Origin of the sequence: Pseudorhodoplanes sp. (assembly GCF_035565855.1) — a bacterium.
Taxonomy (GTDB): Bacteria; Pseudomonadota; Alphaproteobacteria; order Rhizobiales; family Xanthobacteraceae; genus Pseudorhodoplanes.
Genome location: NZ_DATMRX010000028.1, coordinates 1 through 54470, shown reverse-complemented (window position 1 = coordinate 54470; position 54470 = coordinate 1). Strand labels below are relative to the sequence as shown.

59 protein-coding genes and 2 tRNA genes are annotated in these 54470 nt (G+C 63.8%); 34 read left to right on the top strand and 27 right to left on the bottom strand.

Annotated features, from left to right (window positions below; genetic code table 11):
• A partial coding sequence (locus VN004_RS01780; RefSeq protein ID WP_414710215.1) for a thiolase C-terminal domain-containing protein occupies window positions 1–569 on the top strand: 569 nt, incomplete at its 5' end.
• A gap of 159 nt (window positions 570–728) precedes the next feature.
• Here VN004_RS01780 and VN004_RS01775 read toward each other — a convergent pair.
• Window positions 729–2519 carry a glucan ABC transporter ATP-binding protein/ permease gene (locus VN004_RS01775; protein ID WP_325606438.1) on the bottom strand — a complete coding sequence of 597 codons (1791 nt, stop codon included), beginning with the start codon at window positions 2517–2519 and terminating at the stop codon, window positions 729–731.
• Between the two features lie 202 nt (window positions 2520–2721).
• On the opposite strand from VN004_RS01775, the gene VN004_RS01770 reads away from it, so the two are divergent.
• A complete protein-coding gene (locus tag VN004_RS01770; RefSeq protein WP_325606437.1) occupies window positions 2722–3627 on the top strand; it encodes a LysR family transcriptional regulator in 906 nt (301 codons plus the stop codon).
• 152 nt (window positions 3628–3779) lie between these two features.
• Here VN004_RS01770 and VN004_RS01765 read toward each other — a convergent pair whose 3' ends face one another.
• From VN004_RS01765 to VN004_RS01755, 3 genes are read right to left on the bottom strand one after another with little or no spacing between them, the layout of a single operon-like run.
• Entirely contained in the window at window positions 3780–4553 is a 774-nt protein-coding gene (locus VN004_RS01765; protein ID WP_325606435.1) for an ABC transporter permease, read from the bottom strand.
• Complete coding sequence (locus tag VN004_RS01760) at window positions 4550–5347, bottom strand: ABC transporter ATP-binding protein (RefSeq protein ID WP_325606434.1); 798 nt, start codon at window positions 5345–5347, stop codon at window positions 4550–4552. The genes VN004_RS01765 and VN004_RS01760 overlap by 4 nt, the downstream gene beginning before the upstream one ends.
• A 41-nt stretch (window positions 5348–5388) precedes the next feature.
• On the bottom strand, window positions 5389–6417 hold the full coding sequence (locus tag VN004_RS01755) for an ABC transporter substrate-binding protein (RefSeq protein WP_325606432.1): 1029 nt from the start codon (window positions 6415–6417) through the stop codon (window positions 5389–5391).
• Between the two features lie 307 nt (window positions 6418–6724).
• On the opposite strand from VN004_RS01755, the gene putA reads away from it, so the two are divergent.
• From putA to VN004_RS01725, 6 genes are all read left to right on the top strand, one after another.
• Complete coding sequence (gene putA / locus VN004_RS01750) at window positions 6725–9829, top strand: bifunctional proline dehydrogenase/L-glutamate gamma-semialdehyde dehydrogenase PutA (protein WP_325606430.1); 3105 nt, start codon at window positions 6725–6727, stop codon at window positions 9827–9829.
• A gap of 140 nt (window positions 9830–9969) precedes the next feature.
• Window positions 9970–10305 (top strand): hypothetical protein, encoded by a 336-nt coding sequence (locus VN004_RS01745; protein ID WP_325606429.1) that lies wholly within the window; start codon window positions 9970–9972, stop codon window positions 10303–10305.
• Between the two features lie 209 nt (window positions 10306–10514).
• Entirely contained in the window at window positions 10515–10928 is a 414-nt protein-coding gene (gene hisE / locus VN004_RS01740) for a phosphoribosyl-ATP diphosphatase (RefSeq protein ID WP_325606427.1), read from the top strand.
• Between the two features lie 51 nt (window positions 10929–10979).
• On the top strand, window positions 10980–11561 hold the full coding sequence (locus VN004_RS01735) for a YqaA family protein (protein ID WP_325606425.1): 582 nt from the start codon (window positions 10980–10982) through the stop codon (window positions 11559–11561).
• 337 nt (window positions 11562–11898) lie between these two features.
• Window positions 11899–12444 carry a hypothetical protein gene (locus VN004_RS01730; RefSeq protein ID WP_325606423.1) on the top strand — a complete coding sequence of 182 codons (546 nt, stop codon included), beginning with the start codon at window positions 11899–11901 and terminating at the stop codon, window positions 12442–12444.
• A 94-nt stretch (window positions 12445–12538) separates the two neighbouring features.
• The gene (locus tag VN004_RS01725) at window positions 12539–13903 is read left to right on the top strand and encodes an NAD(P)H-dependent oxidoreductase (RefSeq protein WP_325606421.1); all 1365 of its coding nucleotides are present in this window, start codon (window positions 12539–12541) and stop codon (window positions 13901–13903) included.
• 166 nt (window positions 13904–14069) lie between these two features.
• On the opposite strand, the gene VN004_RS01720 is transcribed toward VN004_RS01725, so the two are convergent.
• Window positions 14070–14276 (bottom strand): DUF6494 family protein, encoded by a 207-nt coding sequence (locus VN004_RS01720; RefSeq protein WP_325606418.1) that lies wholly within the window; start codon window positions 14274–14276, stop codon window positions 14070–14072.
• Between the two features lie 91 nt (window positions 14277–14367).
• On the opposite strand from VN004_RS01720, the gene VN004_RS01715 reads away from it, so the two are divergent.
• The 3 genes from VN004_RS01715 to VN004_RS01705 are packed head-to-tail and all read left to right on the top strand — an operon-like array spanning window position 14368 to window position 19086.
• On the top strand, window positions 14368–17121 hold the full coding sequence (locus VN004_RS01715; RefSeq protein WP_325606416.1) for a response regulator: 2754 nt from the start codon (window positions 14368–14370) through the stop codon (window positions 17119–17121).
• A 25-nt stretch (window positions 17122–17146) separates the two neighbouring features.
• Window positions 17147–17512 carry a response regulator gene (locus tag VN004_RS01710; RefSeq protein ID WP_325606414.1) on the top strand — a complete coding sequence of 122 codons (366 nt, stop codon included), beginning with the start codon at window positions 17147–17149 and terminating at the stop codon, window positions 17510–17512.
• On the top strand, window positions 17509–19086 hold the full coding sequence (locus VN004_RS01705; protein ID WP_325606412.1) for an adenylate/guanylate cyclase domain-containing protein: 1578 nt from the start codon (window positions 17509–17511) through the stop codon (window positions 19084–19086). Before VN004_RS01710 ends, VN004_RS01705 begins: the two co-directional genes overlap by 4 nt.
• A gap of 187 nt (window positions 19087–19273) precedes the next feature.
• On the opposite strand, the gene VN004_RS01700 is transcribed toward VN004_RS01705, so the two are convergent.
• The 4 genes from VN004_RS01700 to VN004_RS01685 form a co-directional block, all read right to left on the bottom strand.
• Window positions 19274–19663, bottom strand: coding sequence for a hypothetical protein (locus VN004_RS01700; protein WP_325606409.1), 390 nt, complete (start codon window positions 19661–19663; stop codon window positions 19274–19276).
• Between the two features lie 234 nt (window positions 19664–19897).
• Window positions 19898–20365, bottom strand: coding sequence for a nuclear transport factor 2 family protein (locus tag VN004_RS01695; protein ID WP_325606406.1), 468 nt, complete (start codon window positions 20363–20365; stop codon window positions 19898–19900).
• A gap of 237 nt (window positions 20366–20602) precedes the next feature.
• A complete protein-coding gene (locus VN004_RS01690; RefSeq protein ID WP_325606404.1) occupies window positions 20603–21088 on the bottom strand; it encodes an FmdE family protein in 486 nt (161 codons plus the stop codon).
• A 194-nt stretch (window positions 21089–21282) separates the two neighbouring features.
• Window positions 21283–21369 (bottom strand) — tRNA-Leu (locus VN004_RS01685).
• 207 nt (window positions 21370–21576) lie between these two features.
• Between VN004_RS01685 and VN004_RS01680 the strand changes: the two genes are divergently transcribed.
• Window positions 21577–22134, top strand: coding sequence for a disulfide bond formation protein B (locus VN004_RS01680; RefSeq protein WP_325606402.1), 558 nt, complete (start codon window positions 21577–21579; stop codon window positions 22132–22134).
• 10 nt (window positions 22135–22144) lie between these two features.
• On the opposite strand, the gene VN004_RS01675 is transcribed toward VN004_RS01680, so the two are convergent.
• From VN004_RS01675 to VN004_RS01665, 3 genes are all read right to left on the bottom strand, one after another.
• Complete coding sequence (locus VN004_RS01675; RefSeq protein ID WP_325606401.1) at window positions 22145–22702, bottom strand: HNH endonuclease; 558 nt, start codon at window positions 22700–22702, stop codon at window positions 22145–22147.
• 119 nt (window positions 22703–22821) lie between these two features.
• Window positions 22822–23502: an alpha/beta hydrolase gene (locus VN004_RS01670; protein WP_325606399.1), complete on the bottom strand. Its 681-nt coding sequence runs from the start codon at window positions 23500–23502 to the stop codon at window positions 22822–22824.
• The gene (locus VN004_RS01665; protein ID WP_325606397.1) at window positions 23444–24214 is read right to left on the bottom strand and encodes a DNA-3-methyladenine glycosylase 2 family protein; all 771 of its coding nucleotides are present in this window, start codon (window positions 24212–24214) and stop codon (window positions 23444–23446) included. Before VN004_RS01665 ends, VN004_RS01670 begins: the two co-directional genes overlap by 59 nt.
• A 192-nt stretch (window positions 24215–24406) precedes the next feature.
• Between VN004_RS01665 and gluQRS the strand changes: the two genes are divergently transcribed.
• Window positions 24407–25273: a tRNA glutamyl-Q(34) synthetase GluQRS gene (gene gluQRS, locus VN004_RS01660; RefSeq protein WP_325606395.1), complete on the top strand. Its 867-nt coding sequence runs from the start codon at window positions 24407–24409 to the stop codon at window positions 25271–25273.
• A 46-nt stretch (window positions 25274–25319) separates the two neighbouring features.
• Entirely contained in the window at window positions 25320–26585 is a 1266-nt protein-coding gene (locus VN004_RS01655) for an ATP-binding protein (protein ID WP_325606393.1), read from the top strand.
• 24 nt (window positions 26586–26609) lie between these two features.
• Here VN004_RS01655 and VN004_RS01650 read toward each other — a convergent pair whose 3' ends face one another.
• Window positions 26610–28607 carry a protein meaA gene (locus VN004_RS01650; protein WP_325606391.1) on the bottom strand — a complete coding sequence of 666 codons (1998 nt, stop codon included), beginning with the start codon at window positions 28605–28607 and terminating at the stop codon, window positions 26610–26612.
• 21 nt (window positions 28608–28628) lie between these two features.
• Window positions 28629–28880: a GlsB/YeaQ/YmgE family stress response membrane protein gene (locus VN004_RS01645; RefSeq protein WP_325606389.1), complete on the bottom strand. Its 252-nt coding sequence runs from the start codon at window positions 28878–28880 to the stop codon at window positions 28629–28631.
• A gap of 345 nt (window positions 28881–29225) precedes the next feature.
• On the opposite strand from VN004_RS01645, the gene ccrA reads away from it, so the two are divergent.
• A complete protein-coding gene (ccrA, locus tag VN004_RS01640) occupies window positions 29226–30494 on the top strand; it encodes a crotonyl-CoA carboxylase/reductase (protein WP_325606388.1) in 1269 nt (422 codons plus the stop codon).
• A 9-nt stretch (window positions 30495–30503) separates the two neighbouring features.
• Here ccrA and VN004_RS01635 read toward each other — a convergent pair whose 3' ends face one another.
• Window positions 30504–31403, bottom strand: coding sequence for a YihY/virulence factor BrkB family protein (locus VN004_RS01635; protein WP_325606387.1), 900 nt, complete (start codon window positions 31401–31403; stop codon window positions 30504–30506).
• Window positions 31404–31502: 99 nt separating this feature from the next.
• Window positions 31503–33536: a HAMP domain-containing methyl-accepting chemotaxis protein gene (locus VN004_RS01630; protein WP_325606385.1), complete on the bottom strand. Its 2034-nt coding sequence runs from the start codon at window positions 33534–33536 to the stop codon at window positions 31503–31505.
• 147 nt (window positions 33537–33683) lie between these two features.
• Here VN004_RS01630 and VN004_RS01625 point away from each other — a divergent pair, with 147 nt between their 5' ends.
• The 7 genes from VN004_RS01625 to VN004_RS01595 all read left to right on the top strand — a co-directional run bounded on the left by VN004_RS01625 (window position 33684) and on the right by VN004_RS01595 (window position 39565).
• Window positions 33684–35363, top strand: coding sequence for an acyl-CoA dehydrogenase family protein (locus tag VN004_RS01625; RefSeq protein WP_325606383.1), 1680 nt, complete (start codon window positions 33684–33686; stop codon window positions 35361–35363).
• A 154-nt stretch (window positions 35364–35517) separates the two neighbouring features.
• Window positions 35518–35973 (top strand): host attachment family protein, encoded by a 456-nt coding sequence (locus VN004_RS01620; protein ID WP_325606381.1) that lies wholly within the window; start codon window positions 35518–35520, stop codon window positions 35971–35973.
• Between the two features lie 54 nt (window positions 35974–36027).
• On the top strand, window positions 36028–36219 hold the full coding sequence (locus tag VN004_RS01615; RefSeq protein WP_325606379.1) for a twin transmembrane helix small protein: 192 nt from the start codon (window positions 36028–36030) through the stop codon (window positions 36217–36219).
• 4 nt (window positions 36220–36223) lie between these two features.
• Window positions 36224–36808: a cob(I)yrinic acid a,c-diamide adenosyltransferase gene (locus tag VN004_RS01610; protein WP_325606376.1), complete on the top strand. Its 585-nt coding sequence runs from the start codon at window positions 36224–36226 to the stop codon at window positions 36806–36808.
• A gap of 142 nt (window positions 36809–36950) precedes the next feature.
• A complete protein-coding gene (locus VN004_RS01605) occupies window positions 36951–37700 on the top strand; it encodes an electron transfer flavoprotein subunit beta/FixA family protein (RefSeq protein WP_325606375.1) in 750 nt (249 codons plus the stop codon).
• Window positions 37700–38647 carry an electron transfer flavoprotein subunit alpha/FixB family protein gene (locus VN004_RS01600; RefSeq protein ID WP_325606372.1) on the top strand — a complete coding sequence of 316 codons (948 nt, stop codon included), beginning with the start codon at window positions 37700–37702 and terminating at the stop codon, window positions 38645–38647. Before VN004_RS01605 ends, VN004_RS01600 begins: the two co-directional genes overlap by 1 nt.
• A 36-nt stretch (window positions 38648–38683) precedes the next feature.
• Window positions 38684–39565 (top strand): 3-hydroxybutyryl-CoA dehydrogenase, encoded by an 882-nt coding sequence (locus tag VN004_RS01595; RefSeq protein WP_325606370.1) that lies wholly within the window; start codon window positions 38684–38686, stop codon window positions 39563–39565.
• A gap of 115 nt (window positions 39566–39680) precedes the next feature.
• Here VN004_RS01595 and VN004_RS01590 read toward each other — a convergent pair whose 3' ends face one another.
• On the bottom strand, window positions 39681–40343 hold the full coding sequence (locus VN004_RS01590) for a glutathione S-transferase family protein (protein ID WP_325606368.1): 663 nt from the start codon (window positions 40341–40343) through the stop codon (window positions 39681–39683).
• Window positions 40344–40503: 160 nt separating this feature from the next.
• A complete protein-coding gene (locus tag VN004_RS01585; protein WP_325606366.1) occupies window positions 40504–41250 on the bottom strand; it encodes a thioredoxin family protein in 747 nt (248 codons plus the stop codon).
• 122 nt (window positions 41251–41372) lie between these two features.
• On the opposite strand from VN004_RS01585, the gene VN004_RS01580 reads away from it, so the two are divergent.
• Entirely contained in the window at window positions 41373–42164 is a 792-nt protein-coding gene (locus VN004_RS01580; protein WP_325606365.1) for an SDR family oxidoreductase, read from the top strand.
• A gap of 27 nt (window positions 42165–42191) precedes the next feature.
• Here VN004_RS01580 and VN004_RS01575 read toward each other — a convergent pair whose 3' ends face one another.
• From VN004_RS01575 to VN004_RS01550, 6 genes are all read right to left on the bottom strand, one after another.
• A complete protein-coding gene (locus tag VN004_RS01575; RefSeq protein WP_325606363.1) occupies window positions 42192–42716 on the bottom strand; it encodes a DUF1579 domain-containing protein in 525 nt (174 codons plus the stop codon).
• Window positions 42717–42729: 13 nt separating this feature from the next.
• Window positions 42730–43293, bottom strand: a complete 564-nt coding sequence (locus VN004_RS01570) for an SRPBCC family protein (protein ID WP_325606361.1) — start codon at window positions 43291–43293, stop codon at window positions 42730–42732.
• Between the two features lie 61 nt (window positions 43294–43354).
• Window positions 43355–43780: a VOC family protein gene (locus tag VN004_RS01565; protein WP_325606359.1), complete on the bottom strand. Its 426-nt coding sequence runs from the start codon at window positions 43778–43780 to the stop codon at window positions 43355–43357.
• A 44-nt stretch (window positions 43781–43824) separates the two neighbouring features.
• Complete coding sequence (locus VN004_RS01560) at window positions 43825–44475, bottom strand: glutathione S-transferase family protein (protein WP_325606357.1); 651 nt, start codon at window positions 44473–44475, stop codon at window positions 43825–43827.
• A complete protein-coding gene (locus VN004_RS01555; protein WP_325606355.1) occupies window positions 44472–44810 on the bottom strand; it encodes an SRPBCC domain-containing protein in 339 nt (112 codons plus the stop codon). Before VN004_RS01555 ends, VN004_RS01560 begins: the two co-directional genes overlap by 4 nt.
• A complete protein-coding gene (locus VN004_RS01550; protein WP_325606353.1) occupies window positions 44807–45313 on the bottom strand; it encodes a metalloregulator ArsR/SmtB family transcription factor in 507 nt (168 codons plus the stop codon). Before VN004_RS01550 ends, VN004_RS01555 begins: the two co-directional genes overlap by 4 nt.
• Window positions 45314–45379: 66 nt before the next feature.
• On the opposite strand from VN004_RS01550, the gene VN004_RS01545 reads away from it, so the two are divergent.
• From VN004_RS01545 to VN004_RS01535, 3 genes are all read left to right on the top strand, one after another.
• Window positions 45380–45802 (top strand): hypothetical protein, encoded by a 423-nt coding sequence (locus tag VN004_RS01545; protein ID WP_325606351.1) that lies wholly within the window; start codon window positions 45380–45382, stop codon window positions 45800–45802.
• Window position 45803: 1 nt separating this feature from the next.
• On the top strand, window positions 45804–46004 hold the full coding sequence (locus VN004_RS01540) for a hypothetical protein (protein ID WP_325606349.1): 201 nt from the start codon (window positions 45804–45806) through the stop codon (window positions 46002–46004).
• Between the two features lie 113 nt (window positions 46005–46117).
• Window positions 46118–47428 (top strand): flavin-dependent oxidoreductase, encoded by a 1311-nt coding sequence (locus VN004_RS01535; protein ID WP_325606347.1) that lies wholly within the window; start codon window positions 46118–46120, stop codon window positions 47426–47428.
• A gap of 149 nt (window positions 47429–47577) precedes the next feature.
• Here the strand turns inward: VN004_RS01535 and apaG are convergent, their stop codons facing one another.
• Complete coding sequence (apaG, locus tag VN004_RS01530) at window positions 47578–47970, bottom strand: Co2+/Mg2+ efflux protein ApaG (RefSeq protein WP_325606345.1); 393 nt, start codon at window positions 47968–47970, stop codon at window positions 47578–47580.
• A gap of 131 nt (window positions 47971–48101) precedes the next feature.
• On the opposite strand from apaG, the gene VN004_RS01525 reads away from it, so the two are divergent.
• From VN004_RS01525 to VN004_RS01500, 6 genes are all read left to right on the top strand, one after another.
• On the top strand, window positions 48102–49286 hold the full coding sequence (locus tag VN004_RS01525; protein WP_325606344.1) for an OpgC domain-containing protein: 1185 nt from the start codon (window positions 48102–48104) through the stop codon (window positions 49284–49286).
• A gap of 20 nt (window positions 49287–49306) precedes the next feature.
• Complete coding sequence (locus VN004_RS01520; protein ID WP_325606342.1) at window positions 49307–50128, top strand: SGNH/GDSL hydrolase family protein; 822 nt, start codon at window positions 49307–49309, stop codon at window positions 50126–50128.
• Window positions 50129–50163: 35 nt separating this feature from the next.
• A complete protein-coding gene (locus tag VN004_RS01515) occupies window positions 50164–50934 on the top strand; it encodes an SGNH/GDSL hydrolase family protein (protein WP_325606340.1) in 771 nt (256 codons plus the stop codon).
• Window positions 50935–51095: 161 nt separating this feature from the next.
• Window positions 51096–52202, top strand: a complete 1107-nt coding sequence (locus tag VN004_RS01510) for a 2'-deoxycytidine 5'-triphosphate deaminase (protein WP_325606338.1) — start codon at window positions 51096–51098, stop codon at window positions 52200–52202.
• A 2-nt stretch (window positions 52203–52204) separates the two neighbouring features.
• On the top strand, window positions 52205–52942 hold the full coding sequence (locus VN004_RS01505) for a sulfite exporter TauE/SafE family protein (RefSeq protein WP_325606336.1): 738 nt from the start codon (window positions 52205–52207) through the stop codon (window positions 52940–52942).
• 51 nt (window positions 52943–52993) lie between these two features.
• Window positions 52994–53067: transfer RNA gene (locus VN004_RS01500), tRNA-Gly, on the top strand.
• A gap of 35 nt (window positions 53068–53102) precedes the next feature.
• Here VN004_RS01500 and VN004_RS01495 read toward each other — a convergent pair.
• Both VN004_RS01495 and VN004_RS01490 read right to left on the bottom strand, forming a co-directional pair.
• Window positions 53103–53333, bottom strand: coding sequence for a hypothetical protein (locus tag VN004_RS01495; protein ID WP_325606335.1), 231 nt, complete (start codon window positions 53331–53333; stop codon window positions 53103–53105).
• A 110-nt stretch (window positions 53334–53443) separates the two neighbouring features.
• The gene (locus tag VN004_RS01490; protein ID WP_325606334.1) at window positions 53444–53698 is read right to left on the bottom strand and encodes a hypothetical protein; all 255 of its coding nucleotides are present in this window, start codon (window positions 53696–53698) and stop codon (window positions 53444–53446) included.
• Window positions 53699–53839: 141 nt separating this feature from the next.
• On the opposite strand from VN004_RS01490, the gene VN004_RS01485 reads away from it, so the two are divergent.
• Both VN004_RS01485 and VN004_RS01480 read left to right on the top strand, forming a co-directional pair.
• Complete coding sequence (locus VN004_RS01485; protein WP_325606333.1) at window positions 53840–54088, top strand: hypothetical protein; 249 nt, start codon at window positions 53840–53842, stop codon at window positions 54086–54088.
• A gap of 48 nt (window positions 54089–54136) precedes the next feature.
• Window positions 54137–54470: hypothetical protein (locus tag VN004_RS01480; RefSeq protein WP_325606332.1), on the top strand; the 334-nt coding region annotated here is incomplete at its 3' end.

The following is a 54470-nucleotide window of genomic DNA, read 5'->3' as shown; positions in this document are numbered from 1 at the left end:
CGTTCGTCGCCGGCCCGTTGAAGCGAACGGATTGTTCGCTCGTCTCGGATGGCGCCGCGGCGATCGTGCTGGCCGATGTCGAGACCGCGCTTCGCCTCAACAAGGCCGTCGCCTTCCGCGCGGCGCAGCATGTGCAGGATTTCCTGCCGATGGCCAAGCGCGACATCCTCAAATTCGAGGGCTGCAGTCTGGCGTGGAAACAGGCGCTGGCGCAGGCTGGCATCGGGCTCACCGACCTCTCCTTGGTCGAGACGCATGACTGTTTCACCATCGCCGAGCTGATCGAATACGAGGCGATGGGACTCGTTCCGGAAGGGCAGGGTGCGCGCGCGATCGCAGAGGGCATGACACAGAAGGACGGCCCGCTCCCGGTCAATCCGTCCGGCGGCCTGAAAGCCAAGGGCCACCCGATCGGCGCGACCGGCGTTTCGATGCATGCGCTGACGGCGATGCAGCTTCTCGGAACCGCCGGCGACATCCAGGTGAAGGGCGCCGAACTCGGCGGCATCTTCAACATGGGCGGCGCCGCGGTGGCTAACTACGTCAGCATCCTCGAGCGGATCAAGTAATGTCTCGTGTCCCGGGCGCGGCGCAGCGTGTAACGGTGCGCCGCAGAACCGGGACCCATTGACGATATCGTTGTGTCGCGGACCATGTGGGTCCCGGCTCAGCAGCGCGGCATTTCGCTACGCTGCGTGCCGCGCTGCGTCCGGGACGCGAACGCCGGATTACTCCGCCGCGTCTTCCGATTCCGCCTTCTTCTCCGGCGCCACCAGGAACTGCGAGCGCGCCAGCTCGGCGAAGGCGCCGCCCTGCGCGACCAGCTGATCGAAGCTGCCGGTTTCGATCACGCGACCGTCCTTGAACACGAGGATGCGGGTGGCGTTGCGGATCGTGGCGAGCCGGTGCGCGATCACGAAGGTGGTGCGGTCCTTCATCACCTCGTCGAGCGCGGCCTGCACCTTGATCTCCGTCGCCGCATCCAGCGCCGAGGTTGCCTCGTCGAGGATCAGGATCGGCGGATTCTTCAGGAGCGCGCGGGCGATCGACAAGCGCTGGCGCTCGCCGCCGGACAGAAAGCGCCCGCGCTCGCCGACGATCGCATTCAGCTTGTCCGGATTGCGCTCGACGAAATCGTAGGCCTGCGCACGCTTGAGCGCGTCGATCATCTCCTCGTCGGTGGCGTCCGGCTTGCCCGCGGTGAGATTCTCGCGCACCGAACGATTGAACAGCAGCACTTCCTGGAACACGACGCCGATATTGCGGCGCAGTGCCGCGAGCTTCATGTCGCGCAGGTCGATGTCGTCGATGGTGATGCGGCCCGATTGCGGGTCGAAGACGCGATGCAGCAGCGCAAGCGCCGTGGTCTTGCCGGCGCCGGTCGGGCCGACCAGTGCGATTACCTCGCCGGGCTGCGCGGTGAAGGACAGGTCGGCGATCGCGGCGCGCTTGCCGTCATAGGAGAACGACACATCCTCGAAGTTCACGCGTCCCGTCAGGCGCCCTGGATCGATCGCGTGCGGCGCGTCGCGAACCGCCGGAACGGTGTCGAGCACGTCGAAAAATTCCTGCAGGCGTGGCGCGACCATGAACACGCTATTGATGAAGCCCGCGACCTGTTCGAGCCGGCCGACCAGCATGGTGGCGAAGCTCATGAACATCACGATCTCGCCGATCGTGGTCAGGCCCTGGAAGAACAGCCAGGTGCCGAGCACGAAGATCGCGAGCAACGTGATCGTGGTCGAAGCGCGCGTCAGCACCGTCATCACCGCCCACCAGGACAGCACCGGCATCTGCGCGCCGAGCAGCCGCTCGACGACCATCCGCAGGCCCATCACCTCGGCTTCGATGCGCGCAAAGCTCTGCACCAGCGCGACGTTGCCGAGCGCGTCCGAGGCGCGTTCGGCGAGGTCGGAATAATATTTCTCGACCGAGGCCTGCATCTCGCCGGTCTTGCGCAGCACGAATGTCGTCAGGACGACGAACAGCGTGCACAGCACAATCAGCAGCAAAGCGAGCCGCCAGTTCAGATAAAGCGACAGCGGCAGCAGGATGATCAGCGAGACCAGCGCCGCGAGATTCTCGCGAAAGAACGACAGCCACAGGCCCCAAAGGGAATCGGTGCCGGTCAGCATCACCTTCATCAGGCGGCCGGAATGCGAGCCGCCGTGATAGGCGAGCGGCAATTGCAGCACATGCTCGAAATAGTCGGTCAGCACCGCCTGGCGCCGGCGATGCGACAGCCGGTCCGCGTGCAGTGCAATGAATACGCCGCAAAGGATGGTGAACAGGCCAAAGCCCGCCCAGGCCCCGAGCAAAGGCAACAGCCTTTCGAAGGTCAGCGGCGTCGCATCCGCCTTCTGGGAGCCGGCCAGCGCATCGATGATGCGGCCGAACAGCACCGGCTCGGCGAACATCGCCGCCGAAAGCGCAAGGTTCGCGACCGCCAAAAACCAGCCGAGCCCGGCTTCAGGACCGAGCAGCGCCAGCACACGACCATAGAGCTTCAGCAGATTCATTGCGCAGGCTTAAGCCGTTCGGACGCTGGGAAGAAGAATCGCGCCGTTACCTTCATACCGCAGCCCATTCGCTACATTCCGATTTGTGCATTTTTGAACCGTGTTAAACTACATGTGATCGACGGGAAACCGGAGGCAGCGGCCGGTTGCACAAATAAAGATTACAAGGGATCGAACAATAGCAATCTTCCAGACCCGGCGAATGATCAACATCCCGACCGAGCTGTTGCGCACCCTGATCACCGTGGTGGACCTGCGTTCGTTCACCAAAGCGGCGCATTTGCTGGGTGTGACCCAGCCGGCGGTCAGTGCACAGATCAAACGGCTGCAGACGCTGCTCGACTGCGAAATCTTCGACAAGAGCGCGCCGGGCGTGATCCTGACCAATGCCGGCGACGTTGTCGTCAGCTATGCGCGGCGCATGCTGAGCATCAACGATCAGATCGTCGATCTCTCCGCGCCGCGCCTCGGCTCGCAACGCCTGCGCATCGGCATTCCCGGTGACTATCTGACCCCGCGGCTGCCGCAGCTTTTGGCGATGTTGCGCACGGATTTTCCGAACCTGCAGATTTCGCTGCGCAGCGATCACTTCGAGGCGATGTTGCGGGACTTGCGTCAGGGCGACCTCAATCTTCTGATCGGCGTGTCTGAAACCGGCACCGACCTCGACGCCCGTCATCAATGGTCGGAGCCGATGGTCTGGATGCGCAGTCCCTCGTTCACGCTCGGCCCTGATATGCCTGTGCCGCTGGTGACCTCGTCCGAAGGATGGCCTGTGCATCGGGCCGCCGTCTCCGCACTCAGCCGCGCTCAGCGCGATTACGAAGTGGTGTTCATCGGTCAGAGCAAGGCGAGCATCGTGGAAGCGGTGCGGTTCGGCATGGGCGTTGCCGCCGTCTCGCATCGGCGGGTCGATGGTCACGGCCTGGCGGCCTGGGAGGACGCGCCGTTGCCGCCGATCGCTCCGCTCTATTGCGGCATCTATCTGAGCGAGAGCGCCAACCGGCCGCTCCTGGAAAAGCTCGGCGACGCGATCTTCGATATCGTCGGCCCGCAGGAATGCGCGCCGTCGCGCCTCGACACGGCGGCTGTCGTAGCCGGCGTCTGAAGCGCGTTCGGTCGCTTGTCATCGCCCGCGAAAGCGGGCGATCCAGTCAACACAGCTGCTTCAAGAGTCTACTGGATGCCCCGCTTTCGCGGGACATGACAACAAAGGGGCAATCCGCCGCAACCGAAATCGCGCGAGTGGCGGGCCGCTCTTTAGTTCTGCGCGAAGCCTGACCGTTGCGCCCAGCCGGTCATCCGCTGCTCCAGCACCGCCATCACCCAGTACATCACGATGCCGAGCACGGCGAGCGCCAGCAAACCGGCGAAGATCAGCGGCACGTTGAACTGCGCCTGCGCCTGCAGCATCAGGTTGCCGATGCCGTTATTGGAGGCGACGCTTTCGGAAACCACCGTGCCGACGAAGGCGAGTGTGATCGCAACCTTCAGCGAGCCGAAGAAATACGGCAGCGAACGCGGGATGCCGACCTTGCGCATGATGTCGAGCTTGGAGGCGCCGAGTGCTTTCAGCACGTCTTCAAGCTCGGGCTCGATGGTGGCAAGTCCGGTCGCGACATTCACGACGATCGGAAAGAACGAGATCAGGAACGCGGTCAGCACCGCCGGGATGAAGCCGATGCCGAACCACAGGACGAGGATCGGCACGACGGCGACTTTGGGAATCGCGTTGAAGCCGATCATCAATGGATAGATGCCGGCATAAATGGTCCGCGACCACCCGATCACGAGGCCGAGCGCAAGCCCGAAGCCGATCGCCAGCAGGAAGCCGAGCATCGTGGATTCCAGCGTGATCCAGGAATTGCGCACGATCGCCGGCCAGTAATCGTAGGTTGCCTTGAACACCGCACTCGGCGGCGGCAGGAAGAATTCCGGAATCTTGAATACGACGCAGAGGAGTTCCCAGAGCACGAACAGCGCGATGGTGAAAACCCAAGGCGCCATGCGGACGAATGTTTTCGAACCGTTCATTGGCGTGCCTGGTGAATGTGACCGCGCAATTCGTGCACGATGTCGGCGAATTCCTTGGTGTAGGTGATCTCGAGATCGCGCGGACGCGGGAATTCGACCTTGCGCTCGACGACGATGCGGCCCGGCCGCTGCGACATCACGAAAATGCGGTCGGCGAGAAAGACGGCTTCCCGCAGATCGTGGGTGACAAGGATCACGGTGATGCCGCGCGACGCATGCAGGTCGCGGATCACGCACCACAATTCCTCGCGCGTGAAGGCATCGAGCGCGCCGAACGGCTCGTCCAGCATCAGCAATTGCGGCTCATGGATCAGCGCGCGGCAGAGCGAGGTGCGCTGTTGCATGCCGCCGGACAATTGCCAGGGAAACTTGCTGCCGAAGCCGCCGAGCCCGACCGATTCGAGCAGCTTTTCGGCGCGTTCGACATACTGCGCCTTGTTGCGTCGGATTTCGCTGCGATGCGGCTGCACGATTTCGAGCGGCAGCAGCAGATTGTCGAGAGTCGTGCGCCAGGGCAGGAGCGTCGGCGCCTGAAACGCCATGCCGGCGATCTTGACCGGCTGCGTGACCTCCGCGCCGGCGACGCGGACCTGGCCGGCGAACGGAAATTGCAGGCCGGTCGCAAGCTTCATCAGCGTGGACTTGCCGCAACCGGAAGGGCCGACAACCGCGGCGAATTCGCCGCGGTTGATGTTGATGGTGAGATCCTGAACGGCGAGCACGCCTTCAGGCCCGGCGGCAATACCGCCATAGCGATGGCTGACGCCAACGAGTGATACGAAGCCGGGCTCCATTCGCGCTCCCTTCGGGCTCCCCCAAGCCTAAAGGCTAAGCGTCACAGCTTGCGATCCGCGGCCGGCGGCAGGAACGATGCGTCGAAGATCGTCTCACCCTTCGGCTTGCCGTTCTTGAAGTCGTAGGTGATGGCGATCTGGTCGATCGACTTGTCGAGCCGACCCATATCGACGGCTCCGAAGCCGTTGGCCTTCACTTCCGGCGTCACGATATTGTCCTTCAGCGCCATCTGCAGACGCTCGAGCTCGACCGGCTTCTTGGCAACGTCATTGCGCTTGATGACCGAGTCGACCGCCGTGTCCGGCGACTTCACGGTATCCTTCAGGCCCTTCAGGAAGGCATTCAGGAATTTCTTGACGACCTCGGGCTTCTCGGCGGCGAATTTCGGATTCACGATGATCGCGTTGCCGTAGAGATTGACGCCGTGATCGGCCATGAGCAGCACCGAAATGTCGTCGGCGGGAACGCCGCGATCCTTCAGGTTGATGTAGGACGAGAACGAGAAGCCGGTGATCGCGTCGACCTGGCCCGCGGCCAGCATCGGCTCACGCACCGGGAAGCCGACATTCTCGATCGTGACCTTGGACGGATCGATGCCGTTGGCCTGGGTGAAGATCTTCCACTGCGCGTAGGCGCCGTCCGGCGCCGGGGCGCCGAGCTTCTTGCCTTCGAGGTCCTTCGGCTTGGTGACGCCGCGGCTCTTGCGCCCGACGATCGAGAAGGCCGGCTTGTTATAGACCATGAAGATGGCCTTGATCGGCACATTCGGATTGGCGTCGCGGAATTTGATCAGCGAATTGATGTCGCCGAAGCCGATGTCGTAGGTGCCCGACGCGATGCGGTTCAGCGGCTCGAGCGACCCGCCGGCGGTATCGATCGTGACGTCCAGCCCCTCGGCCTTGTAGTAACCCTTGTCGGCTGCCACGAGGAACGGCGCCGCCGGGCCCTCGAACTTCCAGTCCAGCGTGAATTTCACTGGCGTCTGGGCGGCGGCTGACCCGCAGGCCAAGGCTGTCACGACGGCCGCAAGCACTCCGGTCCGCCGGATCACACATCCAACTTTACTCATCCTTCAATCCTTTCCCGTCTTCACCCGGCCGGTCGTCGCCGACGGGTGTTATTCGCCTCTGGGGACGCCCTCGGCGTGTGGTGTTCGCCCCGCTGTCGTCCTGCACAGCTGTCGTCCTGCACAGTCTGTCGCCTTGCACAACAGCAAAGAATATGCCGCGCGAAAGAGCAAGGCAGGATGGTGCCACAGAACCTCCCTGCACAGCAGCTCGGCATATCGTGCCGAATTGGCAGGCAGGCTGCAAATGCCGATGCTGTGCGGGCGCCAAGAGCGCCTACATGACCGACGGAGACGGAGGATCGGGACCATGGCGGGCCAAACGGGGAACGAGACGGACGCACGGCCACTGCCGCTGTTTCGCGCGCCCTATGCCCCGCCGGATGAGGATTTCGCGCGCCGCTTCCTGTCGCACCAGCCGGCTGTGGAAGCGGAGCGTCGCATCGACGCCCTCGCGACCCGGCTGATCGAGGCGATCCGCTCCCATGCCGGAGGGCTCGGCGGGATCGAGGATTTCCTGCACGCCTATTCATTGTCGACCCAGGAGGGGCTCGCCCTGATGGTGCTCGCCGAGGCGCTGCTCCGGGTGCCCGATTCCGAGACCACGGACCGCCTGATCGAGGACAAGCTCGCCGGGCGCGACTGGTCGCATCCGGACCACCGGGGCGACACGCTGCTCGTGTCCGCCTCGGCCTGGACGCTCGGCGTCTCGGCGCGGCTGATCGCGCCCGGCCAGACGCCGGAGAACATCCTGGAAAGCCTCGCGCGCCGTCTCGGACAGCCGGCGCTGCGGCTTGCCACCCGGCAGGCGATGCGGCTGCTCGGCTCGCATTTCGTCCATGGACAGACGATCGAGGAGGCGCTGGACCGCGCGGCGTCCGATCCGGAAAGCCGATATTCCTTCGACATGCTTGGCGAGGGCGCCCGCACCGCGCAGGACGCCGAGCGCTATTTCCATTCCTATGCGAATGCGATCGAGGCGATCGGCAAGTCCTCGAACGCCACCAGCCTTTACGAGCGGCCCGGCATCTCGGTGAAGCTGTCGGCGCTGCATCCGCGCTATGAGGCGGTCTCGCGGGACCGGGTGTTGCGCGAACTCGGTCCCCGGCTGCTTGATCTCGGGCGCATGGCGAAACGCTACGAGCTGCCGCTGACGGTCGATGCCGAGGAAGCCGACCGGCTGGAATTGTCGCTCCTTCTCGTCCGAGATGTCCTGCGCGATCCTTCTCTCGCCGGGTGGGACGGCTTCGGCCTCGCGGTGCAGGCATATCAAAAGCGCGCGGGTGCGGTGATCGCATGGCTGAGCGAGATGGCGCAGGCGCTGTCGCGGCGCCTCATGGTGCGGCTCGTCAAGGGCGCCTATTGGGACACCGAGGTCAAGCGCGCGCAGGAGCGCGGTCTTGCCGATTATCCGGTCTTCACCCGCAAGGCGATGACCGATCTTTGCTACATGGATTGCGTGTCGCTTCTTTTGAAGGCGCGGCCGCATCTCTATCCGCAATTCGCCACGCATAACGCGCTGACGGTGGCAAGCGTCATCGAGCAGGCCGGCGGCGTCGCCGATTACGAATTCCAGCGCCTGCACGGCATGGGCCTCGAACTCTACGACGCCCTGCGCGCCGATGATCCGGACGTCGCGTGCCGCGTCTATGCGCCGGTCGGCGGCCACCGCGATCTCCTCGCTTACCTCGTGCGGCGGCTCCTGGAGAACGGCGCCAACACCTCCTTCGTTTCGGTCTCCGCCAATCCCGACATCCCGATCGAAACCATCCTGATGCGGCCGCGCCAGTGGATCGCCACGGTGGCGCATGCGCGCCATTCGAAGATCCCGCTACCGCGCGATCTCTATGCGCCCGAGCGCAGGAATTCGCCCGGCGTCGAATTCGGCGACAGCGCTGCGCTGCGCGACCTCTTGTCGGAGATCGCGGAGGCAAAACCGGTTCGCGCGGCGCAATCCATCATCGGCGGCAAGGAGCGGGGAGGGAGCAAGCGTCCGGTGCTGTCTCCAGCGACGGGCGAGCGGATCGGCGATGTCGCCGAAGCCGATGAAGCCGTCGCGGCCGAGGCGATGGCCGCTGCGCAGCAAGGCTTTGCGCAATGGTCGGCCGTGCCGGTCGAAGAACGGGCGCGGATTCTCGACCGGGCCGGCGATCTTCTTGAATCACGGCGCGGCGTCTTTATCGCGCTGTTGCAGGAGGAGGGCGGCAAGACCCTGGACGATTGCGTCGCCGAGTGGCGGGAGGCGATCGACTATTGCCGCTATTACGCGGCGCAGGCGCGCAAGACTCTTGTGCCGCAGATGATGCCGGGGCCGACCGGCGAGTCCAACGAATTGCGCTATCGCGGCCGTGGCGTGTTCGTCTGCATCGCGCCCTGGAATTTCCCGCTCGCGATCTTTCTCGGACAGGTGACCGCTGCGCTCGTTGCGGGGAATGCGGTGGTGGCAAAGCCCGCCGAGCAGACGCCGCTGATCGCCTGTCAGGCGGTGCGATTGCTGCACGAGGCCGGCATTCCGCATCACGCGCTGCATCTCGTGCTGGGCGACGGAAAGATCGGCGCGGCCCTCACCGGCGATAAGCGGGTCGCGGGCGTTGCCTTCACCGGCAGTACCGAGGTCGGGCGGATCATCAACCGGACGCTGGCCGCGAAGGACGGTCCGATCGTGCCGTTCATCGCCGAGACCGGCGGCATCAATGCCATGATCGTGGATGCGACGGCGCTGCCCGAGCAGGTTACCGACGACGTGGTGAGTTCGGTGTTCAGGTCGGCCGGCCAGCGTTGCTCGGCGCTGCGGCTCCTGTGCGTGCAGGAGGAGGTCGCGGACCACGTCTTCACGATGATTGGGGGCGCCGCGGCGACGCTGACGCTCGGCGATCCGCGCGATCCGGCAACGCATGTCGGCCCGGTGATCGACGCCGAGTCGAAACAGCGGCTGGACGCCTGGATTGCAAAGCATGCGGCGCGGATTCGCTATCGCTGGGACCGCGATCACGCGCTGCCGCAACGCGGATTGTTCGTGCCGCCGACCATCATTGAATTGCCGCGCGCGTCGGATTTGCAGGAGGAGGTGTTCGGTCCGATCCTGCATGTCGTCCGTTTCAACGCGCACGACCTGCCCAAGCTGCTCGACGAGATCGAAAGCAATGGCACCGGACTGACGCTCGGCATTCATTCGCGCATCGATGCGCGCGTCGCCGACATCGCCAACCGGCTCGCGAACGGCAATGTCTATGTGAACCGCAACATGATCGGCGCGGTGGTCGGCACCCAGCCCTTCGGTGGCACGCGATTGTCCGGCACCGGACCGAAAGCAGGCGGTCCGAATTATCTGCGGCGTTTTGCGACCGAGCAGGTGATTGCGATCAACACCGCAGCGTCGGGCGGCAATGCGAGCCTGCTTGCTGCCGATGAATGAATCTGCACGCTCGTTCAGCGACATTACAGAATGCTAACGGCGCGATTACGAAAACATAATTCGCCGTTCTCTCACATTGCCGCAACGGCGACGCCATTTCCCTGTTGTTTCGGTTAGGGCCACACCAACGGGGATACGCCATGACCATGATGCGCACCAAAGCAATCGCTGCCGTAACCGCTGCGGCGCTTGCGCTCTCGACCGCCGGTGCCGTGCCGGCTTATGCGGCGGGCGCGCAAAGCCAGAAGCAGGCGAATGCAGCAAGCCCGACCGAATTCAGTGCCGGGAAGCGCCATTATCATGGTGGCTCACGCGGCGATGCGGCGGCGGCAGCGGCGGTGATCGGCACCATCGCCGCCGGCATCGCGGCCTATGCCGCGGCGCGCGAATATCGCAAGGCGCAAGAGCGCGCCTATTACGCGCCATATGGTCACGGCGCCTATTACGGCGGCCACCATCATCACCGTCACTGGTGAGCTTGAAGGAATTACGCCGCGGGCGAACGCTCGCGGCGCGACTGGTAAACCGGCGGGTCAAAGCCGGACGTTCAGACTGCCAGGGCCCGGCGTATCACTGCGCCGGGCTTTTTTTCGTCCGGGCATACCCCGCTCGCTGAACCCCGATGCTGCTGCCGATCACAAATCGTTAACGAAGATTGAATGGATTTGAACGTATTGTCCAAAGCATGAGCGATTCGCTTGAGCGGCTTTACCGATCGGTGCTGGCGCTGCAGAACGGCGATCCGCGGTCATCGCGGACCGCCCGGCTCATGCGTTCGGGGCGCGGCAAGATCGCCAAGAAGATGGCCGAGGAGGCTGTCGAGGTGGTGGTCGACGTGATGCGCGGCGATCGCGACGCCGCGGTGCGCGAGAGCGCGGATCTTCTCTACCACCTCGTGGTGTTGTGGACCGAGGCCGGCATCCGCCCGAAGGACGTGTGGGCCGAAATGGACCGGCGCGAACGCCTGTTCGGGCTCGCCGAAAAGCTTCCGAAGGAGACGCCCCTCGACCCCGCGCCCCCGGCCCTGCCCGCGGCGCGGCGAAAAGTCGTGGCGCTGGAAACCCGCCGCATTCCCAAGCCGCGCCGATCCGGTTATTGATCCGGTCCCTTCGCCCCGCACCGACCGCGGGATTTCAACGACAGGACGAGCATGCTTCGCCGGATGTATGACTGGTGCGTCGCGGCAGCCTATCGCCCGGCCGCGAAATGGATCATGGGAACGATCTCCTTCGCCGAGAGCTCGTTCTTCCCGATCCCGCCGGACGCCATGCTGATACCGATGTCGCTGGCGCGGCCGGACAAGGCCTATTCCTACGCCTTTCTGTGCACCTGGACGTCGGTCGCCGGCGGTATCCTCGGCTATGTGATCGGCGCGCTCTTGTACGACTCGGTCGGGCAATGGGTGATCTCGGCCTACGGCCTTGGCGCCGAGGCCGACGCGTTCAAGGAATATTACGCCAAATGGGGCGCGCTGATCATCCTGCTGAAGGGCCTGACGCCGATCCCCTACAAGCTCGTGACCATCACCTCGGGCTTTGCCGGCTACAACATCTTCCTCTTCATCCTGTTCTCGATCATCACCCGAGGCGCCCGCTTCTTCGTCCTCGCCTTCCTTCTGCACCGCTACGGCGACCGCGCCCGGTCGATCATCGAGGAGCGGCTCGGGTTGTGGGCGACGCTTGCGGCGGTGTTGATCGTGGTCGGCATCGTGGCTGCCCTCTATGTCATCTGAGCGCGGGGCAAATCCTCATTTTCGCCATTCGCGCATTGGAAAAGCTCTCTCGGCGACGCTGAGCGGGTGTGCTATCCTTCGTCGCACCTGCATCCGAGACCAAGGCTTGGATCGGCAGATGGCCAGACCGGGAACGGCAGGACGATCGATGATCCCAACCCTGTGTCGGGGGTGGGTGGTCGCCTGTGCCATCGCGCTTCTTGCGCAGCCGGGTTTCGGGCAGACTCCCCCGCCGCAAACACAGCCGCAGCCATTCGGCGTTGCACCCGTGGCGCCTGCCGTGCCGCAAGCGGATCCCCAGACGCCACCCCAAGTTCAGCCGCAGGAGCTTCCTGCCGTGGTTGCGCCTCCGTTCCCGCGCAAGCCGGAAGGCTTTCTCGATGCGCTCGATCGCTGGGGGCGCGAGATGAAGGCGAAGGTCGAGGAGGCGAACGCCAAATGGCGGCGCAGCGTCGAAGAAACCAACGCCAAGCTGAAAGCCAGCGCCGACGAGACCAACGCCAAGCTGAAAGCCACCGTCGACGAGAACAACGCCAAGCTGAAGGCCAGCGTCGAGGAAAACAACGCGCGCTGGCGCGAGTTCAACGAGCGTTCCGAACAGGCGGCAAAGGAAGCCGCGGCGCGCCAGAAGGAAGCGGCCGAGGCGTTCAAGAACCTCGCCAATACGCGGATCGTCGAGGGCCGACAGGTCTGTGAGCCGGCGCCGAACGGTTCGCCGGATTGCCAGGCGGCCGCCGAACTCATGTGCAAGGGCAAGGGATTTGCCATCGGCAAGAGCGCCGATATCACGACGACGCGCAAATGCTCGGCGCGGGCGCTGCTGCAGCGCGACGAGAGCGAGTGCCGCACTGAGACTTTTGTCGTGAAGGCGGCCTGCCAGTAATTTTCCCGCCATTGCCGCGTGGCTTCCGGCTATCCTTCAGGCGAAAAAGGAATGCGCGGCTGACAAGCGCAGAATGTTGCCGGGAGGAGCCTCTGTGAATCTCTATGCCAAGCTCGCCGAGCGTGAAGCCGCCGGCCATCCGATTCGCATCGGCCTGATCGGCGCGGGCAAATTCGGAACGATGTTTCTCACCCAGGTGCGCCGGACGACCGGCATGCATCTTGTGGGTCTTGCGGATCTCAACGTCGACCGTGCCAGGAGCCAACTCGGCACGGCCGGCTGGGACGCTGCGCAATATGCCGCGCGCTCGCTCGGCGATGCATTGAAGACGCGCGCCACCTTCATCACCGACGACGCGGCCTCGCTGATGGCGTGCCCGGAAATCGACGTCATCGTCGAGGCGACGGGCGACCCCAGGACCGGGATCGGGTTTGCGCTCTCGGCCATCGATCACGGCAAGCATATCGTGATGGTCAATGTCGAAGCCGATGCGCTCGCAGGGCCCTTGCTCGCGCGCAAGGCGCGGGCGGCCGGTGTCGTCTACAGCCTCGCCTGGGGCGATCAGCCGGCGCTGATCTGCGAGCAGGTGGATTGGGCGCGCGCCTGCGGCTTCAAGGTCATCAGCGCAGGCAAGGGAACGCGCTATCACCCGACCTATCACCGGTCCAATCCGGAGACCGTGTGGGAGATCCTCGACAAGTATCTGCGGATCGACGATCGCCAGTCGATCAATCCGAAAATGTTCAATTCCTTCATCGACGGCACCAAGTCCGGCATCGAGATGACGGCGGTGTGTAACGCCACCGGCCTCGTCCCGCAAACGAACGGGCTTGGCTTTCCGCCGGCGAGCCGTTTCGAACTCGCTGACGTGTGCAAGCCGAGAGCCGAAGGTGGTGCGCTGGAAAAGGCCGGTGTCACCGAAGTCGTGTCGTCGGTCGATCGGCAGGAGCGCGACATCCCGCATCACCTGGCTATGGGCACCTTCGTGGTGTTCGAGGGCGAAAGCGAATATGCGCGGCGCTGCTTTCGCGAATATCATTTGATGCCGGACACGAGCGGGCGCTACGCCGCGCTCTATCGGCCGACCCACATGATCGGCCTCGAGCTTGGGATTTCGGTCGCCTCGGTCGCGTTGCGCAACGAGCCGACCGGCACGCCGATCGGATTTCACTCCGATGTGGTTGCGACCGCCAAGCGCGATCTGAAGGCCGGTGAGATGCTCGACGGTGAGGGCGGCTTCTGCGTCTGGGGCAAACAGGCGCCCGCACAGGATTCGCTCGACGCGGGCTATCTGCCGCTCGGGCTTGCGCATCAGGTCAGGCTCAAGCGCGACATCGCGGAAGGCGCGACGCTGCGCTGGAGCGATGTCGAGACCGATGCGAGCGATCTCGCCGTGCGTGTGCGCCGGGAAATGGAGGCGGCGTTCGGCCGCCGCAACGCTAAGGCCGAGGCGTCGTAGTCTGCCCTCCAACTGTCATCGCCCGCGAAAGCGGGGCATGACAAAAAGGGTGATGCAATTCCACCTCGACCGAAGACGCTCGTGGCAAGCGCCGGTGTGGAATCCTCACGCCTTGTTAGCGTTAGCGGCCGGTTAAGGCTCGGCGAGCGCAGCGTGGCGGACGCGCCTACTCGACCTTGATGGCGCCGTCGATCTCGTGGGTCAGACCGAGCGACTCGATGGTCAGGACCATGCGCGCGGGCAGCGGGGTGTTGCCCTTCAGCGTGCCGTTGGCGGCGGCCGCGCGCACCGCCTTTTCGATCTCGCGCTGCGACGTCACGCCCACTTCCTTGAGGAATTTGCGAATCGACGTATTGAGGGCATCTTCGTTCATGATTTTGATCTCCAGTTGACTGCTATTTAGACAGGCCGTGGGCAATCCGCTATGAGCGGAACGGCGCGTCGCGGCGGAGGGGACTCCTGGAATGGCGAGTTTGGATCAACCGATCACGGGGGATGTCCGGCGTTCGTGGCGGCGCACAATTGCCGCCAAGCTGTTTCTCGCCTTCATCGTGATCGCGGCCCTCACCGCAATCGCGGCGCTGGTTGCCGTACTGCAGTTCAGCCGCATCGAATCGGCGATGGGGCAGCTTACCGAAGTGAGCCTGCCGGAGGTTAAATTCGGACTTGCGGTCGAATCCAATGCGCGCGCCATCGCAGCGGCCGGTGCCCAGCTCGCGGGGTCCACGACCGAGGTGCAGCGTTTCGGGCGCATGAACGATGCGACCGAGCGCATCGGTCAGCTCTGGGCCGCCTTGTCGCGGCTGCGCGATGCGACCAACGACACCGAGACCATCGAAAAACTGCAGCAGCTGATCGCGCAGGTCGACAGGCAGATCGGACAACTGGACAGCACGGTCCGTGAGCGGATCGCGGTCGCGTCCGCGCTCGACCATGCCATCGGCCGGCTGAGCCGCGACAGCGGCGAACTCGCCGAGCGCCTCCTGCTGCTGCCGCGGCAGGCTGACAAGGTGCAGCTCGTCATCAATGGATTGCGCGGCGACACCTACCGGTCGGTCGGTATTTTGTACCGGTCGGCGACCGCAACGGAGCCGAAGGCGATCGACACCGGGCAGAAGGCCTTCGATGATATCAGGCAACGCTTTGAAGGCGGTCTCGAGTTCATCCTGAAGGATCCGGAATTCGACCACAACGAAGCCGTTGCGATCGACAAGGTCGCGCGGTCCGTGCTCGCGCTGGGCGGTGGCGCGGGCGGCGTTTTCGCCCTCCGCCGATCCGAGCTTGCATCGACCGCCGCGGCGGAGGGGCTGCAGACCAGCCTCGAGACACTCGCCGGAGACATGCAGAAGCTCGTCGAGGCGCTGGTGGACAATGTCGAGGATACGGCGGCGGAGACCACCAAGGCGACCAAGCAGGCGCTGGACAATACCCGGTTCTGGCTGATCGGAATTTCGCTGCTCAGTCTCGTGGTCGCGGTCTTCGTTGTCTGGTTCTTCGTGCAGCGCCACGTCATCGCGAGGTTGCGACAGGTGACGAATGCCATGCTCGCTGTCGCCAGCGGGCAGCTCAATGTCACATTGCCGCCGGCCGATACCGACGAGCTCGGCGACATGAGCCGCGCGCTCGTGGTGTTTCGCGAGAATGCGCGCGACATCCGCCACGCGCGCGAGGAGGCCGAGTCCGCGCGCCATCAGGCCGAGGCGGCGTCGCGCACCAAGTCGGCGTTCCTCGCCAACATGAGCCACGAGCTGCGCACGCCGCTCAACGCCATCATCGGCTACAGCGAAATCCTCCGCGAGGATGCGCAGGATCGCGGGGATACGGCGAGCGAGGGAGACCTCATCAAGATCGAGACCGCGGGCAAGCATCTGCTCGGGCTGATCAACGACATTCTCGATCTTTCCAAGATCGAGGCCGGGCGGATGGATGTGCATCTCGAGGATGTCGATCTCAACCGCCTGCTTGCCGAAGTGCGCGTTCTCGTCACGCCGCTGATCGACAAGAACGGCAACAAGCTGGAGATCGACGCGCCGTCCGATATCGGGTCGATGCGGTCCGATCTCGTGAAGCTGAAGCAGGGCCTGATCAACCTCCTCAGCAACGCGGCGAAATTCACCAAGAACGGGCTGGTCAAGCTCACGGTCCGCAAGGATACCTCGGATCAGGGCCGCAACGTCTACACCTTTGCGGTCTCCGATTCCGGCATCGGCATGACCGAGGAGCAGATGGGCCGGCTGTTCCAGGCCTTCACCCAGGCCGATTCATCGACCACGCGCAATTATGGCGGCACCGGCCTTGGGCTCACCATCACCAAGCATTTCTGCACCATGCTTGGCGGTGACATCACCGTCACCAGCGAGCCCGGCAAGGGCTCGACCTTCACCATCACGCTGCCGGATGGCGGCAAGGATGCGGTGGTGCAGCGCCCCGAGACCGGCGCGGCCGTGGTGACGGGCGATCACGCCGGCAAGACCGTGCTGATCGTCGATGACGATCCGACGGTGCATGACGTCTTGCGCACCACGATCGCCAAGGAGGGCTATCGGCTGCTGCACGCCTATGATGGCACGCAGGCCCTCGAACTGGCGCGGACCGAACGTCCGGACGTGATCACGCTCGACGTGATGATGCCGAAGCTGGACGGCTGGGGCGTGCTCGGCAAGCTCAAGTCCGATCCGGCGCTGGCGTCGATCCCGGTGATCATGCTGACCATCGTCGACGAGCGCACGACCGGTTACTCGCTCGGCGCGTCCGAATACATGACGAAGCCGGTCGATCGTAACCGGCTGATCGAGCTCTTGCGGCGCTTCGCAAGCTCGGGCCGCGAGGCCGTGGTGCTGGTCGTGGACGATTCCGCCGATGTGCGCGCGGTGGTGCGCTCGACCGTGGAGAAGGCCGGATTGAAAACCGTCGAAGCGGAAAACGGCCAGGTCGCGCTGGACTGGATGAAGACGAATCCCAAGCCCGCGCTGGTGCTGCTCGACCTGATGATGCCGGTCATGGACGGCTTTGCCTTCCTCGACAAGGTCAAGGACGATCCCGGGCTGTCGCGGGTGCCGATCGTGGTGCTGACCGCCAAGGACTTGACCGAGGCCGAGCGCCGGATGATCAACGAGCGAACGCTCCTGGTCCTCACCAAGGGGGCGCAACCGCTGTCGTCGCTCGGCTCGGCCCTCGCCGCGCTCGCACGGCAACCGGCCGAAAAGCAGCCGGCGTAATCAATCGAGTCAATGGAAATCCGCTATGCCGAAAATCCTGCTGGTCGAAGATAACGAGATGAATCGCGACATGCTGTCCCGGCGGCTGCTGCGCAACAATTTCGAAGTCGTGATGGCCGTGAACGGCAAGGAAGGCGTCGACATGGCGAAGAGCGAACGGCCGGACATCATCCTGATGGACATGAGCCTGCCGGTGATGGACGGCTGGGAGGCCACCCGCACGATCAAGGCGGATGAAGAGACCAAATCGATCCCGGTGATCGCGCTGACCGCCCATGCGATGGAATCCGATCGCGAGCAGGCGCTGCAGGCCGGGTGCGACGACTTCGATACCAAGCCGATCGAGTTGCCGCGGCTGCTCGGGAAGATCAACGCGCTCCTGCCGAAATGACAGAGCGCGCTGACAGCGAGAGTGCCCGGCTCCACAACGCGTTGCGCGCGCATCTGCGCCAGGACTTTGTGGCCCCCGCTGCAGCGATTGTCGGCTTTGCCGATATCGTGATCGAGGACGCCGAACAGGCCGGCCTCTCCGACTATCGTGCCGATCTCGAACGGATCCGGACCGCGGGGCTCAGCCTGCAGGCGCTGCTCGACGATGTGTTGAGCCAGAGCGGCGAGGTCGAGGATATCGCGAGCTACCGCAGCAAGCTGCGTCACGATCTGCGCACCCCGATCAACGCCGTGAAGGGTTATGGCGAGATGATCGTGGAGGATGCGCGCGACGCCGGCCACGATTCGCTGTTGCCCGATCTGCAGAAGCTGCTCGCGGCCGCCGACGGGATGCTGGCGCGGATCGATGCGCTGGTGGCCTTTTCCGGCGAGACCTCGCTGGAGGAGGCTTCGCAGCCATCCTTCGCCGAGGCGTCGCGGGTGGTCGATGCGCTTCGCGTGTCGCATCCGACTCCGGTGCAGCAACAGATCACCGGGCAGATTCTCGTGATCGACGATAACGCCTCGAACCGCGACCTCCTTGCGCGGCAGCTTGCGCGCGACGGCCATGCGGTGGAAACGGCAGAGTCCGGCCGCGAGGGTCTTGCGATGGCGCATGAGCGCTCGTTCGACCTGATCCTGCTCGACGTCCTGATGCCGGAAATGAGCGGCTTCGAGGTGCTGGGCACGCTGAAAGAGGACAAGCAGACGACCGACATTCCGGTCATCATGATTTCCGCGCTCGACGAAATGGACTCGATCGTGCGCTGCATCGAAGCCGGCGCGGTCGATTATCTGCCGAAACCGTTTGCGCCGGCGCTGCTCCGCGCCCGCATCCGGGCGTCGCTCGAGAACAAGCTGCTGCGCGACCGCGAGCGCGCGATGATGCACGAGATCCGGCTCGCCAAGGAGCGCAACGAGACTCTGCTGCTGTCGATCCTGCCGCGCGCGGTGGTCGATCGCATCAATGGCGGCGCCGGCATGGTCGCCGACCATATCCCGGAAGCGACGATCGTGTTTGCCGACATCGTCAATTTCACGCCGTTCTCCGGACAATTGACGCCGGCCGATGTGGTGGGCGTGCTGAACCGCATCTTTTCGGCGTTCGACCGCCTGGTCGACCAGCACCGCGCCGAAAAGATCAAGACCATCGGTGACGGCTATATGGTGGCGGTCGGCATACCGGAGCCATGCGACGATCACGTCGCAATCGCCGCGCGGCTGTCGCTGACCATGATGGACCGGTTCGCCGAGATCAGGCGCGACCTCGGTGCGCCGATCGATCTGCGGATCGGGGTGCATACCGGGCCGGCCATCGCCGGCGTGATCGGCGAGCGCAAATTCGCCTACGACATCTGGGGCACGACGGTGAATATCGCGAGCCGGATGGAGTCGCACGGCGCGCCGGGGCATATCCATGTGTCGAAGGCGGTGGCGGACCGCGTTGCCGGCCAGTTCAGGTTCGTGCCGCGCGGCGCCGTCGAAGTGAAGGGCGCGGGCCTGATGGAGACGTTCTGGCTGGAAGGCGAGGCGTAGAACGATCCCGGTTGACGCGGGATCGCATCGCCCATGTCTTGTATCGCCTATGTCTTGTATCGCCCATGTCTTGTCATGCCCCGCGAAAGCGGGGCATCTCGTAAACTCTTGAAGCTGTTGTGTTGACTGGAGCGCCCGCTTTCGCGGGCGATGACAGCTGGAGAGGGCGCGCCGATACGGGCCGTAACTATTTCTGCCGGGCAAGCCGCGCGCAGGTGGTGCGCGCGCCGCTGCCGGCCTCGGAATAGCAATAATCGAGCGTGTCGGTATTGACGAGCGTGAACCAGTAGAAACCTTCCTCGTCGGAGCCAACCATCAGGTGGCCGTTCGGCGTGAATGCGCCCCACAGGTCCTCCTTGACGTCGCCGTCCTTGTTCGAGCGCGTCAGATGGCCCTTGAAGGCGCGGCCCTGCTGCTCGGTGATGACGAGTGTCGCAGGACCCGATCGATAGCCCTCCGTCCTGGCCATGCGTTCCCGCGTGCCGGTCCAGGTTCCGACCAGCGAGATTTCCTGCGCGGCGGCAATTCCCGCGGTCATCGACAGGGTGAGAACAGCAACGAACACATGTGCAATCATGGCTGGGCTCCGCAGGCTGTGAAAATCGTGTGCAGCTTCGGACGATAAGTCGTTGTGGTCTATTGGGTTCGTTTTTGATGCTGTACCAATCGTCAATTTGCCGGCCTCGTCCCTGCTTGCGCGGGGAGGGCGGCGCAATGACAACCGCTTCTGTGAAAGCCGAAACGCCGCGCGGCAAAAAAAGATGCCGCCAGGCTGGCCCGGCGGCATCGGCAGCAATCGAATGTCGGCCGGTCAGAACATGCCGTTCGTGTTCTTGGCGGTCGCGGGATCCGGAATCGGCTGAACCGCATCCCAGTGCTCGAGCACCTTGCCGTTATCGTCGAGGCGGAACAGGTCGAAGATCGCGTTGCCGCGCTGACCGGGCTCGCGCACCGCATGCACATGCACGATCACGTAATTGCCGTCCGCGAAGACCCGCTTGATCTCGCTCTTGTTGTTCGGGAATTTCTCGCGCAGGAAATTGATGAAGCCCTGGACGCCTTCAAGTCCGTCCGCGCCGGTCGGATTGTGCTGGATATAGGTCGCGCCGACATAGGTCTTGGCCTTGTCGAAATTCTTTTCGTTCAACACCGCATTGTAGAATTCGACGACATTCTTCTTGTTGCGCTCCATCTTCTGGGCGTCGGTCAGTTGCGCCTGCGCGGGTGCGGCCCACGCAAAGGCCGCAACCATCAGGAATGCCAGAGCCGTTCGTAACATGCTGTCCTCCCATTGCCCGTTCATTGATGCGGGCGTGCATGAATGGCCGAGAGGCTATTTGCGGGCTCAATTTGCGTCAATCGCGGGAACGCGACGCGAGGACGCCCAACGTCCGCTCGCCCACCGGAAAACACCGGCGTCCCACGGGGCGAACTTTTGCCGGAATGGAGGGCGTCCGGCCTGTGCGCGGCCGGAAAACGACGACGAAGCCTGGCTTCGTGCCGGGTTCTGTTGAGACTATTGCGCGGTTTCCACCAGAAACAGGCCATCGGCCTTCATGACGGCCTCATGCCGCGCAACCGGATCGGCGAGCTCTTTGTTGATCGCGCCAAGCCGCGGAAGCGCCGCCATGGGAATGGTATATTTCAGGCCTTCACCGCCCTTGCGCGGCCGGATGACGATCACCGCCGCCGCATTGTCCGGAGCGTGGTCCTTTGCAACCACGAGGCTCCGCTGACCGACCGACGCCCCGGTCGCGATGGCGATGCCGTCCGCGAAGCAGGCGCAGGGTGCTTTGGGATTGTCGAAATAGAGCAGCGTCAGTCCGCGCGGCCCGGCCTTCAGCTTCTCGCTGGCATCGAGACCGATCTTGATTCCGAGCGGGATGAAGGCTCCGTAGCCGCCATGGACCCGCGCCCCCAAGGCTGCCCATTCCTGCGGTGTCTCGGCTCGCAACGTATGCGTTGAGAGAATAACGACAGCAGCCAGCACGATCCGCAGCATCTTGAACACCTTCCCCGAAAGCGACGGTAATCGACGTCCGCATGTCCGGGAAAGAGCGTCATGTTGGCACATGCGCGCGCCGTCGCCCATTTTCGCGCCTCGACGTGCGACATGGTGCTGCAAAAGCGGATGACGATGCGGTCGTGCCGCCATCATCGGCGCGGCGTGACGTCCGCGTATGACTGAAAGTGTCTTGGTGCCCCTGGCCGGAATCGAACCAGCACGACCTTGCGGCCACCTGATTTTGAGTCAGGCGCGTCTACCAGTTCCGCCACAGGGGCAACGCCACGACAAGACGCCGATCGGGCGCGGGGCGGGGTGAAACCCGCCCGGCGGCAGACATAAGGGGATCGCTCCGCGCGATCAAGCATCTTTGCCGTACCCGGCCCGTGGTACCCGAACCCCAGCATCCTCGCGGCCCTGTGTCTTGACGGATGGGCCGCTTTCGCCTGAATGCGCACGAGCTCAAGACCTCGCCGGGAGACCGAATGAACGATCTGGTCGCCGCCTTTGATCGCATGAAGAGGGACGAACCGGCGTGGCTCGCAGCCGCGGCCGTCGCCATCATCGGGCTCGCGACGATTCTCGGGGCGTGGTTCTTCCAGCTGGTCGTCGGCCTGCCGCCCTGTCCGCTGTGTCTCGAGCAGCGCTATGCGTATTATTTCTCGATCCCGCTGGCCTTGCTGGTGCTGCTCGGCCTCTCTTACGGCGCGTCGCCGCGGGTGCTGTTCGCAGCGCTTCTGGTGATCGCGCTCGGTATGGCGTGGAATGCGGGACTTGGTGCCTATCACGCCGGCGTCGAATGGAAGTTCTGGGAAGGGCCGCGCGACTGCTCCGGCGGGCTGAGCGATCTCGGCACGGCGGGCGGTCTTCTCGACAAGCTCAAGTCCATCCGGGTGGTGCGCTGCGACGAGATTCCGTGGAGCTTTCTTGGACTTTCGCTTGCCGGCTACAACGCGATCATCTCGCTGGTTCTTGCGTTGATCGCGGGCTGGGGCGCATGGCGCATGTGGAAGACGTTGCCGCCCAGAGAAAAGCTGAGCTGACGCGCGCGTCTCACGGCTCCAGCTCGGTGTCCCAGTAAAGATAGTCCATCCAGCTTTCGTGCAGATAGTTCGGCGGAAACAGCCGGCCGTTGCGATGCAGATGTTGCACGGTCGGCTGAAAGGGCAGTTGCGACGGATGCATGTTCGCCTCCGCCATGGTCTTGTTGCCCTTCCTCAGATTGCACGGCGAGCAGGCGGCGACCACGTTGTTCCAGGTGGTGAGGCCGCCGCGCGATCGCGGGATCAGATGGTCGAAGGTCAGATCGTCATGCGCGCCGCAATACTGGCAGACGAAGCGGTCGCGCAGGAAAACATTGAATCGCGTGAAGGCCGGATGTGTCGAGGGTTTGACGAAGGTCTTGAGCGAAACCACGCTCGGCAGCTTCATCTCGAAGCTGGGGGATCGCACCGCGCGATCGTAATTGGCGACAATATTCACACGTTCGAGAAACACCGCCTTGATCGCGTCCTGCCAGGACCATAGCGACAGCGGGTAGTAGCTCAGCGGCCGGAAGTCGGCGTTCAGGACGAGGGCCGGAAATCCAGCAGGCGAAACGTGGACGTTCAAGCGATGGCGCTCCTTTCAAAGCACCGCGACCTCTTCGTCATGATAGGCGAGCGTGTCGGAAATGTGAAGGTGCCGCCAAGGCTTACCGCGCCTGCGTCCGGCCCCGCCCTGGCGTCGGCCTAAAGCCCGAATCGGCGCGCCAGGAACTCTCCGCCATGGCGCAGCCCCTCCTGATCGATGCCGTGCCCGACCCCTTGCGAAATGTGCCATTCGACCGGCACATCCAGTTCCGACAGCGCCGAAGAGGAATGGAACAGCGCCTGAACCGGGATCAGTTCGTCGCGGTCGCCGTGGATCAGCAGTGCCGGCGGACGCGAGACGATCTCGCCGGCAACGCTTTCCGGCGGGCCGTCATTCGGCATGATGAACATCCCCGAATAACCGACGATTCCGGCAGGCGGCACCGATCGCCGCAGACCCGCATGCAGCGCCATCATCGTGCCCTGGCTGAAGCCGACCAGCGCCAGTGCCGACGGCGGAAGCTGCCGGCGCTGCAATTCCTGATCGAGGAAGGCCTGCAAGGCGGGTGCGGCCTGATTGACGCCGCGCCAGCGCTCGTCCGGATCGCGGAAGGTCAGCCCGAACCATTGCCGGCCCACCGGAGCCTGGCCGCAGGGCTCGGGCGCATGCGGGGAGATGAAGGCGGTGTCGGGGAGCATCGGCTGCCACGCGCGGCCGATATCGATCAGGTCGTTCCCGTCCGCGCCATAGCCGTGCAGGAAAACGACGAGACGCTTCGCGTTACCGCTTTGCGGCTCGAGGCTTGGTCCCGACAACACCGGGACGTTTGGATCGGCCATTGCGCTTTGCTTCCCTTGTTGACTTGCGTGCGGCCGGCCTGACGGTTTTCGCTTCAGCCGGTTTGGTCGCGACGCCGATGCCTTCGCGCCGCTTCACGACATGATAATAGCCCCACAGAAGATGTGCAGCCACGCCGCGCCATGGACGCCATGCTTCGGCGATCGCGATCATCTCCCTGGCATTCGGCCGCGCCTTGAGACAGAGCGCGATGCGCGCGGCTTCCTGCAAGGCGAGATCGCCGGCCGGCCAGGCATCGGCATGACCAAGACAGAACAGGAGATAGATGTCCGCGGTCCACGGGCCGATGCCGTGCATGCGGATCAGCGTCGCATGCGCGATGTCGGCATCGCTCTGCCCCACATGATCGAGGTCGAGTTCGCCCTTGGTGAGCGCTGTCGCGATCGCCTTGATCGACTTGATCTTCGCGGCGGACAGGCCGAGGCGACCGAGCCGGTCCGCCCGCGCGCGGCGCAGGGCGTCGGGATCAAAGGGATCGAAGGCGGCCTGCAGGCGGCCCCAGATCGCGCCCGCGCTCGCGGTCGACAATTGCTGGCCGCAGATGATGCGCGCGAGACCGGGAAAGCCGGGCTCGCCACGGCGCAGGGCCGGCTCGCCGGCTTTCTCCAGCACCGGAACCAGACGCGGATCGGCGGCGACGAGCTTCGCCAGCGCCGCGGCGAGGTCGGACTGTGTGCGAAGGAATTGGACCATTCAGTCTTGCCGCGGCCTTCTTTCCCTCTCCCCTTGGGGGAGAGGGTGGTTCCGAGCGAAAGCGAGGAACCGGGTGAGGGGTTTTCTTGCACAAACAAAGTTGGAAAGTTACCCCTCACCCGGCTCGCACCGCTGATGCTCGCCACCCTCTCCCCCCAGGGGAGAGGGAAACGGAGTGCGCGGCACCCTTTGATGAGTCCACCCGTTTTCCGCTTCGCACCATCGCCGAATGGCTATCTGCATCTCGGCCATGCCTTTTCGGCGCTGCTGAATGCCGATCTTGCGCGGCAAAGCCGTGGCCGGCTGTTGCTGCGGATCGAGGATATCGATCGCGCGCGCTGCAAGCCGGAATACGAGCAGGCGATCACCGAGGATCTCGCCTGGCTCGGGGTGACCTGGGAACAGCCGGTGCGGCGGCAATCCGAGCATTTCGACGCCTATCGCGAGGCGCTCGGCAAGTTGCAGGCGCTTGATCTGATTTACCCGAGCTTCGAGAGCCGCGGCGAGATCGCGCAGATGGTTGCGGACCGCGGCGATGACTGGCCGCGCGATCCGGACGGCGCGCCGGTCTATCCCGGCAGCCGTGACAGCCTGAGCGAAGGCGTTCGCAGGGCGCGCATGGACGCGGGCGAGCCTTATGCTTTACGCCTCGACATGCGCAAGGCCGTAAAGCTGGCGGGTCCGCTGACCTGGCGTGAAGCCGGCCGCGACGCGCCGGAAGGCGTGATCGCGGCGCGTCCGGACGCCTGGGGCGACGTCATCCTCGCCCGCAAGGACATGCCGACGAGCTATCATCTGTCCGTCGTGGTCGACGATGCGTTGCAGGGCGTGACGCATGTCGTGCGCGGTGAGGATCTGTTCTGGTCGACCAGCGTGCACCGGCTGTTGCAGACGCTGCTCGGGCTCCCGCAGCCCACCTACCGGCACCACCGACTCATCACGGATTCCGCAGGCCGTAAGCTGTCCAAATCGACGCAATCGACGGCGCTCCGCACGCTGCGAGCCGATGGTGCGACGCCTGCGGATATCCGGCGCATGATCGGCTTGCCGGAACCGTGAGTGGCTGCACCGGATGGGCCATGTCATGCTTCGCAAGGGGCGAATCATGGGGCGGGGTAAACCAGCGCAGACGAAAGCCGCGCGCGGGCGAAAGTCCGCGACGAAGGCCATGCGCGGCCGGAAGATCGCCAAGACCTCCGCGAAGAGATCCTCAAAAAAATCAGTAAAGACGTCCAAAGGCGCTTCGTCCGCACCACGCCGCGCGATCGAGAATGCGCTTGCGTCACTCGCACATGATATCCGCACGCCGCTGACCGGCATTCTGGCGCTGGCCGACCTGTTGATCGCGTCCGACTTGCCGGAACGCGAGCGCGGATGGGCGCGCGCGATCCGCAATGCGGCGGATCATCTCGCGCAAACGACCTCGGTGGTACTCGATGCCGTGAAGGCGGACCGTGCCGGCCTTGCGATCCGGGCCGAGCCGTTCTCGCCGCGCCAGCTCGCCGACGCGATGGCCGCGTCGCTGTCGGCGCGCGCTGCCGTGAACGGCCTTAGCCCCGACATCGACATTGCCGGCGATCTTCCCGACCGCGCCATTGGCGATCCCGTGCGGCTGCGCGCCGCGCTGGAAAATCTCGTCGACAACGCGATGAAGTTCACCGCGCGCGGGAGCGTGCGCTTTGCGGTGACCGCGGCGCCCGCCGCGCGTGGCCGCATGCGCCTCCGCTTTGCGGTGAGCGACACCGGCGCCGGCATGACCAAGGCGGAGATCGCGCGGCTGTTTCGCCCCTTTGCGCAAGCCAGCAAGGCGGTGTCGCTCCGCTATGGCGGCACCGGTCTTGGTCTCGTCCTGGTGAAGCGGCTGGCCAGGGCGATGGATGGCGATCTCACCATAGACAGCAGGAAGGGGCAGGGTTCCACTTTCACGCTGAGCGTGACAGTAAAGACTCCGCCCGCACGCGCGAGCGGCGCAGCGGAAGGCAAAGATGGAATCGAAACGCCGACACCATCGCTTCGCATTCTATGCGCCGAAGACAATCCGTTCGGACGGATGGTCCTCAACGCAATCCTCGGCGAGCTTGGTCATCGCGTCGACTTTGTCCGAACCGGTGAAGCCGCCGTCAGCGCCATCCAGCGGGATCGATACGACGTGGTGTTCATGGATGTCGCGTTGCCCGAGATGGACGGGCTTGAAGCCGCGCGCCGGATCCGTGCGTTGCCGGGCGACGCGGGGCGCATCCCGATCATCGGCCTGTCAGGGCGAAGTTCAAACGACGATGTGGAGAAGGCCCGCGCCGCCGGGATGACGGATTATCTGACCAAGCCGTTGAGTCCGTCGGCGATGGTCGACGCGCTGCGGCGGCTCGGCTAACGTATCGCGGGCGGAAACCTCAAATCAGGCGACCTTGCGGTTCGCCTGTTCGACGATCCGCACCACATCCGCCATGATCTGATTGATCTTGAAATCCTTCGGTGTGTAGACCGCGGCGACGCCGGCCTGTTTCAGGGTCTGTGCGTCTTCCGGCGGAACAATGCCGCCGACCACAACGGGAATATCGTTCAAGCCCTCGGCGCGCATGCGATCGACGATGTCGCGCACCAACGGCACGTGGCTGCCCGAAAGGATCGACAGCCCGATGACGTCCACGCCTTCCTTTTTCGCGGTGGTGACGAGTTCGGCCGGCGTGAAGCGGATGCCGGCGTAGATTACATCCATGCCCACATCGCGTGCACGAACGGCGATCTGCTCGGCGCCGTTCGAATGACCGTCGAGACCGGGCTTGCCGACGAGAAACTTCACGCGGCGGCCGATCTTCTGCGACACCCGCTCGACCTCGGCCCGTACCGGCTCCAGCAACTCGCCGCCGACCTGGCGCGCGGCCTTCGGTACACCGGTCGGTGCGCGATATTCGCCGAACACTTCGCGAAACACCGCGCCCCATTCGCCGGTGGTCACGCCGGCTTTCGCGCAGGCGATCGACGCCGGCATCACGTTGATGCCTTCCTTGGCCGCGCGGCGCAGATCGTTCAGTGCCGTCTCGACCGCCTTGGCGTCGCGCGACGCGCGCCAGGCATTGAGGCGCGCGATCTGCTCCTGCTCGACCTCATGCGGCACGGTCAGGATTGCATCGACACCGCCAGTGAGCGGCGAGGGCTCGCTCTCGGTGAACTTGTTGACGCCGACGACGATGCTCTCGCCGCTTTCGATCGCCTCCAGCCGCTTCGTGTTGCTCTCCACGAGCTGCTGCTTCATGTAGCCCATCTCGACCGCGGCGACCGCGCCGCCCAGCCGTTCGATGGTGGCAAGCTCCTCCTTCGCGGCGCGGATCAGGGCATCGACCTTCTTCTGAATCTCGATCGAGCCGTCGAAAATGTCGCCGTATTCGAGAAGGTCTGACTCATAGGCGAGGATCTGCTGCGCCCGCAGCGACCATTGCTGGTCGAACGGTCGTGGCAGGCCGAGCGCCTCGTTCCAGGCCGGCAGCTGCACCGCGCGGGCACGCGCCTTTTTCGACAGCGTGACCGCGAGCATTTCGAGGAAGATGCGGTAGACGTTGTTCTCCGGCTGCGGTTCGGTGAGGCCGAGCGAGTTGACCTGCACGCCGTAACGAAACAGCCGCTGCTTCGGATCGGTGACGCCGTAGCGCTTCGCGGTGATCTCGTCCCACATTTCCACGAAGGCGCGCATCTTGCAGATTTCGGTGATGAAGCGCATGCCCGCATTGACGAAGAACGAGATGCGGCCGACCACGTCGCCCATCTCTCCGTCCGCGACTTCGCCGGAGGCCTTCACCATGTCGAGGATGGCGATGGCGGTGGCGAGCGCGTAGGCCAGTTCCTGAACGGGTGTCGCGCCTGCTTCCTGCAGGTGATACGAGCACACATTCATGGGATTCCATTTCGGCATTTCCTTCGTCGTGAACAGGATCGTGTCCTTGATCAGACGCATGGACGGGCCGGGCGGAAACACGTAGGTGCCGCGCGACAGATATTCCTTGATGATGTCGTTCTGGGTGGTGCCGGTGAGCTTGTCGCGCGGGGCGCCGGTTTCGTCGGCGACGGCGATGTAAAGCGACAACAACCATGCCGCCGGGGCATTGATCGTCATTGAGGTGTTCATCCCGGCGAGCGGAATGCCGTTGAGCAGCGTCCGCATGTCGCCGAGATGGGAAATCGGTACGCCGACCTTGCCGACTTCGCCGGCGGCAAGAACGTGATCGGAATCGTACCCGGTCTGTGTCGGGAGATCGAAGGCGATGGACAGGCCGGTCTGGCCTTTCGCGAGATTCTGCCGGTACAGGGCGTTCGACTTTTCAGCGGTCGAATGCCCCGCATAGGTCCGGAAGATCCAGGGCCTGTCCCGTTTGGTCTTTTCGTCCGCGCTCTCGCCCATTCAATCTCCGCGACGATGGTCCTATCGTTTGAAGAAGCCGATGATGACCAGAAGGATCACCGCGCCGATCACCGCATTGATGATGGACGCAATGATGCCGCCGCCGATCACGATGCCGAGCCGCGGCAGCAGCCAGCCGGCAATGAACGCGCCGATGATGCCGACGATGATATTGCCGATGATGCCGAAGCCGTAGCCTTTCACGATGAGGCCGGCGAGCCAGCCCGCGATGCCGCCGACGATCAACCAAACGATAAGGCTCTCGATACCCATGAATCTGTCTCCCCGACATGCGCGGGGACCGCTGCTGAGCCTCGCCCCCGCGGCTTCGTTATGCAGCGGGAACATCGTAAGTCCGGACCGCCGCCAAGTCAGCGGACCGCAGCCGCTTATCAAGCGCTAAAGCGGCTGTTGCAGCGCAGCATATCGTGTTGTGCGGTGCGCGCAACCGGGATTCGGCTGGCGCGTTGTCGGCACGGACCGCGCCGGGAGGCGCTGGAGCAAGGGGCCGAGAGAGGCCAAGGTCGTGAATGCGACTTTCGGCACCCTTATTCTTTTGTTGCGGCGCAAAAACGAGTGAGACACAATTCCAGGACTTATTGAGCCGGAGCCACCGCCATGACAGCCGCGCCGAAGCTTTCGATGGTCAAGGACGTATACGCGATCGGAGAGCTTCCGCCGCTCGGCCATGTGCCCGAAAAGATGAATGCCTGGGCGATCAGGCAGGATCGGCACGGGCCGCCCGAGCAGTCGATGCAGATCGAGGTCGTGCCGACCTGGCCGATCGGCGAGAACGACGTGCTGGTGCTCGTGATGGCGGCGGGCGTGAACTACAACGGAATATGGGCCGGTCTCGGACAGCCGATCTCGCCGTTCAACGTCCACAAGCATCCCTATCACATTGCAGGCTCGGACGCGTCCGGTGTGATCTGGGCGGTCGGCACCAAGGTGAAGCGCTGGAAAGTCGGCGACGAAGTCATCGTCCATTGCAACCAGGACGACGGCGACGACGAAGAGTGCAACGGCGGCGACCCGATGTTCTCGCCCTCGCAGCGTATCTGGGGCTACGAGACGCCGGACGGATCCTTCGCGCAATTCTGCCGGGTGCAGTCGCGGCAGCTCATGCCCAAGCCCTCGCATCTCACCTGGGAAGAGGCGGCCTGCTACACGCTCACGCTGGCGACCGCCTATCGCATGCTGTTTGGTCATCCGCCGCATACGCTCAAGCCGGGCGACAATGTGCTGGTGTGGGGCGCCTCGGGTGGACTCGGCGTGTTCGGCGTGCAGCTTTGCGCGGCGTCCGGCGCGAACGCGATCGGGGTGATCTCGGACGAAACCAAGCGCGATTACGTGCTCAGCCTCGGCGCCAAGGGCGTCATCAACCGCAAGGACTTCAATTGCTGGGGCCAGATGCCCACGGTCAACACGCCGGAATATAACGAGTGGGTGAAGGAAGCCCGCAAGTTCGGCAAGGCGATCTGGGACATCACCGGCAAGCGTGACGTCGATATCGTGTTCGAGCATCCGGGCGAGGCGACCTTCCCGGTGTCGTGCCTCGTCGTGAAGCGCGGCGGCATGGTGGTGTTTTGCGCCGGCACCTCGGGTTTCAACATCACGTTCGATGCGCGCTATGTCTGGATGCGGCAGAAGCGAATTCAGGGCTCGCATTTTGCGCATCTGAAACAGGCCAGCTCCGCCAATCAGTTCGTGCTCGACCGGCGGATCGATCCCTGCATGGGCGAGGTGTTTCCCTGGGACAAGATCCCGACCGCGCATCAGCTCATGTGGAAGAACCAGCACAAGCCCGGCAACATGGCTGTGCTGGTGTCGGCGCCGCGCACCGGTCTGCGCAATCTCGAGGATACGATCGAGGCGGTCGCGAGCTAAGCTGCTCGATCATTCCGGCGCGAATGGCTCGGCTTCGGCTGGACCCTGCCGGGCATCGCGCTCGGCCTGCTTCATTTCCATCCGCATCTTGAGAATGATCGCATTCAGTTCGCCGCCGTAAATGAAGATCGACGCTGTGATGTAGAGAAACACCAGCGCGATCATGGGAGAGGCGAGGCCCGCATAATAAACCGAATAGGTGAAGGCGAAATCCGACAGATAGCGGCCGAAGATCATGCCGCAGAGCAGCCACAGGACCAGCGTCGCCAGAATCCCCGGCATGATTTCGCCCCAGGCCCGGTGCCCCGCGGGCAACCATTTATGTACGACGATCAGCGGCACGATCAGAAGCACGGTCGCGGTCGCGAGCCGCACGAATGTCACCACATCGCTGAACGGCAGGAGCCCCGGAAAACGCCGGACCAGTGCGGTCCAGATCAGGGGCGCGAGCACCACGAGGAAAGACAGCGCCAGCATGCCGATCGCTGCGAGGATGACGTAGCCGATCGACTCCAGGCGCAGCAGCCAGACCGAGCGGGTCTCGGCCACGGTGTAGGCACGGTTCAGGCCGATGCGCAGGCTCTCGATGCCGCTCGATGCGAAATAGAGCGCGAGCAGGGCGCCGACCGTCAGCACCTGACCATGGGCGCCGACCAGGACGTTATGGATTTCGCGCGAAATCGGACCGGCCACCTCTTCCGGCCAGGCTTCCAGCAGGAGGTTCGCCGCCTCATCGGCCAGATATTGCGAGCCGAAAACGCCGGCCAGTGCGGTCAACACCAGAAAGAACGGAAACATCGCCATCAGCGTCGAGAGCGCGATGTGACTTGCGATCGCCCAGCCGTCGTCGGCGTTGAATTGCCAGAACGCGTCCAGTGCGGCGCGATATGATTTCTTGAGGAATTTCAACACCCGGCCCCGATGCAGATCGCATACAGCGAGATAGGCAAACCCGCGGGCAGGCTCAAGGTGCCGCAAGCCTTCGTGACGCGGTGTGATCTTACGCGGCTATGACGCCTGCACTTTGATCAGGAACTGGCGGATTTGCGAATCGAGGCCCTCGGCCTCGAGCGCCAGCGCGTCCGCGAGATCCTTCACGTCCGCTGCGGTTCGTCGCGCGCCGCTCGTCGCCGTCGAAACGCGGCTCATGGCTTCCGCGCCGGTTCGGGCCGCGCCGGACGCATTGCCGACGCCCTCGGCAATGATCGACACCGCGGAATTCTGCTGTTCGACCGTTGCCGCGACATTTGCGGCAATGGTCGACATGTCCTCGATCGTGCCGTTGACCTTGGCAATCGCCCGCGTGGCATCGCCAACCGCGGCTTGAATAGCGCCAATCTGATCGGCGATGTCCTCTGTCGCCTGCGCGGTCTGGCCGGCCAGCGATTTCACTTCGGAGGCGACCACGGCGAATCCGCGGCCGGCATCGCCTGCGCGCGCGGCCTCGATGGTTGCGTTGAGGGCAAGCAGGTTGGTTTGCGCGGCGATCGTCTGGATGAGATTGATGACTTCGCCGATCCGTGTGGCGGCATTGGCCAGCTCCGCCATCGTGGTGTTGGTGCGGCGTGCTTCCGCCACCGCATGTCCTGCGACCTCGGTTGACTTCTGCGCCTGATCCGCGATCGCGCCGATCGAGGCGGCAAGCTCCTCGATCGAAGCCGCGGCCGCGCTGACATTGCCGGACGCCGAACGCACCTGCTCCTCGGCGCCGCGGGCTTCCGCCGACATGTCGTCCGCCGATGCATTGAGGTGGCTCGAGGCCGTTTCGAGCCGGTGCGCCGCGCCGCGCACGCGATTGAGCACTTCGTCCACCGAGCGCTCGAAGCCCGCAATCGTCGCGCCGATGACCTGATTGCGAAGTTCGCGCGCTGTTGCGGTCTGGCTCTGGGCTTCGGCGAGCCGTTCGCGCTCCAGCATGGTATCGCGAAAGACGATGACGGTGCGCGCCATGTCGCCGATCTCGTCGCGGGCGCGCGTCGCGGGAATGGCGGTCGTCGTATCGCCCTTCGCGAGGCGGGTCATGGCGTTGGACAGGCCCTTGAGCGGGGCCGTGATGCTGCTTCCGATCAACAGGCTGAGCAACAGGCCGAGGATGACTGCGGCAAGGCCAACCGAAAGAAGCATCCAGCGCGTGCGGTCCTGCGATCCCGACAATTGCGCCGCGGCGCGCGCGGCGCCTTCGCTGGCCGTGCCAATGATGTCGTTGGCGGTCGGCGCGAGTTGCTCGGTTTCGAGATCGATGATCTTGAGATTGGGCCTGACCTTGTCCGCGATCGCTGACCACGCCGCGAACGTATCGGCGAAGGCCTTCACCCGGTTCTCGATCTCGGTCTTTTGTTCAGCAAGCGCCTCGATGTTTCGCATCGTCTGCCGAAGCGCGTCGTTCTGCAGGAAGAAATAGGCATAGGAGATGTTGTTCGCTTGCAGCCGCTGCTCGGCTTCAAAGCGGCGCATCAGCAGAATTGGAACCATCAGATTCTTGGCGTCGCCGTCACCGAGCCATTTCAGGCCCTGATGGACCAGTTGTTCGACGGCCGTGCCGGTCTCATGCAGCTGACGGCGCAGCCCATCGCGTTCGGAGAAGCCGAGCTGCCGCTGGTCGACCACGACATCCGCAAAGCGTTTGCCGATCTCCTTCAGGCGTTCAGGAATCCAGGCAACTCTCAGCCGTTCCGATGCATCGAGCGTGCGCTCGATGAAAGCGAGCCGTTCCAGCGCCTGCGCATTCGCGCTTTCGAAGCTCTTGATCAGGTCGTCGCTTGGATCGGCCGCGAAATCGCGCGCGGCGATGCGCATCTGGCTGATCGCTTCCTTGAAGCTGTGGCTGGCTTCGGCGGTCGCGTCGGCGCGCCGGTAGCGCTCGAAGGCGTCGGCGACCTCACGTTCGCCGGACAGGAACGAGACCCCGTTCGCGGCGAAGCCGAGAACCGGGATCAGCGCGATGAGGAGGATCCGCGTTCGGACGGACATGCCCCGGATCAGCCTCACCGGATGCAGCGAGGAGCGGCTTTTCACGTGGCGATCCGGGACTGACGCGGCCATGGCTATGCCTGCGGTATGGGCAGGAGCAGCAAAGCGCGAAATGGTTAATTATCCAGTTACCAAGACTTGAGGGTGCAGCCCGCGGTTGCTTTTGTGCGCTGCACCATTACTCTGTCACGGTCGCCCACCCATGCGAGAGCTCCGCTGATGTCCGCTGCGCCGCAAAGGTCCGCCGCCTCCGATTCCCTGATCCCCCGTCTCCAGGAAGCCGTCGGCGCTGTGGAGGCGCTGTTGCAGGACGCCGTGGTCGCGATCCGAAAGCGCGTTGCCACAGACAGCGGCGACACGATGGGGCGGGTCTTCGACCGTGAGCAGCGCGCCACCCACGGGCTCGCCTGGCTCGCCACGTATGTCGAGGCGCTGCGCCAACTGACCGGTTATGCGGGCCGCATGCTCGCGGAAGGCAAATTCGGCGAGATCGAGGACCTCCAGATCCGCATCGGCGCGGGCGAATATCTCGCGCAGATTCTGGGCGGCATTCCGATGAGCCAGGGCGAGATGGTCCGCTTGTCCGATGTCGGGCTGTCGCGCTCGGATGTCGCGGCGCGTCTTACGCCTGCCGTCGATCACCTCATCGAGACCGGTAACACCGCGGCGAACCGGGCGCGCCTTGCCGAACTCATCAATCACCATACCGAACCGACCTTCGGCAATTCGGGCGTCGACGAGACGCTGGAAGCAATTCGCGAAGAGATGCGCAAGTTTGCCGCCAGCGAGGTCGTGCCCTACGCCCAGGGCTGGCATCTGAAGAACGAGTATATCCCGCTCGAGGTGATCGGTCAGATGTCGGAGCTCGGCGTGTTCGGGCTGACACTGCCTGAGGAATTCGGCGGCATGGGCCTTGGCAAGGAATCCATGTGCGTCGTCTCGGAGGAATTGTCGCGCGGCTATATCGGCGTCGGCTCGCTCGGCACCCGCTCGGAGATCGCCGCGGAGCTGATCCTTGGCAGCGGCACCGAGGAGCAGAAGCGCAAATGGCTGCCGCGGATCGCCTCCGGCGAGATCCTTCCGACCGCCGTGTTCACCGAACCCAATACCGGCTCCGACCTTGCCTCGCTGAAGACGCGCGCCGTGCGCGAAGGCAATGTCTACAAAGTTTACGGCAACAAGACCTGGATCACGCATCCGGTGCGCGCCGATCTGATGACGCTGCTCGTGCGCACCGATCCGAAGCAGAGCGGCTATCGCGGCCTCTCGATGCTTCTCGCCGAAAAGCCGCGTGGCGACGACGCCGATCCGTTTCCGGCGCCCGGCATGTCCGGGACCGAAATCGGGGTGCTCGGCTATCGCGGCATGAAGGAATACGAGATTGCCTTCGATGGATTCGAGGTCAGCACCGACGGCTTGCTCGGTGGCATCGAGGGGGCAGGCTTCAAGCAGTTGATGCAGACCTTCGAGGCGGCGCGGATCCAGACCGCCGCCCGCGCCATCGGCGTGGCACAATCCGCGCTGGATCAGGGCCTTGCCTATGCGCAGCAGCGCTCGCAATTCTCGCGCCCCATCGTGGAATTCCCCCGCGTCGCGGACAAGCTTGCCATGATGGCGGTCGAGATCCTGATCGCGCGTCAGCTCACTTATTACGCCGCGCGTCAGAAGGATTCCGGCCGGCGCTGCGATCTCGAGGCCGGGATGGCCAAGCTGCTCGCCGCCCGCGTCGCCTGGGCGGCGGCGGACAATGCCGTGCAGATCCACGGCGGCAATGGATTTGCGCTGGAATTTCCGGCCTCACGCATCCTGTGCGATGCGCGCATTCTCAATATCTTCGAGGGGGCGGCGGAAATTCAGGCGCAGGTGATCGCGCGACGGCTGCTCGACGGCAGCAATTAGCTTAACTGAAGGAAGCGGGCCGTGCAAGCGCGGTCCCCGCAGCACGCGATCGTATAAAAAGATTAGCAACCGAAGCGCTTTCCGACGCGTTGACCTGCCGCAAAGCAGCGCCATATCCAATGTGATGGCGTGAAGGTCGCAAGGAGAGCACGGCATGTCTTCCAAACCCGTCAAGATCGAACAGGGCGAATGGGTTGTCGTCTGTGATGGCAGCAAGGCGCTGTTTCTGCAGAATGCCGGAGACGCGAAATTCCCGAACCTGCAGACCCGCGAAGTGATGGAGCAGGAGGTTCCGGCGACCAGCGAAATCGGGACCGACAAACCCGGTCGTTCGTATTCATCGGTGGGCGCGGGACGCTCGGCCGTCGAACAGACGGATTTCCATACCCAGCAGGAAGAGGAATTCCTGCGTTCCATCATGGCCAAGCTCGATGCGGCGGCGCAGGCGGGGAAGATGAAGTCGATCATCATGGTGGCGCCGCCCCGCGCGATCGGCGTGCTGCGCCAGCATTACACCCATGCGCTGAAGCAGGCGGTGCGCGAGGAAATTCAGAAGGACTACGTGAAAATGCCGGTCTACGAGATCGAAAAGCATCTCGCGGCGGCGTGACCCTGCGCGGCCGGGCCGGTGGTGTCGCCACCGGTCCGGTGCTAGAAGGTCCCGATGTCAAATCCCTTCTACAGCCTAGTCCCGTTCGCGATCGCGGCGGTCGCGATCGTTCTCGTATTAGGGCTGGTCAACATGCTGCGCGGCGGCTCGCCGCATGTGTCACAGAAGCTGATGCGGTTGCGCGTGCTGTTGCAGGCGATCGCGCTCGTCATCATCATGTTGGCAATCTGGATGATGGGCAGATAGCGACATGGTCGTTCTCAATCGGATCTATACCCGCACGGGAGACGACGGAACGACTGCGCTCGGGTCCGGCGAGCGGCGCAAGAAATACGACTTGCGGGTCGACGCCTATGGCACGCTGGATGAGGTCAATGCCGCCATCGGCATCGTGCGTCTGCATACCGCCGACGATCCGCAGCTCGACGCGATGCTCGGCCGCATCCAGAACGATATCTTCGACGTCGAAGCGGACCTGTGCATTCTCGACGACACCAAGGGCAAGGGGCCGGGCGGCGTCAAACTCAATGTCACCGGCCGGCAAGTGGAGTGGCTCGAGCAGCAGATCGACGCGTTGAACGAAAGCCTGCCGCCGCTCCGCTCCTTCATCCTGCCGGGCGGTACGCCGGCGGCGGCGTATATGCACCTCGCGCGGACGATGTGCCGCCGTGCGGAACGGCTGATGGTTCAGTTGCGCGACCAGCCGGGTGAAGACGTCACGCCGGAGGCCATCCAGTATGTGAACCGGCTTTCGGATTTCCTGTTCGTCGCAGGCCGCCATGCCAACGATCGGGGCGGCAGGGACGTATTGTGGCAACCGGGGCAGAACCGCTAAGAGGGAGGGTGGCAGCCCTCGCTGGACCATGCGCTCGGCAGGCATCGGACGGTGCGTCTGGCGCAGGGTAGAGATGCCGTTGACACCCGCGTAGTCCCACTCTTAGGTAGCTGCCCAATTTCGCATCTGCGAAGGCCTGATCATGAAAATTCTTGTGCCCGTAAAACGGGTTATCGACTACAACGTAAAAGTGCGCGTGAAATCTGATGGCTCGGGCGTTGAACTCGCCAACGTCAAGATGTCGATGAACCCCTTCGATGAGATCGCCGTGGAAGAGGCGATCCGGCTCAAGGAGGCGGGCAAGGCGACGGAAATCGTTGCCGTTTCAATCGGTCCCGCGCAGGCCTCCGAAACCATCCGCACCGCGCTCGCCATGGGGGCGGACCGGGGCATCCTGGTGAAGGTGGACGCGATGCCGGAGCCGCTGGCCGTCGCCAAGATCCTGAAAGGCATTGCGGAAGCCGAGCAGCCTGGTCTCGTGATCCTGGGCAAGCAGGCCATCGATGACGACTGCAACCAGACCGGACAGATGCTCGCTGCCTTGCTCGGTTGGCCGCAGGGCACTTTCGCATCGAAGGTCGTAATCGACGGTGACAGCGTTTCGGTCACCCGGGAAGTCGACGGCGGTTTGCAGACCGTCAAGCTGAAGGCGCCGGCAATCGTCACGACCGATCTGCGGTTGAACGAGCCGCGTTACGCGAGCCTGCCGAACATCATGAAGGCGAAGAAGAAGCCGATCGACGAAAAGACGCCGGCCGATTACGGCGTCGACGTGAAGCCGCGGCTTGAAGTCCTCAAGACCGTCGAGCCGGGCGGGCGCACCGCCGGTGTCAAGGTCGGTTCGGTCGCCGAACTCGTCGAAAAACTCAAGAACGAAGCGGGCGTGCTCTGATGACGACGTTGCTTTTTGCGGAACACGACAACGGGTCGTTGAAGGACGCCACCGCCAAGGCGCTCACCGCAGCCAAGGCGCTCGGCGGGGATGTGCATGTGCTTGTCGCCGGCAAGGGCTGCCGTGCCGCCGCCGACGAAGCGGCAAAGCTTGACGGCGTGTCCAAGGTCCTGCTCGCCGAAAGCGACAGCCTCGAACACCAGCTCGCCGAACCGACCGCGGCCCTGCTCGTCTCGCTCGCCGGCCCGTATGACGCGATCGTCGCACCCGCGACCACGACCGCCAAGAATGTCATGCCGCGCGTCGCGGCGCTGCTCGACGTGATGCAGATTTCGGACATCACCAAGGTCGTTGCGCCGGATACCTTCGAACGCCCGATCTATGCCGGCAACGCGATCCAGACGGTGAAGTCGACCGATGCGAAGAAGGTCGTCACCGTGCGGACGTCGACCTTCCAGGCCACGGGCGCCGGCGGCGCCGCGGCGCCGGTCGAGACCGTGCCGGTCCCGGCCGATCCGGGTCTTTCGAGCTTCGCCGGCGAGGAATTGTCGAAATCCGACCGTCCGGAACTGACCTCCGCCAAGATCATCATCTCCGGCGGCCGGGCCATGCAAAACCGTGAGAACTTCACCAAATATATCGAGCCGGTGGCCGACAAGCTTGGTGCGGCTATGGGGGCGTCGCGCGCCGCGGTCGATGCGGGCTATGCTCCGAACGACTGGCAGGTCGGGCAGACCGGCAAGGTCGTGGCGCCGGAGCTGTATATCGCCGTCGGAATTTCCGGGGCGATCCAGCATCTCGCCGGAATGAAGGATTCGAAGGTGATCGTTGCGATCAACAAGGACGAAGAGGCGCCGATCTTCCAGGTCGCCGATTACGGTCTCGTGGCCGATCTCTATCAGGCCCTGCCGGAACTCGACGCCGAACTCGCGAAGATCAAGCGCTAGGCAAAGCTCCCCGGCCGGGGAGGAGTGAAGGACAATATGGCGCAGGCAATTCAGAAGGTCGGTGTGATCGGGGCAGGCCAGATGGGCTCCGGCATCGCCCATGTATGTGCGCTGGCGGGATTCGACGTGAAACTGCACGACGTCTCGCCCGATCGTATCAAGCAGGCGCTGGCCACGATCAACGGCAACATGGCGCGGCAGGTCTCCAAAAAGGTGATCACCGAGGAGCAGCGGCAGGCCGCTCTGGACAAGATCGCGCCGGCCGAGTCGATGGACGATTTCTCCGATGTGGACCTCGTGATCGAGTCCGCGACGGAAAAGGAAGAAGTCAAGAAGAAGATCTTCACCGACCTTTGCCCGTCCCTGAAGCCGGAGGCGATCCTCGCAACCAATACGTCTTCGCTGTCGATCACGCGCCTTGCCGCCGCGACCGACCGGCCGGAAAAGTTCATCGGCATTCACTTCATGAATCCGGTGCCGCTGATGGAGCTTGTGGAGATCATCCGCGGCATTGCCACCGGCGATCAGACATTCGAGGCCTCGAAGGAATTCGTCTCCAAGCTGCACAAGACCATTGCGGTGGCGGAGGATTTTCCGGCCTTCATCGTCAACCGCATCCTGCTGCCGATGATCAACGAGGCGATCTACACGCTTTACGAAGGCGTCGGCACGGTGGAGGCGATCGATACCGCGATGAAGCTCGGTGCCCATCATCCGATGGGTCCGCTGGAGCTTGCCGACTTCATCGGCCTCGACACCTGTCTGTCGGTGATGCAGGTGCTGCACGAGGGGCTGGCGGACTCGAAATACCGCCCCTGTCCGCTGCTGGTGAAGTATGTCGAAGCCGGCTGGCTCGGCCGCAAGACGCGGCGCGGCTTCTACGATTATCGCGGCGAGAAGCCGGTCCCGACGCGGTAGCAGCCGCTCTCGCGTTGTCATCGCCCACGAAAGCGGGCGATGAAGTCAGCACAACGGCTCCAGGAGTTTACTGGATGCCCCGCTTTCGCGGGGCATGACAAGAAACAGTGCCGTCCTATTCCTTCGGGAAGAACCGGAAATACGGCTTCGCCTCTTTCAGAACCCGCGCGAAGGAAGGTCGCTGCATCAGCCGGTCGAGATAGGCGGCCGTGTGCTTGTGGTCGCCAAACGGCACCACCTTGTTCGCATAGAACAACGCCGGCGCTGCGGCGCAATCGGCCAGACTGAAATCGCTCCCGACGGCCCATGCGTCGCCCGCCATATCGCGCTCCATCATGTCGCGCTCGATCATGTCGTAGACGCCGAGGAGACGGCTCCTGGCCTGCTCGACGCCGAGCGGGTCTTTCTTGTCCGCGGGCCGCAGGCGGTCGCCGACGATCTCCTGCATCGGCAGCTGCACATAGAGATCGTAGAAGCGGTCCTGTAACCGTACCTGCAGCGCGCGATCCGCATCGTCCGGAATAAAGCGCGTCGCGCCGGGATAATGCCGATCGATATACTCGACGATGATGCTGGTTTCCGGAATGGTTTTCCCTCGCGCTTCGTCGCGGAGCACCGGAAACTTCCCGATCGGCCACAGCGACTTGAGATTTGCGGCTTCGGTCTCGTCCATCAGGTTGACGATCTGCGGCGTGAATGGCGTGCCGTTCTCGTAGAGCGCCATCAGCACCTTCATGCAGAAGGAGGACAGCGGATGGTAATACAAGATCAGCGACATGAACTCTCCGGCGCCTGAAGGGCGCGGTGGTGCGTTATGATTTCGTCAGAACGATGTGCACGGCGTTTGCGATGTCGCGCAGGCGCTGCGATCTCCTCGCACCGCGCCTCCGCGTTGAGCGTCGCCCATAGGAGCGTTCAGAGCAAGCTGCGTTCGGGCATCATGCGCAGCAGGCCTTCGCCTCCGGCTCTTCGTAACTGTCGTGATGACGGACCCAGTAGTTGAGCCGGCCATCGGCCGTGCGTTCATTCCGCCCCTTCGGCGTGATGTCGAGCAGGGACTGGCCGGCCATGAACGTATCGAGCCCGCGCGCATAGGCGGAATAGGTGAGGTAGATACTGCCGTCTTGGTCCCTGAAGAACACGCTGATGCCAGGAAGGTCCTCGCTCATATAGCGCGGATCGGTGGTGATGGTGCCGAAATTATAATCGATGCGGCCAGCGCCGATTTCTTCGGGCGTGAATTGCACGCCGAAGTCGCGATTGAAACTCGTGCCGTGCGAGGAGATCCAGGGGATCGTCCAGCCCATCCGCTTCTTGAAAGGCGCAATGTCGCGCCACGGCGCGCGCGAGACCAGCGCCATGCTGACGTCATGATGCGGCAGGTGCAGGCTCGCGCCCTGGATCTGGTCGGTGAAGTAGCTGCATCCGCTGCATCCGGCCTTCGCGTTCGGCGCCAGCATGAAATGGTAGACGATCAGCTGACTGTTTCCGCCGAACAGATCCGCGAGGGTCACCCGCCCGTTCGGGCACTCGAACACATAGTCCTTCTCGATCTTCAGCCAGGGCAGGGAACGCCGCTCCTCGCTGAGCGCGTCGTTCTTGCGCATCAGCTCCTTTTCCTTTGCCATGAACGCGCGGCGGGCCGCCGTCCACTCATCCCGCGAGACAATCCGGTGAGGTGTCATACGCTGCTCCTTTCGTGTTTGGTCGATCCATCACGCTGCGCCCGGCCTTCGCCGCCGGTTGCAGGCGTCTCGTAAAGCCCGGTCGATCCGCTATGCTGCCTCCGCACACGGGAGGAATACGCATGCCGGAGTCGCAGAAAGTCGCGCTGGTCACCGGCGCCGCGCGCGGGATCGGACTTGCGACCGCGCAAAAATTCCTGGGCGAAGGCTGGCAGGTCGCGCTGCTCGATATCGACAACGACACGCTTCAGCGGACGTTCAGTGCGCTGGCATTGCCCGATCGCACGCTTGCCCTGCATTGCGACGTCGCCGACGCCGATGGCGTGAGCGCCGCCGTCGCCCGCGTGGTGGAGCGCTTCGGACGGCTGGACGCGCTGGTGAACAATGCCGGCATCGCGATCTTCAAGCCGCTTCTGGAAACGACGCCTGCCGACTGGGCGCGCACGCTTGCGGTCAATCTCACCGGCCCATTTCTCTGCACGCAGGCGGCAGCGCCGGTCATGCGCGACAAGGGCGGCGGCAGTATCGTCAATATCACCTCGATCTCGTCGCTCCGCGCCTCCACGCTGCGCGTTGCCTACGGCACCAGCAAGGCCGGGCTTGCGCACCTGACCAAGCAGCAGGCGATCGAGCTTGCCGCCTTCAACATCCGCGTCAACGCCGTCGCGCCGGGGCCGGTCGACACGGCGATGGCGAAGGCGGTGCATACCCCTGAAATTCGCGCCGATTATCACGACACCATCCCGCTCAATCGTTACGGCCGTGAGGAAGAGCTTGCGGAGACGATCTTCTTTCTGTGCAGCGATCGTGCGAGCTACATCACCGGCCAGCTGCTCAGTGTCGACGGCGGCTTTGAGGCCGCCGGCATCGGTTTGCCGACCTTGCGTGGCGCGCGCGGTGAAACGGGACGGTGACACCGTCGCGCGCCTCGCCGGAGCGCGTTACGCCTTGCGCCGGTAATGCGACGTCATGAACTTGATCCATTGTCCGTCGGGACCCTGCATCTGCGACGACAGGACCCAGTGATCGTCGTTCTCAATGGTCACCATGTCCTGATATTTCGCCATCGCACCGTCGCCGGTCATGCTCGGTCCCTCGGCGTCCAAGGTCAGAACCCTGCCGGCTGCGTCGAGAGAACCCTCGTAAAGCCACAGATACGTCATCATCGATGCGATGAAGGTGCCGACGAATTTCTGTTTCGCCGGATCGTATCCGATCGTGATGATGCTGCGCATCTCGCCGGCGGGCATTTCGCTGACACCCTCGCTGAGGATCCACAAGCCTCCCAGCGATCGCGTGGTGCATCGGCCGGACGATTTCATCGGCGGCTGAGCCGGGCCCATCGCGCATTCGCCGTCGAACGTCCACTCGCCGACCAGGCGCTGCAGCCAGCGGTGTTCCTTTGTGGGCTCCACGTTCATCGGGCAATTGTCGGTGTTCACGTCGATCTTTTCGGCGGTGCTCATGGCTTCTCTCTCCCTAGTTGACGACGGTGGTTGTTGCGGCAGCCTGACGTTCCACAAGCGCCTTCAGGTCGCGAAGTCCCCGCTCGAATTCGCCGCCGAGGTCCTTTTCCATGTTGATGAAGATGCACATGATCCTGCCGATCAGATTCATTTTTCCGTGCATGCTCCATGTCAGCTGGGTGGCGTCGCCTTTATTCGCGAGCGCGTATTCGATGATGTTGCGCCCTTCCATCGGCTTTCGCATATCGAGGTTGAGCAGGATCTTCGAAGGCGTGGCCTGCGCGATCGTAAGCTTGCCTGCGCCCACATTCATGTCTCCCTCCCATTCGAGCGCGGAACCGACACCTGTTTCGGGACCTGTGAAGGTGCGCTTCAGGTTGGGATCTTTGCGCTCGAACGGCGACCATTCCCGCCCGCGCCGAAGGTCGGTGAGGATCGCGTAAACGGATTGCGCGGGGGCGTTGATGAGCGTTGCGCGCTCGATGCGGAAGGTATCGGGGCGCGTCGCGGCATAGGCAACGAGGCCGACAATGCCGACGGCGAGGACAATCATGATGATCATAAAGGTCTTGAGCACAATTCTTCTCCGGTGGTGAGGCTGAGGCAGTCCGTTCCCGATGCAGTCAATGCGCCCGGTGTCAGTTCTTCTTCAGGGGATGGGCGAAGCTCCAGGCGTGCCCGTACGGGTCGAGAACCTGGCCGTAGCGGTCGCCCCAGAAAGCATCCATCGGCGGCATCAGCACCGTGCAGCCGGCATCGACCGCACGGTTCACCGCGGCATCGCAGTCCGGCACATTGAGATGCAGCACGAAAGTCGTCGCGCCGTTTGCCTTCGGGCCGACAACCTTTCCACCGCTGCACTGCTCGCGAAACTCGACGAAGTCGTCCATCAGATAGATGTGGCAGCCATTGACGACCATCGCGGCATGCATCAGCCGCTTGCCGTCCTCGGCGGGCATGCGCATCAGTTCGGTCGCCCCGAGTGCCTTCTTGTAGAAGTCGAGCGCGTCGGCAGCGCCTTCCATGACGAGATGCGGGACGACGCCCTGGGGTTGCTGATCCATATCGTGTCCTTCCTGTTCCGGGAGCGGTTCGCTGTCTGTGGCGACTAGGCTGCGGCGGCTTGCAAAGACGGGAACGGCTCGCGCCAGGCCGGAATCTCGTCCAGCAGCGATTGCCAGCGCGCGATATTGTCGAAGCCTTCGATCGGCAGCCGGATGGCCTCGGCATACGGAAGCGTTACCGAAACCGCGAAGTCGGCGACCGTCAGATGATCGCCGAGCAGGAAGGTCCGGCCCTCGAGCGCGCGATCGAGTACGGCCGCGAATTGCCTCGCCAACCCGATCGCCTCTTCCGTCGCCTTTTCATCCGGCACACCGAGGCCGAATTTCGGCTTGACCAGATAATTGAAATACAGCGTGCCGGCCTGGCGGGTGAAATGCTCCGAATTCCAGGAGAGCCATTTCAACACTTCGATCTGCTTGGCCGGATCGGTCGGCCACAGCTCGGACTTTGCCTTGCGGGCGAGGTGACACATGATGGCGTTGGATTCCCAAAGCCGCACATCGCCGTCTTCGAGCGCCGGAATCTTGCCATTGGGGTTCACGGCAAGAAAGTCCGGCGCTTTATGTTCGCCCTTTGAAAGATCGATACGCACATACTCGACGGGCGATTCCAGATATTTCGCGACCGCGCACGCCTTCTTGCCGTTGATTGTCTCGAAGTAATAAAGCTTCATCCCGCTGCCTCCCGTGGTCATGCGAACAGTCTTTCGAGCTTGTCGAGCGTGCCGGTCCAGCCGCGGCGATGACCGTCTCTCGCGGCCTCGTCGAAGAATTTCTCGTGCAGCAGTGTCAGGATCGAACCGTCGCCGTCACGCTTGATGGTGATCGTGACGAAGGATTCGCGCTCCTTCATCGTGTGCCAGGCCCAGGTGAAAGCGAGCTTCTCGTTCGGCACGACCTCTTTGTAGACGCCGCCGACCTCATGGTATTCGCCGTCCTCGGTGTGAAATCCGATGTCGAAGCGCCCGCCGACACGCAGGTCGATCTGCGCCTTGGTGACCGGCCCGGAATCCGGACCGAACCACTTCACGATTTTTTCGGGGTCGGTCCAGGCGGCGTAGACCTTCTCCGCCGGTGCATTGAGACGACGTTTGAGGGTGAGGCTTGGCCTGGCGACGGCGTCTGCGCGGGCGATGGACATGAGTCTTCCTCCACAAAAGCGGCGAGGCGATCGAGCTGCTTCGACCAGAACTGCGCATACCGGTTCAGCCACAGCATGGCGTCCTCCATGGGCGCGGCCGTCAGCTCGCATGAGACGACGCGCCCCTGTTTCGAGCGCCGGATCAGCTTGGCATCTTCCAACACGTCGAGATGCTTCATGATGGCGGGAAGCGACACCGGGAACGGCTTCGCGATCTCGCTCACCGACATGCGATCCTGCTCGGCGAGCCGCGCCAGAATGGCGCGGCGCGTCGGGTCGGACAGGGCGGAAAACGTCGCCCCCAAACCGTCGTGCTGATAGTAAACCATGTGGTTAAGTATAAGGCCGGGCTTCCCCGAGTCAAGCGGAAAGCGCGGGCGGTCCGGCAGCATGAACGGTTAACGGGACGTTAGTTCATTCGTAACCGCTTGCCGCGATGATGCGCGCGGAGCGCATTCATGGCGGGTTACGGCATCAAGAAGATGGGCTGGACGCGGACGATGACCGCGTATGAGAGCATGACGTCTTGGCGCGCCAAGCGTAAGGCGTTTCAGCAGAAATACGAAGCGCAACTGCAAAATGCCGTGTCGTCATTGCAGACCGCATGGACGGATGCGGGCTACAACGTCGGCGAGATCGCGGCCAATCGCGCGCTGGCGCGCATCCAGGCTGAGACGAAAGCGAAGCTGGCGAAATCAGCGGCCGAACAGGCGGCGCAGGACAACGTGATCAAGACGCCGAAACAGTCATCCTTTAGCTACAACGATTCCATGACGATGACGGGCGGCGCGACAGTCAACCTGTCCGCCAATACAATCACGCATTCCGACGGTACGGTCGTCGACCTGAAGACCGGACTCAAGGTCAACGTCACCGCGTAAAATGAACATGGATGTCGGAGCCCTGGCCGCGGCCTTTGCCGGCGCATCGACCGCGAAGGTGCAGATGGCAGCCGCGGCGAAGATGATGAAGATGAATGCGAACGCGCAGGGCGCGATCGTCGCGGTCATCGAGGCGGCGCAGGACAATATGAAGGCGCTCACCGCGGCCGGAATCGGCGGCAATCTCGACATTTCCGTCTGAGCGGCCCTCCGCCTCGCATATGTGAGGCCATGCGGGTCTTCCGGGCCCGGCTTGCCCTTCCCCGCATCCGGAGGCTACAGAAAGCCCACAGGAGTTCAGTCCGGGTGGGATGCGTGAGCGACAATCTCGTAATTATTGCCGGGGGCGGCATTGGCGGCCTCGCGACCGCACTGACGCTGCACCAGATCGGTGTGCCCTGCGTCGTGTTCGAGGCGGCCCGCGAAATGCGGCCGCTTGGCGTCGGGATCAATCTGCAGCCCAATGCCGTGCGCGAACTCTACGATCTCGGCTTCACGGAAGCCGATCTGGATCGGGTCGGATTGCCGGCGAAGGAATGGGCGCTGGTCGGCCTGAACGGCAACGACATCTATTCCGAGCCGCGCGGACGCCTCGCCGGCTATAACTGGCCGCAATATGCCGTCCACCGCGGCCTGTTCCACATGCTGCTTCACGACAAGCTCGTCGAGCGCATCGGCCGGGACGGTGTGAGGCTCGGAAGCCGCGTCGTCGGTTATCGCAAGAACGCCGATGGCAGCGTCACCGCGCGGATCGAGCACGCGGACGGTTCGACATCGGAAGCGACCGGCGCGCTGCTGATCGGCGCCGACGGCATCCATTCCGCCATTCGCGCGCAGATGCATCCCGATCAGCCGCCGATCCATTGGGGTGGAGCGCTGATGTGGCGCGGGACGACCTGGGGCAAACCGATCCGCACCGGCGCGTCCTTTGTCGGACTCGGCACGCATCGCCAGCGCGTCGTGTTCTATCCGATCTCGCATCCCGATCCGCGCACCGGCCTGTCGATGATCAACTGGATCGCCGAGGTCACGCTCGACAATTCGGAAGGCTGGAAACAGAGCGGCTGGTTCCGTCAGGTCGACGACGATGCGTTCGTGGATCATTTCGAAAACTGGGTGTGGGACTGGCTTGATGTCCCTGCCATGCTGCGCAACGCGGAAAGCGTTTTCGAAAATCCGATGATCGACCGCGACCCGGTGCCGACATGGCAGGACGGTCCGGTACTTCTCCTCGGCGATGCCGCGCATCCGATGTATCCGACCGGCTCGAATGGCGGCAGTCAGGCCGTTGTCGATGCCCGGACCCTCGGCGCTGCAATGGTCGCGCATGGCGTAACGATCGATGCGCTGGCCGCCTTCGATGCGAAGTTCTGTGGCCCGATCTCGCAGGTGGTGTTGCGCAACCGCAGCGCCGGACCGTTCGGTCTTCTGAACATGGTCGATGAGCGGTGCGGCGGAACATTCGACTCGATCGACGACGTGATACCGTCCGCCGAACGCGAGGCCTTCATGGCAGGTTACAAGGCGGCGGCGGGATTCGCGATCGAGACGCTCAACCAGGCGCCGCAAACGATCGCGACGGGCGCAAAAGTCCGCGCGATGGAGACGGCGCCGCAATCCGCTTGAGCGCAGAGCGGGTCCGCTCGCGTCATCTAAAGCCTGTCATCGCCTGCGAAAGCGGGCGATCCAGAACACAAAAGCTTCAAGAGTCTACTGGATGCCCCGCCTTCGCGGGGCATGACAAAAACCGGCACGAGCTTGCTTCTGCAAAATCTCTAATTGAGGGTCCGCGGCGCGTGGACCGAGTCCAGCGAGAACGCGGGTATCTCGATATTGAATCGCTCTCCGGCCTCAGTCACCATTCCGTAATGGCCGGTCATGATGCCCGACGGCGTCTGCAGCGGAACTCCGCTGGTGTATTCGTAACTCTCGCCGGGTGCGATAACGGGTTCCTCGCCGACGACACCGGCGCCGCGCACTTCCTGCACGCGTCCCAAGGCATCGGTGATGTGCCAATAGCGCGTCTTGAGCTGAACCGTTTCGCCGCCGTCATTGGCGATTTCGATTGTATAGGCCCAGAAGAACTGACCCTTGTCTGGCGCCGAGCGGTCGGCAAGGAACCGCGGCGTAACCGTAACGGCGATATTGCGGGTGACGGCGCGGTACATGCTTTGGCGTCCGGCGCGGTGTGCCCTGTCCTCAGGAACTTCGAATCGACGGCACCAGGTTCCATCTAAATAACAGCTTCAATTCGCGGCTTGCAACCGGAACCGTGCTCGGCGAATGTCGATCTAAGCGAATGGCCCGAACCAACGTGACGATGGCGCCCACGATACCGACCGGCCGCGACTTGCGGCTTGACCTGTTTCGCGGGCTCGCGCTCTGGTTCATTTTTCTGGACCACATTCCGTCCAACATCGTCGCCTGGATCACCATCCGCAATTACGGGTTCAGCGACGCCACCGAGATCTTCATTTTCGTGTCGGGCTTTACCGCGGCCTTCGTCTATGGGCGCGCGATGAGCGACTACGGCTTCGTCGTGTCGAGTGCGCGCATCCTGAAGCGCGCATGGCAGATCTATGTCGCGCATATCTTTCTGTTCGTGATCTATATGGGTCAGATCGCCTATGTCGCGCGCGGCTTTCAGAATCCGCTCTACGCGGAAGAAATGAATATCCTTGAGTTCCTGCAGCAGCCCGATGTGACGCTGGTGCAGGCGCTGCTCTTGAAATTCAAGCCGGTCAACATGGACGTGTTGCCGCTCTACATCGTGCTGATGGCCTGCTTTCCACCCGTATTGTGGTTGTTGCTGCGCCGTCCGACATTGGCGCTTGCGCTGTCGGGGCTGCTCTATGCGCTGACGTGGGAGTTCGGTTGGAACTTGCCGGCCTATCCGAGCGGGACCTGGTACTTCAATCCGTTCGCCTGGCAATTGCTCTTCGTTTTCGGCGCATGGTGCGCGCTCGGCGGGGCAGAGCGGCTGAAATGGCTTCTGCGATCCCGCATCACGCTTTCCATCGCCGTCGCCTATCTCGTGATCGCCTTTCTCATCACCCTGACCTGGCACATTCCGCGTCTTGCGCCGTTGGTGCCGCGATGGCTCGCCGAACAAATCTATCCCATCGACAAGACCAATCTTGACGTTCTTCGCTTTGCGCATTTCCTCGCGCTGGCCACGATCACGGTTTATTTCGTGCCGCGCGACTGGGGGCCGCTCCGCTCACGCTGGCTGCAACCCGCGATCCTGTGCGGTCAGAACTCGCTGGAAATCTTCTGCCTCGGCGTTTTTCTGGCCTTTGCCGCTCACTTCGCAAAGGTCGAGATCTCGCCGGGAATCCCGATGCAGATTCTCGTCAGCGTATTAGGCATTTTAATAATGATTGCGGTGGCCTGGTTGCTGTCGTGGTACAAGGACGCTACGGCACGCAGGACCGGCCGCCCCGTGGATCAGGCGGCGAAACCCTCGCTAGGAGGCGAGGCATGAGCACCCCGATTTCTGCCCTTTTGGCGATCACGGCGGTGATGGCGGCCCTGCTTCTGCCGGCCGCCGCGCAGGGGCCTGCCCAGACGCCTGCCGAGACGAAGACCGAGGCCGGCAAGCCTGCGGCGGACCCGCTGGCAAGCGTCCCGCTGGAAAACAACCCTTGCGAGGTACCGGGCTATATCCTCTTTGGCGAAAGCAAGCTCGAACACGTCAAGAAAGCTGTGCAGGAGCACAAAAAGCTCACGGTTCTGGTGCTGGGGTCAGGTTCCTCGCTGATGCCAGGCCCGGATGGGGCCGGAAAGGCATATCCGGGGCGGCTGGAGGAGGTCCTGCGGAAGCGGTTCCCGCAGGTGGACATCCAGGTTGTTGCACTTGCGAAATCGCGCCAGCTCGCTTCCGACATGGCGCAAAGCCTCGAAAAAGCCCTTCTCGACCGCAAACCCGATCTGGTGATATGGCAGACGGGAACCGTGGACGCGATGCGGGGGGTGGATCCGGAAAGTTTCCGGGCCTCCCTGGATGACGGTATCGACCATGTCGTGGACGCCGGGGCCGATGTGATCCTGATGAATATGCAGTACAGCCCGCGGACCGAAACCCTGATCTCGCTGTCGAACTATGCCGACATCATGCGGGTCGTGGCGCGCGACCGCGATGTACCGCTGTTCGACCGGCGCGAGATCATGCGCCACTGGAACGACAACGGGAATTTCGATCTCAACCTTGCCACCAAGGATCTGGCGACCGCCTACAAGGTGCATGACTGCCTCGGCCGGGCGCTGGCGTCGCTCGTCGTGGAAGCGGCCGATCTCGACGGCATCAAAGCGAGGCCCACGCAGTGACGGTGTTGACCTGCCCTTTTTCGTTTCGCGCATTCGTGCTGGCAGCCGCGTTCATCGCCGCAGGGACCGGGCTCGTTCACGCCGGTGACAAGCGGGCCGCCCTGCCGTCCGAGCAGCCGGCCTGCAATGCACCCGAGGATGTCACCCGCCTGATGAATCCTCTGGCCCGCACCGGGCGCAAGCTCGCTGCGGGTGAGCCCGTCAAGATCGTTGCGATCGGCTCGTCATCGACCGCGGGCGCCGGCGCGAGTGCGCCCAATAAAACCTATCCGGCGCGGCTCGCCGTGGAACTCGCCGAGAGGTTTCCCGCGCAGCCAATCGAGGTGATCAATCAGGGCGTCAACGGCGAAGATGCCGGGGACATGGTGGCGCGGCTCGATACCGGCGTATTGTCGGAGCGGCCGGATCTGATCCTGTGGCAGGTCGGCGCCAACGCCGTGTTGCGCGATCTCGCCATCCCGAACGTGCGCTCAGACATTCTCGAAGGCCTGCGCCGCATGAAGGCGTCCGGCGCGGATGTGGTGCTGATCGACCCGCAATTTGCGCCCAAGGTGCTTGCGAAGAAGGAGGCCGATGCGATGGTCGACCTGCTCGCGACCACCGCGAAGGCGCAGAATGTCGATCTCTTCCGTCGATTTGCCGTCATGCGACACTGGCGGCAGGTCGCCCATCTCCCATTCGAAGTGTTCATTTCGCCCGACGAATTGCATATGAATGACTGGAGCTATGGCTGTCTTGCCAAGCTGCTGGCCGGCGCGATCGCGGAAGCGGCGACCCGCACGACACTGACAGCCCGCGCGCGCTGATCGCGATTTTCCGGGATAACTGGCTTGCGGTCCGGTCCGGCTCTTGTGCCAGGCATTCACGGCCTTATTGCATCTGAGGCGTGGACGGCCCGGTCGTGGCGCGAAGGATACCGTTGTTGGAGCGGTAGGGCGCGGCTGGTCCCGATGACGAGGGGTCGAGCTTGACGCGAGCCTTCAATGGAAGTGGCAGCGGCATTCTGCCGGATCGGTCGATCGTCGCGTTGACCGAGGCCGGGCACATTCGACTGTCTTCGCCTTACGCCGATGATCAGGTTCAGCCCGCTTCGCTCGATCTCAGGTTGGGCCCCGTGGCGTTCCGTGTGCGCGCTAGTTTTCTGCCGGGACCGAAGGCGACGGTCGCAGCGCGGATCGATGCGCTGGCGCTGCATGAAATCGATCTTCGCGCCGGCGCGGTCCTCGAAACCGGCTGCGTCTATATCGTGCCGCTGATGGAAAGCCTGGCGCTGCCGGCCGATATCTCCGCAACCGCCAATCCGAAAAGTTCGACGGGACGCATCGACGTCTTCACGCGCGTGATCGCCGATCGTTCACGCGGCTTCGATCAGGTGGAGGCCGGTTACGAGGGCACCCTCTACGCCGAGATTTCGCCGCGCACCTTCCCGGTGCTCGCGCGCCAGGGCTCGCGATTGTCTCAGATCCGTTTTCGCCGTGGCGAGACCTTGCTCGACGCCGCACAATTGCGCGCGCTGCACGAACGCGAGCGGCTCGTCGATAGCGAGATCGCCGATCTGACCGATGGCGTCGCGGTCGGCGTCGATCTGTCCGGCGATTTTCCGGGCGGGCTGATCGGTTATCGCGCCAAGCGTCACACCGGCCTGATCGATGTCGACCTTCGGCAGGGCTACGATGTCGCCGATTTCTGGGAGCCGATGCCGGCGCGACCGGATGCGAGCCTGATCCTCGATCCGAACGAATTCTACATTCTGGCCTCGAAGGAAGCGGTGCAGGTGCCGCCGGATTACGCCGCCGAGATGGTGCCGTTCGATCCGCTGGTTGGCGAGTTTCGCGTGCACTATGCCGGCTTCTTCGATCCGGGCTTTGGCTATGCGGGGGCTGGAGGACGCGGCGCGCGCGCCGTGCTCGAAGTGCGATCGCGCGAGGTGCCGTTCATCCTCGAACATGGCCAGATCGTCGGCCGGCTGGTCTATGAAAAGATGATCGCGCGTCCCGACACGCTCTATGGTCAGGGGATCGGCTCGAATTATCAGGCGCAAGGTCTGAAATTGTCGAAGCACTTCCGAAGCTGATCGTGCTGCCGCTCGATGAAACGGCACTCATCTTGTTCTTGCTGTCGGCGTTTGTCGGTGGTGTCACCACCGGCCTTGCCGGTTTCGCGATGGGTCTCGTCGTATCGGGCGTGTGGCTGCACATCCTCACACCGGTTCAGACCGCCGCGTTGATCGTCGGTTACGGCCTTTTCGTGCAGGCGCATGGCGCATGGCGGTTCCGCCGATCGGTCGATCTGCGTCGCGTGATTCCGTTGATCGTGGGTGGCGCATTCGGCGTACCGGTCGGGTTGCTCCTGCTCTCGCATCTCGACCCCGCCTGGGTGCGACGCGCTGTCGGGGTCCTGCTGGTCGCCTACAGCTCGTTCGGCATGTTGCGGCCGAAGGTGACGCCGCTGCCGGCAAGCCGGCCGGCTGACAGCGCGATCGGCTTCATCAACGGCATACTCGGGGGCATGACGGGGCTTGCCGGGCCGATCCTCGTGATCTGGTGTCAGCTCTCGGGCGTGCCGCGGCATGCGCAGCGCGCCATCTTTCAGCCGGTCATCCTGTCCACCTTCGTGATGACGGCCGCGGGACTGGCGGTCGAGCGCGCGATCACCCGTGAGGTCTTCGTGTTGTTTGGCCTTGGCCTCGTGCCGGTGGCCGTCGGGATCTGGGTCGGGGTCCGGCTCTATGGCAAGCTGGACGAGGCCGGCTTCCGCCGCTTGATCCTGATGCTGCTGCTTCTGTCCGGCCTCGTGCTGCTGATCCCGGGTTGAGCCCGGAAACCTTGCGGCGGCGGGGGCAATTTCGCTATGGTCCCGCCGCGCGCGGGCGTAGTTCAATGGTAGAACGGCAGCTTCCCAAGCTGCATACGAGGGTTCGATTCCCTTCGCCCGCTCCAGCTCTCCTGCAGCACCATCAGGCCACAACCGCGCCCTAGTGCCGCGGCGTCGCCGCGCCGGTGGTGGTCGAGTGCTTCACGGTCGTGCCGTCCCCGGCCACCATCTCCCGATCCTTGGTGTAGAACCACATGCCGACCGCGACCACGAGGGCGATTGCGCCGAGAACCGAGACAACCCGGACGTCGGTGCGCTGGCGTTCGATCTCGCCCGGAAGCTGATTGTCGCTTGTTGGGATGCGGGCCTGGTCGTCGTGCTCAACAGGCATTGAAGGTCTCCGTAAGGCTCAAGACAAGTTGCCCGGCGCCGTTGCGGTTCCCGGCGGCGATCCGGATCAGCGGCACGTGAGAACACTCGGCCGCGTCGGCGCGCGTGTCGTCACTCACGCGTCTGTGAGGGTGGGGCCGGCGGCGCCGCGGGGGCGCTTGCGCCTGTCGTGACGCGATCCTGGCCGGCGCGATCGCCGGTCACGGTGTCTTTCGTCGTGTAGAACCAGAAGCCGACGGCGATGAAGGCGGCCATGAGCCCCAGCATGAGCACGCTGCTCCATCCGCGGCCGCGACGCTCGTAAGGTGGGCGATTCGGATTCATATCGGACGGTGCGCGCGCATCGCGGTCGGGGTCGTAGGTCATGGCCGTCTCCGGATTTGGGATGCACAGACAAAGCGGTGCAACCGTCCGCGTTCCCGCTGTTCATGATTAACCGGCAGCTATTCGTCAGCGGCAAAATCTCAGCGTATAGTCGGCCATTCGCCGCCGGCGAGGAGAAGGGCCGTGTCAGACTGCATTCACTGTGACATTCACGATTTGCTGGAACCCGAATTGACGCGCGAAGGCGCCGATCTCGGTGCGATTGCAGCGCGGGTCACGGAGGTGCTGGCCGATCTGATCGTCATGGCAGATCCGCAGGACCGTGCGGCCCTGCTCGCCGATGTCGTGGCCAATCTCGGCCATTTCGTTCTGGAGAAGACCGAGCAGCCGCCGACGACCGGCGGCAGCGAGGTCAAGTCGCGCCGGCACTGACCTCCCGTCGGACGCGGAACCCGGCCTTGCGCCCTCGCGTTGAACGGCATGGGCACCGTCCTGTCATTTGCCGATGCACGCGCTGCAAGCGTCAAAGCGAAGCTGAACGCTTACGCGCAATCGCGCCGGCCGGCCGCGATCGCGGCGGCCGACGTCAGGGTCGAGGCGCAGCGCATCTTCTGCCGTGAAGCCATGGCGGTGTTGATCGACCGCTACGGTTACCAGACCCGCCTCGATTACCGCGACATCAGGGATGTGCGCCCCATCGTGCCGACGCCCGATATTTTCCAGTTTGCGAAGGCCGGCGATCCGTCGCCTGCTGATGCCCGACCGGGGCAGGTCGTGCCGTTTCCGATGGGCCGATCCTGGAAGCAATGGTCCG

Coding starts and splice junctions, on each gene's coding strand:
- VN004_RS01615 (WP_325606379.1), top strand. CDS start 36,028: ATGTCAAATCCCTTCTACAGCCTAGTCCCGTTCGCGATCGCGGCGGTC.
- VN004_RS01595 (WP_325606370.1), top strand. CDS start 38,684: ATGGCGCAGGCAATTCAGAAGGTCGGTGTGATCGGGGCAGGCCAGATG.
- hisE (WP_325606427.1), top strand. CDS start 10,515: ATGAGCGATTCGCTTGAGCGGCTTTACCGATCGGTGCTGGCGCTGCAG.
- VN004_RS01715 (WP_325606416.1), top strand. CDS start 14,368: ATGGCGAGTTTGGATCAACCGATCACGGGGGATGTCCGGCGTTCGTGG.
- VN004_RS01705 (WP_325606412.1), top strand. CDS start 17,509: ATGACAGAGCGCGCTGACAGCGAGAGTGCCCGGCTCCACAACGCGTTG.
- VN004_RS01590 (WP_325606368.1), bottom strand. CDS start 40,343: ATGTCGCTGATCTTGTATTACCATCCGCTGTCCTCCTTCTGCATGAAG.
- VN004_RS01630 (WP_325606385.1), bottom strand. CDS start 33,536: ATGGCCGCGTCAGTCCCGGATCGCCACGTGAAAAGCCGCTCCTCGCTG.
- VN004_RS01680 (WP_325606402.1), top strand. CDS start 21,577: ATGAACGATCTGGTCGCCGCCTTTGATCGCATGAAGAGGGACGAACCG.
- VN004_RS01495 (WP_325606335.1), bottom strand. CDS start 53,333: ATGCCTGTTGAGCACGACGACCAGGCCCGCATCCCAACAAGCGACAAT.
- VN004_RS01745 (WP_325606429.1), top strand. CDS start 9,970: ATGACCATGATGCGCACCAAAGCAATCGCTGCCGTAACCGCTGCGGCG.
- VN004_RS01625 (WP_325606383.1), top strand. CDS start 33,684: ATGTCCGCTGCGCCGCAAAGGTCCGCCGCCTCCGATTCCCTGATCCCC.
- VN004_RS01650 (WP_325606391.1), bottom strand. CDS start 28,607: ATGGGCGAGAGCGCGGACGAAAAGACCAAACGGGACAGGCCCTGGATC.
- VN004_RS01720 (WP_325606418.1), bottom strand. CDS start 14,276: ATGAACGAAGATGCCCTCAATACGTCGATTCGCAAATTCCTCAAGGAA.
- VN004_RS01565 (WP_325606359.1), bottom strand. CDS start 43,780: ATGGATCAGCAACCCCAGGGCGTCGTCCCGCATCTCGTCATGGAAGGC.
- VN004_RS01690 (WP_325606404.1), bottom strand. CDS start 21,088: ATGCTGCGGATCGTGCTGGCTGCTGTCGTTATTCTCTCAACGCATACG.
- VN004_RS01545 (WP_325606351.1), top strand. CDS start 45,380: ATGGCGGGTTACGGCATCAAGAAGATGGGCTGGACGCGGACGATGACC.
- VN004_RS01775 (WP_325606438.1), bottom strand. CDS start 2,519: ATGAATCTGCTGAAGCTCTATGGTCGTGTGCTGGCGCTGCTCGGTCCT.
- VN004_RS01735 (WP_325606425.1), top strand. CDS start 10,980: ATGCTTCGCCGGATGTATGACTGGTGCGTCGCGGCAGCCTATCGCCCG.
- gluQRS (WP_325606395.1), top strand. CDS start 24,407: ATGAGTCCACCCGTTTTCCGCTTCGCACCATCGCCGAATGGCTATCTG.
- VN004_RS01655 (WP_325606393.1), top strand. CDS start 25,320: ATGGGGCGGGGTAAACCAGCGCAGACGAAAGCCGCGCGCGGGCGAAAG.
- ccrA (WP_325606388.1), top strand. CDS start 29,226: ATGACAGCCGCGCCGAAGCTTTCGATGGTCAAGGACGTATACGCGATC.
- VN004_RS01710 (WP_325606414.1), top strand. CDS start 17,147: ATGCCGAAAATCCTGCTGGTCGAAGATAACGAGATGAATCGCGACATG.
- VN004_RS01645 (WP_325606389.1), bottom strand. CDS start 28,880: ATGGGTATCGAGAGCCTTATCGTTTGGTTGATCGTCGGCGGCATCGCG.
- VN004_RS01765 (WP_325606435.1), bottom strand. CDS start 4,553: ATGAACGGTTCGAAAACATTCGTCCGCATGGCGCCTTGGGTTTTCACC.
- VN004_RS01580 (WP_325606365.1), top strand. CDS start 41,373: ATGCCGGAGTCGCAGAAAGTCGCGCTGGTCACCGGCGCCGCGCGCGGG.
- putA (WP_325606430.1), top strand. CDS start 6,725: ATGGCGGGCCAAACGGGGAACGAGACGGACGCACGGCCACTGCCGCTG.
- VN004_RS01695 (WP_325606406.1), bottom strand. CDS start 20,365: ATGTTACGAACGGCTCTGGCATTCCTGATGGTTGCGGCCTTTGCGTGG.
- VN004_RS01585 (WP_325606366.1), bottom strand. CDS start 41,250: ATGACACCTCACCGGATTGTCTCGCGGGATGAGTGGACGGCGGCCCGC.
- VN004_RS01605 (WP_325606375.1), top strand. CDS start 36,951: ATGAAAATTCTTGTGCCCGTAAAACGGGTTATCGACTACAACGTAAAA.
- VN004_RS01575 (WP_325606363.1), bottom strand. CDS start 42,716: ATGAGCACCGCCGAAAAGATCGACGTGAACACCGACAATTGCCCGATG.
- VN004_RS01670 (WP_325606399.1), bottom strand. CDS start 23,502: ATGGCCGATCCAAACGTCCCGGTGTTGTCGGGACCAAGCCTCGAGCCG.
- VN004_RS01700 (WP_325606409.1), bottom strand. CDS start 19,663: ATGATTGCACATGTGTTCGTTGCTGTTCTCACCCTGTCGATGACCGCG.
- VN004_RS01760 (WP_325606434.1), bottom strand. CDS start 5,347: ATGGAGCCCGGCTTCGTATCACTCGTTGGCGTCAGCCATCGCTATGGC.
- VN004_RS01540 (WP_325606349.1), top strand. CDS start 45,804: ATGAACATGGATGTCGGAGCCCTGGCCGCGGCCTTTGCCGGCGCATCG.
- VN004_RS01665 (WP_325606397.1), bottom strand. CDS start 24,214: ATGGTCCAATTCCTTCGCACACAGTCCGACCTCGCCGCGGCGCTGGCG.
- apaG (WP_325606345.1), bottom strand. CDS start 47,970: ATGTACCGCGCCGTCACCCGCAATATCGCCGTTACGGTTACGCCGCGG.
- VN004_RS01525 (WP_325606344.1), top strand. CDS start 48,102: ATGGCCCGAACCAACGTGACGATGGCGCCCACGATACCGACCGGCCGC.
- VN004_RS01600 (WP_325606372.1), top strand. CDS start 37,700: ATGACGACGTTGCTTTTTGCGGAACACGACAACGGGTCGTTGAAGGAC.
- VN004_RS01770 (WP_325606437.1), top strand. CDS start 2,722: ATGATCAACATCCCGACCGAGCTGTTGCGCACCCTGATCACCGTGGTG.
- VN004_RS01755 (WP_325606432.1), bottom strand. CDS start 6,417: ATGAGTAAAGTTGGATGTGTGATCCGGCGGACCGGAGTGCTTGCGGCC.
- VN004_RS01490 (WP_325606334.1), bottom strand. CDS start 53,698: ATGACCTACGACCCCGACCGCGATGCGCGCGCACCGTCCGATATGAAT.
- VN004_RS01560 (WP_325606357.1), bottom strand. CDS start 44,475: ATGACCACGGGAGGCAGCGGGATGAAGCTTTATTACTTCGAGACAATC.
- VN004_RS01610 (WP_325606376.1), top strand. CDS start 36,224: ATGGTCGTTCTCAATCGGATCTATACCCGCACGGGAGACGACGGAACG.
- VN004_RS01620 (WP_325606381.1), top strand. CDS start 35,518: ATGTCTTCCAAACCCGTCAAGATCGAACAGGGCGAATGGGTTGTCGTC.
- VN004_RS01550 (WP_325606353.1), bottom strand. CDS start 45,313: ATGCTGCCGGACCGCCCGCGCTTTCCGCTTGACTCGGGGAAGCCCGGC.